Source organism: Embleya sp. NPDC055664 (assembly GCF_053618075.1).
Window position 1 is genome coordinate 1 of sequence record NZ_JBSHGZ010000019.1, and the last position, 56,760, is coordinate 56,760.

53 protein-coding genes and 1 tRNA gene (1 of these 54 only partly in view) are annotated in these 56,760 nt (G+C 69.4%); 14 read left to right on the forward strand and 40 right to left on the reverse strand.

Annotation, left to right across the window (positions count from 1 at the left end; genetic code table 11):
- From ACWGR4_RS27055 to ACWGR4_RS27085, 7 genes are all read right to left on the reverse strand, one after another.
- A partial coding sequence (locus tag ACWGR4_RS27055) for a Rho termination factor N-terminal domain-containing protein (RefSeq protein ID WP_452134255.1) occupies nt 1–344 on the reverse strand: 344 nt, incomplete at its 3' end.
- 574 nt (nt 345–918) lie between these two features.
- Entirely contained in the window at nt 919–1,833 is a 915-nt protein-coding gene (gene thrB / locus ACWGR4_RS27060; protein ID WP_379994962.1) for a homoserine kinase, read from the reverse strand.
- A gap of 853 nt (nt 1,834–2,686) precedes the next feature.
- A complete protein-coding gene (gene thrC, locus ACWGR4_RS27065) occupies nt 2,687–3,769 on the reverse strand; it encodes a threonine synthase (protein ID WP_452130305.1) in 1,083 nt (360 codons plus the stop codon).
- 6 nt (nt 3,770–3,775) lie between these two features.
- Complete coding sequence (locus ACWGR4_RS27070) at nt 3,776–5,068, reverse strand: homoserine dehydrogenase (protein WP_379994960.1); 1,293 nt, start codon at nt 5,066–5,068, stop codon at nt 3,776–3,778.
- 243 nt (nt 5,069–5,311) lie between these two features.
- Nucleotides 5,312–6,700 (reverse strand): diaminopimelate decarboxylase, encoded by a 1,389-nt coding sequence (lysA, locus tag ACWGR4_RS27075; RefSeq protein ID WP_379994957.1) that lies wholly within the window; start codon nt 6,698–6,700, stop codon nt 5,312–5,314.
- Nucleotides 6,701–6,878: 178 nt separating this feature from the next.
- Nucleotides 6,879–8,531 (reverse strand): arginine--tRNA ligase, encoded by a 1,653-nt coding sequence (gene argS, locus ACWGR4_RS27080; protein ID WP_452130304.1) that lies wholly within the window; start codon nt 8,529–8,531, stop codon nt 6,879–6,881.
- A 52-nt stretch (nt 8,532–8,583) separates the two neighbouring features.
- The gene (locus tag ACWGR4_RS27085) at nt 8,584–8,943 is read right to left on the reverse strand and encodes a response regulator (RefSeq protein ID WP_452134256.1); all 360 of its coding nucleotides are present in this window, start codon (nt 8,941–8,943) and stop codon (nt 8,584–8,586) included.
- A gap of 169 nt (nt 8,944–9,112) precedes the next feature.
- Here ACWGR4_RS27085 and ACWGR4_RS27090 point away from each other — a divergent pair.
- Nucleotides 9,113–9,184 (forward strand) — tRNA-Arg (locus tag ACWGR4_RS27090).
- A gap of 280 nt (nt 9,185–9,464) precedes the next feature.
- On the opposite strand, the gene ACWGR4_RS27095 is transcribed toward ACWGR4_RS27090, so the two are convergent.
- The 7 genes from ACWGR4_RS27095 to ACWGR4_RS27125 all read right to left on the reverse strand — a co-directional run bounded on the left by ACWGR4_RS27095 (nt 9,465) and on the right by ACWGR4_RS27125 (nt 14,864).
- Nucleotides 9,465–10,844, reverse strand: a complete 1,380-nt coding sequence (locus ACWGR4_RS27095) for a tyrosine-type recombinase/integrase (RefSeq protein WP_452130303.1) — start codon at nt 10,842–10,844, stop codon at nt 9,465–9,467.
- A complete protein-coding gene (locus ACWGR4_RS27100) occupies nt 10,841–11,050 on the reverse strand; it encodes a helix-turn-helix transcriptional regulator (protein WP_452130302.1) in 210 nt (69 codons plus the stop codon). Before ACWGR4_RS27100 ends, ACWGR4_RS27095 begins: the two co-directional genes overlap by 4 nt.
- Nucleotides 11,047–12,645 (reverse strand): replication initiator, encoded by a 1,599-nt coding sequence (locus tag ACWGR4_RS27105; protein WP_452130301.1) that lies wholly within the window; start codon nt 12,643–12,645, stop codon nt 11,047–11,049. Before ACWGR4_RS27105 ends, ACWGR4_RS27100 begins: the two co-directional genes overlap by 4 nt.
- Nucleotides 12,642–12,938 carry a hypothetical protein gene (locus tag ACWGR4_RS27110; protein ID WP_452130300.1) on the reverse strand — a complete coding sequence of 99 codons (297 nt, stop codon included), beginning with the start codon at nt 12,936–12,938 and terminating at the stop codon, nt 12,642–12,644. The genes ACWGR4_RS27105 and ACWGR4_RS27110 overlap by 4 nt, the downstream gene beginning before the upstream one ends.
- Nucleotides 12,939–12,973: 35 nt before the next feature.
- Entirely contained in the window at nt 12,974–13,837 is an 864-nt protein-coding gene (locus tag ACWGR4_RS27115) for an FtsK/SpoIIIE domain-containing protein (protein WP_452130315.1), read from the reverse strand.
- Nucleotides 13,831–14,343 (reverse strand): hypothetical protein, encoded by a 513-nt coding sequence (locus ACWGR4_RS27120; protein WP_452130299.1) that lies wholly within the window; start codon nt 14,341–14,343, stop codon nt 13,831–13,833. Before ACWGR4_RS27120 ends, ACWGR4_RS27115 begins: the two co-directional genes overlap by 7 nt.
- A 116-nt stretch (nt 14,344–14,459) precedes the next feature.
- The gene (locus tag ACWGR4_RS27125) at nt 14,460–14,864 is read right to left on the reverse strand and encodes a plasmid replication, integration and excision activator (protein WP_452130298.1); all 405 of its coding nucleotides are present in this window, start codon (nt 14,862–14,864) and stop codon (nt 14,460–14,462) included.
- A 157-nt stretch (nt 14,865–15,021) separates the two neighbouring features.
- On the opposite strand from ACWGR4_RS27125, the gene ACWGR4_RS27130 reads away from it, so the two are divergent.
- The gene (locus ACWGR4_RS27130) at nt 15,022–15,771 is read left to right on the forward strand and encodes a GntR family transcriptional regulator (protein ID WP_452130297.1); all 750 of its coding nucleotides are present in this window, start codon (nt 15,022–15,024) and stop codon (nt 15,769–15,771) included.
- A gap of 125 nt (nt 15,772–15,896) precedes the next feature.
- Here ACWGR4_RS27130 and ACWGR4_RS27135 read toward each other — a convergent pair whose 3' ends face one another.
- Genes ACWGR4_RS27135 through ACWGR4_RS27145 form a run of 3 tightly spaced genes read right to left on the reverse strand, consistent with a single transcriptional unit; the run spans nt 15,897 to nt 17,039 of the window.
- Nucleotides 15,897–16,205 carry a hypothetical protein gene (locus tag ACWGR4_RS27135; protein WP_452130296.1) on the reverse strand — a complete coding sequence of 103 codons (309 nt, stop codon included), beginning with the start codon at nt 16,203–16,205 and terminating at the stop codon, nt 15,897–15,899.
- A 2-nt stretch (nt 16,206–16,207) separates the two neighbouring features.
- Nucleotides 16,208–16,537: a hypothetical protein gene (locus ACWGR4_RS27140; RefSeq protein WP_452130295.1), complete on the reverse strand. Its 330-nt coding sequence runs from the start codon at nt 16,535–16,537 to the stop codon at nt 16,208–16,210.
- On the reverse strand, nt 16,506–17,039 hold the full coding sequence (locus ACWGR4_RS27145) for a hypothetical protein (protein ID WP_452130294.1): 534 nt from the start codon (nt 17,037–17,039) through the stop codon (nt 16,506–16,508). The genes ACWGR4_RS27140 and ACWGR4_RS27145 overlap by 32 nt, the downstream gene beginning before the upstream one ends.
- 273 nt (nt 17,040–17,312) lie before the next feature.
- On the opposite strand from ACWGR4_RS27145, the gene ACWGR4_RS27150 reads away from it, so the two are divergent.
- On the forward strand, nt 17,313–18,383 hold the full coding sequence (locus tag ACWGR4_RS27150; protein ID WP_452130293.1) for an XRE family transcriptional regulator: 1,071 nt from the start codon (nt 17,313–17,315) through the stop codon (nt 18,381–18,383).
- Here the strand turns inward: ACWGR4_RS27150 and ACWGR4_RS27155 are convergent.
- The gene (locus tag ACWGR4_RS27155) at nt 18,380–18,952 is read right to left on the reverse strand and encodes an NUDIX hydrolase (protein ID WP_452130292.1); all 573 of its coding nucleotides are present in this window, start codon (nt 18,950–18,952) and stop codon (nt 18,380–18,382) included. The two genes, ACWGR4_RS27150 and ACWGR4_RS27155, sit on opposite strands and share 4 nt — an antisense overlap.
- Before the next feature lie 438 nt (nt 18,953–19,390).
- On the opposite strand from ACWGR4_RS27155, the gene ACWGR4_RS27160 reads away from it, so the two are divergent.
- From ACWGR4_RS27160 to ACWGR4_RS27170, 3 genes are all read left to right on the forward strand, one after another.
- On the forward strand, nt 19,391–20,452 hold the full coding sequence (locus tag ACWGR4_RS27160; RefSeq protein WP_452130291.1) for a DUF262 domain-containing protein: 1,062 nt from the start codon (nt 19,391–19,393) through the stop codon (nt 20,450–20,452).
- Nucleotides 20,449–21,435: a hypothetical protein gene (locus ACWGR4_RS27165; RefSeq protein WP_452130290.1), complete on the forward strand. Its 987-nt coding sequence runs from the start codon at nt 20,449–20,451 to the stop codon at nt 21,433–21,435. The genes ACWGR4_RS27160 and ACWGR4_RS27165 overlap by 4 nt, the downstream gene beginning before the upstream one ends.
- Before the next feature lie 202 nt (nt 21,436–21,637).
- Nucleotides 21,638–22,456 carry a GIY-YIG nuclease family protein gene (locus ACWGR4_RS27170; RefSeq protein WP_452130051.1) on the forward strand — a complete coding sequence of 273 codons (819 nt, stop codon included), beginning with the start codon at nt 21,638–21,640 and terminating at the stop codon, nt 22,454–22,456.
- Between the two features lie 536 nt (nt 22,457–22,992).
- Here ACWGR4_RS27170 and ACWGR4_RS27175 read toward each other — a convergent pair.
- The 11 genes from ACWGR4_RS27175 to ACWGR4_RS27225 all read right to left on the reverse strand — a co-directional run bounded on the left by ACWGR4_RS27175 (nt 22,993) and on the right by ACWGR4_RS27225 (nt 36,956).
- Nucleotides 22,993–24,279, reverse strand: a complete 1,287-nt coding sequence (locus ACWGR4_RS27175; protein ID WP_452130052.1) for a tyrosine-type recombinase/integrase — start codon at nt 24,277–24,279, stop codon at nt 22,993–22,995.
- 366 nt (nt 24,280–24,645) lie between these two features.
- Nucleotides 24,646–24,882 (reverse strand): hypothetical protein, encoded by a 237-nt coding sequence (locus ACWGR4_RS27180; RefSeq protein ID WP_452130053.1) that lies wholly within the window; start codon nt 24,880–24,882, stop codon nt 24,646–24,648.
- 928 nt (nt 24,883–25,810) lie between these two features.
- Nucleotides 25,811–26,953, reverse strand: coding sequence for an acyltransferase family protein (locus ACWGR4_RS27185; protein WP_379994920.1), 1,143 nt, complete (start codon nt 26,951–26,953; stop codon nt 25,811–25,813).
- A gap of 408 nt (nt 26,954–27,361) precedes the next feature.
- Complete coding sequence (locus tag ACWGR4_RS27190) at nt 27,362–27,796, reverse strand: MarR family winged helix-turn-helix transcriptional regulator (protein WP_379994918.1); 435 nt, start codon at nt 27,794–27,796, stop codon at nt 27,362–27,364.
- Nucleotides 27,797–28,252: 456 nt separating this feature from the next.
- The gene (locus ACWGR4_RS27195) at nt 28,253–29,911 is read right to left on the reverse strand and encodes an amidohydrolase (RefSeq protein ID WP_452130054.1); all 1,659 of its coding nucleotides are present in this window, start codon (nt 29,909–29,911) and stop codon (nt 28,253–28,255) included.
- A gap of 154 nt (nt 29,912–30,065) precedes the next feature.
- Nucleotides 30,066–31,508, reverse strand: coding sequence for an amidase (locus ACWGR4_RS27200; protein WP_452130055.1), 1,443 nt, complete (start codon nt 31,506–31,508; stop codon nt 30,066–30,068).
- A 77-nt stretch (nt 31,509–31,585) separates the two neighbouring features.
- Nucleotides 31,586–32,389 (reverse strand): ABC transporter ATP-binding protein, encoded by an 804-nt coding sequence (locus ACWGR4_RS27205; protein WP_379997244.1) that lies wholly within the window; start codon nt 32,387–32,389, stop codon nt 31,586–31,588.
- A 143-nt stretch (nt 32,390–32,532) separates the two neighbouring features.
- The gene (locus tag ACWGR4_RS27210) at nt 32,533–33,498 is read right to left on the reverse strand and encodes an ABC transporter ATP-binding protein (protein ID WP_452130056.1); all 966 of its coding nucleotides are present in this window, start codon (nt 33,496–33,498) and stop codon (nt 32,533–32,535) included.
- A gap of 7 nt (nt 33,499–33,505) precedes the next feature.
- Complete coding sequence (locus ACWGR4_RS27215; protein ID WP_379994909.1) at nt 33,506–34,393, reverse strand: ABC transporter permease; 888 nt, start codon at nt 34,391–34,393, stop codon at nt 33,506–33,508.
- Nucleotides 34,390–35,340 (reverse strand): ABC transporter permease, encoded by a 951-nt coding sequence (locus tag ACWGR4_RS27220; RefSeq protein ID WP_379994907.1) that lies wholly within the window; start codon nt 35,338–35,340, stop codon nt 34,390–34,392. The genes ACWGR4_RS27215 and ACWGR4_RS27220 overlap by 4 nt, the downstream gene beginning before the upstream one ends.
- Entirely contained in the window at nt 35,340–36,956 is a 1,617-nt protein-coding gene (locus tag ACWGR4_RS27225; RefSeq protein WP_452130079.1) for an ABC transporter substrate-binding protein, read from the reverse strand. Before ACWGR4_RS27225 ends, ACWGR4_RS27220 begins: the two co-directional genes overlap by 1 nt.
- Before the next feature lie 167 nt (nt 36,957–37,123).
- Here ACWGR4_RS27225 and ACWGR4_RS27230 point away from each other — a divergent pair, with 167 nt between their 5' ends.
- The 3 genes from ACWGR4_RS27230 to recQ all read left to right on the forward strand — a co-directional run bounded on the left by ACWGR4_RS27230 (nt 37,124) and on the right by recQ (nt 41,990).
- The gene (locus tag ACWGR4_RS27230) at nt 37,124–38,179 is read left to right on the forward strand and encodes a LacI family DNA-binding transcriptional regulator (protein WP_452130057.1); all 1,056 of its coding nucleotides are present in this window, start codon (nt 37,124–37,126) and stop codon (nt 38,177–38,179) included.
- A 129-nt stretch (nt 38,180–38,308) separates the two neighbouring features.
- Complete coding sequence (locus ACWGR4_RS27235) at nt 38,309–39,826, forward strand: aldehyde dehydrogenase (NADP(+)) (protein WP_452130058.1); 1,518 nt, start codon at nt 38,309–38,311, stop codon at nt 39,824–39,826.
- A 76-nt stretch (nt 39,827–39,902) separates the two neighbouring features.
- Nucleotides 39,903–41,990 carry a DNA helicase RecQ gene (gene recQ, locus ACWGR4_RS27240; protein WP_452130059.1) on the forward strand — a complete coding sequence of 696 codons (2,088 nt, stop codon included), beginning with the start codon at nt 39,903–39,905 and terminating at the stop codon, nt 41,988–41,990.
- A 203-nt stretch (nt 41,991–42,193) separates the two neighbouring features.
- Here the strand turns inward: recQ and ACWGR4_RS27245 are convergent, their stop codons facing one another.
- The 3 genes from ACWGR4_RS27245 to ACWGR4_RS27255 form a co-directional block, all read right to left on the reverse strand.
- Nucleotides 42,194–42,724: a F0F1 ATP synthase subunit B family protein gene (locus ACWGR4_RS27245; protein WP_379994896.1), complete on the reverse strand. Its 531-nt coding sequence runs from the start codon at nt 42,722–42,724 to the stop codon at nt 42,194–42,196.
- A 124-nt stretch (nt 42,725–42,848) separates the two neighbouring features.
- Nucleotides 42,849–43,601, reverse strand: coding sequence for an anti-sigma factor (locus ACWGR4_RS27250; RefSeq protein WP_452130060.1), 753 nt, complete (start codon nt 43,599–43,601; stop codon nt 42,849–42,851).
- A complete protein-coding gene (locus ACWGR4_RS27255) occupies nt 43,598–44,182 on the reverse strand; it encodes a sigma-70 family RNA polymerase sigma factor (RefSeq protein WP_379994892.1) in 585 nt (194 codons plus the stop codon). Before ACWGR4_RS27255 ends, ACWGR4_RS27250 begins: the two co-directional genes overlap by 4 nt.
- 250 nt (nt 44,183–44,432) lie before the next feature.
- Between ACWGR4_RS27255 and ACWGR4_RS27260 the strand changes: the two genes are divergently transcribed.
- Together ACWGR4_RS27260 and ACWGR4_RS27265 are read left to right on the forward strand one after the other, a co-directional pair.
- Complete coding sequence (locus tag ACWGR4_RS27260) at nt 44,433–46,025, forward strand: molybdopterin-dependent oxidoreductase (protein WP_452130061.1); 1,593 nt, start codon at nt 44,433–44,435, stop codon at nt 46,023–46,025.
- A 114-nt stretch (nt 46,026–46,139) separates the two neighbouring features.
- Nucleotides 46,140–46,802: a fasciclin domain-containing protein gene (locus ACWGR4_RS27265; protein WP_379994887.1), complete on the forward strand. Its 663-nt coding sequence runs from the start codon at nt 46,140–46,142 to the stop codon at nt 46,800–46,802.
- Nucleotides 46,803–47,219: 417 nt separating this feature from the next.
- Here ACWGR4_RS27265 and ACWGR4_RS27270 read toward each other — a convergent pair whose 3' ends face one another.
- Both ACWGR4_RS27270 and ACWGR4_RS27275 read right to left on the reverse strand, forming a co-directional pair.
- Entirely contained in the window at nt 47,220–47,918 is a 699-nt protein-coding gene (locus ACWGR4_RS27270) for a hypothetical protein (protein ID WP_379994885.1), read from the reverse strand.
- Between the two features lie 116 nt (nt 47,919–48,034).
- Nucleotides 48,035–48,679, reverse strand: a complete 645-nt coding sequence (locus tag ACWGR4_RS27275) for a Crp/Fnr family transcriptional regulator (protein ID WP_379994883.1) — start codon at nt 48,677–48,679, stop codon at nt 48,035–48,037.
- 304 nt (nt 48,680–48,983) lie between these two features.
- On the opposite strand from ACWGR4_RS27275, the gene ACWGR4_RS27280 reads away from it, so the two are divergent.
- Nucleotides 48,984–49,622 (forward strand): hypothetical protein, encoded by a 639-nt coding sequence (locus ACWGR4_RS27280; RefSeq protein ID WP_452130062.1) that lies wholly within the window; start codon nt 48,984–48,986, stop codon nt 49,620–49,622.
- A gap of 17 nt (nt 49,623–49,639) precedes the next feature.
- Here ACWGR4_RS27280 and ACWGR4_RS27285 read toward each other — a convergent pair whose 3' ends face one another.
- Both ACWGR4_RS27285 and ACWGR4_RS27290 read right to left on the reverse strand, forming a co-directional pair.
- On the reverse strand, nt 49,640–50,887 hold the full coding sequence (locus ACWGR4_RS27285) for a CapA family protein (protein ID WP_452130063.1): 1,248 nt from the start codon (nt 50,885–50,887) through the stop codon (nt 49,640–49,642).
- A gap of 70 nt (nt 50,888–50,957) precedes the next feature.
- Entirely contained in the window at nt 50,958–51,269 is a 312-nt protein-coding gene (locus ACWGR4_RS27290; protein WP_379994877.1) for an L-rhamnose mutarotase, read from the reverse strand.
- A 225-nt stretch (nt 51,270–51,494) separates the two neighbouring features.
- Between ACWGR4_RS27290 and ACWGR4_RS27295 the strand changes: the two genes are divergently transcribed.
- Both ACWGR4_RS27295 and ACWGR4_RS27300 read left to right on the forward strand, forming a co-directional pair.
- A complete protein-coding gene (locus tag ACWGR4_RS27295; RefSeq protein WP_452130064.1) occupies nt 51,495–52,355 on the forward strand; it encodes a fumarylacetoacetate hydrolase family protein in 861 nt (286 codons plus the stop codon).
- On the forward strand, nt 52,352–53,215 hold the full coding sequence (locus ACWGR4_RS27300; protein WP_452130065.1) for an amidohydrolase family protein: 864 nt from the start codon (nt 52,352–52,354) through the stop codon (nt 53,213–53,215). Before ACWGR4_RS27295 ends, ACWGR4_RS27300 begins: the two co-directional genes overlap by 4 nt.
- 111 nt (nt 53,216–53,326) lie before the next feature.
- On the opposite strand, the gene ACWGR4_RS27305 is transcribed toward ACWGR4_RS27300, so the two are convergent.
- The 4 genes from ACWGR4_RS27305 to ACWGR4_RS27320 all read right to left on the reverse strand — a co-directional run.
- Nucleotides 53,327–54,157, reverse strand: a complete 831-nt coding sequence (locus ACWGR4_RS27305; protein WP_452130066.1) for a sirohydrochlorin chelatase — start codon at nt 54,155–54,157, stop codon at nt 53,327–53,329.
- A 76-nt stretch (nt 54,158–54,233) separates the two neighbouring features.
- On the reverse strand, nt 54,234–54,815 hold the full coding sequence (locus ACWGR4_RS27310; RefSeq protein ID WP_452130067.1) for a putative glycolipid-binding domain-containing protein: 582 nt from the start codon (nt 54,813–54,815) through the stop codon (nt 54,234–54,236).
- Between the two features lie 87 nt (nt 54,816–54,902).
- Nucleotides 54,903–56,657, reverse strand: coding sequence for a hypothetical protein (locus ACWGR4_RS27315; RefSeq protein ID WP_452130068.1), 1,755 nt, complete (start codon nt 56,655–56,657; stop codon nt 54,903–54,905).
- A gap of 56 nt (nt 56,658–56,713) precedes the next feature.
- Nucleotides 56,714–56,760, reverse strand: the 3' portion of a protein-coding gene (locus ACWGR4_RS27320; protein WP_452130069.1) for a hypothetical protein. Its footprint extends 1,741 nt past the window's final position; 47 of the gene's 1,788 nt are visible here — the last part of the coding sequence; its start codon lies off the right edge, out of view — the gene reads right to left on this strand; the stop codon is at nt 56,714–56,716.

Genomic DNA, 56,760 nt, shown 5'->3' on the forward strand with positions numbered 1-56,760 from the left:
GCCTCGGCGGGCGCCGCGCCGTTGTCCGCCGCGGCGGCGGCGGCCTTGGCCCTGGTCGCCCGGGCCGGCTTCGTGGCGGCAGCGGCGGCGGGAGCGGCGTCCGAACCACCCTGCTTCGCCTGGATGGCCTCGATCAGCTGGCTCTTGCGCATGCGGCCGGTGCCGCTGATGCCGAGACCGGTGGCGACCTGCTGCAGCTCCGCCAGCACCATGCCGTTGAGGCCGGTGCCCGTCGAGCGGCGGCGCCGCGTGGCGGGAGCGGGGGCGTCCGCGGTGGCAGCCGCGTCACCCGAGGCGGACGCGGCCTGCGGCGTTGCGTCCATGAGTTCGGTGGTGTCGCTCACGAAGGGTCCTTCCCTGGAGCGGGCGTCGGCCTTGAGGGGGCTCGGCGACCGGTTGTGCTGTCCGTCCCGCTTCCAGTGCGGTCCGGTGCGGTGGTCCGCCGGATGGCGGGAATCGTCGAAAATGTGCCCGGTACTGCGAGGATCGGGCTCATGTATGCCTGTGGGGGCTCGTATTCCTGTAGGGGCTCGATTTCCTGCGAAGGAACAGCCCTCGGGTCCCCGGGATGAGCTCGACGCGGCGCGGTGGTCCCGCCGGTCTGTATCGGGGAGCCACGTTCGTCACGAAGGACAGACAGGAGGGGAAACTCCCAAAGGATCGTGGCCACAGAGCACCGAACGCGCCCAACCCTGTGCGGGCGGGGGATCTGGTGCGGTGATGACGCTAACACTACCGGACCCAAGAGACATTCCCCCACCCCATCGCTCCCCCGGCGCAGCCCATTTTTCCTGCGGTAGTGCAGTGGAGTGAACGGATCCACCGTCGTCGCCGACCCGCCGCCCGGCTGCGCCGAGTATGCCGCCGGTCCGGTTCCGACCTACCGGGCGTACTGCCAACGAACGGCGAGTACGCAGGTCACGCCAGTGGCATGACGCTTGCTCCGGCCCCGTCCACGTCCAATTGCCGAACCACCCAATCGGGCCCGGCAGTGCCGATCGCCTCGTCCACGCGGTCCGGTGTGACCAGGGCGAGTACGGTCGGCCCCGCGCCGGAGACGACCGCGGCCATCCCCTGTGCGCGCAGCTTGTCGATCAATTCGGCGCTCGCCGGCATCGCGGGCGCCCGGTATGTCTGGTGCAGTCGATCCTCGGTCGCGGCGAAGAGCAGGTCGGGCCGCGAGGTGAGCGCGGTGACCAGCAGCGCGGCGCGCGCCGCGTTCGCCGAGGCGTCGCGATGGGTCACCTTGGCCGGCAGCAGACCGCGCGCGACCTCGGTGGACAGCGGGGTGGAAGGTACGAACACGACGGGAGATATACCCCGATCGGGGCTCGATCGCACCGCCCGGGGCCCGTCCTCGTCGGTCCACGCGATGGTGAAGCCGCCGAGCAGACACGCCGCGACGTTGTCGGGGTGGCCTTCGAGTTCGGTGGCCAGGGCGAGCGCGGCCTCGTCGTCGAGCCGCTCGGCGCCGCCTATGGTCAGCGCCCGGGCGGCGATCACCCCGGCGCAGATGGCGGCGGCCGACGAGCCCAGGCCGCGGCCGTGCGGGATGCGGTTGGCGCAGACGACGTCCAGGCCGGGCGGACGGCCGCCCATCGCCTCGAACGCGGCGTGGGCCGCGCGAACGACCAGGTGGTTCTCGTCACGGGACAGCTCGTCGGCGCCCTCACCTGCGATGTCGATCGACAAGCCCTCGTCCGCGACCCGGATCGCGACATCGTCGTACAGTCCGAGCGCGAGTCCGAACGCGTCGAACCCGGGACCCAGGTTGGCGCTCGTGGCCGGGATGCGAACCCGGACGGGGGCGGCACGGAATGCGGGGCCGGCCATACGCGTGGACACTCCTCCTCGTGGAGTTCCGGGCACCTTCGCGGGGCGGTCCGAACCGGTGACGCATTCGGGAAATCGCGGGTGCTGCGGAACGGCAGGAACAGACGCGAGACTCGGGCGGCATGCGCCGCGGAACGAGTGGAAGGTCGCGTCCGGTGATCAGCCTACCGAAGGTGCGTTCCCTCGCGGGACACCGTAACCACCGCGTCGTGGGATTGGTACCGGAAATGGGATCGAAAAGGATCGCGGGCGGTCGACGCTCGATCATGGGCCGACCTGATTCGATCTTGTCGTCGGTCGTGCGCCGATCGGGTGTTCCTGCCGGTGGCGCGCCCGAACGGCCGCGCCGGGCGGCCGTCGCGCGGGTCGGGCCGGGGCGCCGACCAGGCACTTCGGGAGGATGTGTCGGCGGAGCGCCCGGGCGGTGGCGGCATCGGGTACGCCCGCCGAATGGCGCGACGGAGCCGTGGTGGGGCTCGCTCGGGTGTGTCCCGCCCGGTCGCTCGACGTGCGAATTTTCCCGAGTCGCACGCTTGGTCGGCGGCTTTCCCGGCGGATATTCCGCGGGCGCGCGGCTTCGGAGGGAATTCGACTTCGGGAGTGTCGGCCGCGCGGGTATCGGCTTCGCGGGTGCGACTCGGCCTGTGTGGGCGTTACACGTATCGGTACCGAAGTCGGTGGTGGTCGTGGTCGCGCGTGTCGGCCGTGGCGCGTGCGGGTCGCCGTGGCGCGCGTGGCGTTGTGGCGTGCGCGTCGTTGTGGCGCGTGTGTCGGCGTCGCGCGTGCGCGTCGGCCACCCGCTTTCGTGGGTGGCCGACGCGTCGTGGTCGATGCGGCGCGGTGCGGTGTGCGGTCAGCCCAGGCCGAGTTGCGCGGCCGCGGCGGCGGCGTCGATCGGCACGACGACCGGCTTGGGCGCGCCGGCGACGGCCCAGTCGGGGTCCTTGAGGCCATTGCCGGTGACCGTGCAGACGATCCGCTGGCCCGGGTCGACCCTGCCCTGTTCGGCCGCCTGGAGCAATCCGGCCACACTCGCGGCGGACGCGGGCTCCACGAAGACGCCCTCCTGCGCGGCCAGGAGCCGGTACGCCGACAGGATCTGACGGTCGGTCACCGACTCGATGTGGCCGCCGGATTCGTCCCGCGCGGCGATCGCGAGGTCCCACGAGGCGGGGTTGCCGATCCGGATCGCGGTGGCGATCGTCTGCGGCGAGAGCACCGGCGCGCCCTTGACCAGCGGCGCCGAACCGGCCGCCTGGTAGCCCCACATACGCGGGCGGCGGGCGGCGAGGCCGTCGGCGGCGTACTCGTTGTAGCCCTTCCAGTACGCGGTGATGTTGCCCGCGTTGCCGACCGGCAGCACGTGGATGTCGGGCGCGTCGCCGAGCATGTCCACAATCTCGAAGGCGGCGGTCTTCTGGCCCTCGATGCGCACCGGGTTGACCGAGTTCACCAGCGCGACCGGATACTTTTCGGCCAGATCGCGGGCGAGGGTCAGGCAGTCGTCGAAGTTGCCGTCGACCTGCAGGATGCGCGCGCCGTGCACGAGCGCCTGGCCCATCTTGCCGAGCGCGATCTTGCCCTGCGGGACGAGCACGGCGCACACCATGCCGGCACGCACCGCATACGCCGCGGCGGAGGCCGAGGTATTGCCGGTGGAGGCGCAGATGACCGCCTGGGCACCCGCCTCCTTGGCCTTGGAGATGGCCATCGTCATCCCGCGGTCCTTGAAGGACCCGGTCGGGTTGGCCCCCTCGACCTTGAGGTGAACATCACATCCGGTGCGCTCGGAGAGCACCTGGGCCGGGACCAGCGGCGTGCCACCCTCACGCAGGGTGACCACCGGTGTGCTCGCCGAGACCGGCAGTCGGTCGCGATATTCCTCGATGACCCCGCGCCACTGCGTGGTGCGGACGCCTTCCTTGAGCGCGCTCACGGTCCTCTACTCCCCTTCGACCCGCATGATGCCTGCGATGTCACGGACGATGTCCATACCGCGCAGATCGGCGACGGTCGCCGCGAGCGCGGCGTCGGTGGCGGTATGGGTGACGATCACGAGTGTGGCATCCCCGTCCCGGCCCTGCTGACGCACCGTGTCGATGGACACGTCGTGCTGGGCGAAGACCGCGGCGACCTGGGCCAGGACACCGGCGCGGTCGGCCACGTCCAGGCTCAGGTGGTAGCGGGTGCGGGCGATGCCCACCGGCTGCGGGGTGAGCGCCGCGTAGGCCGATTCACCGGGTCCGGTGGCGCCGGAGAGCTTGTTGCGGCAGACCGCGACCAGGTCGCCCAGGACCGCGCTCGCGGTCGGCGCGCCACCCGCGCCGGGGCCGTAGAACATCAGCTGCCCGGCCGCCTCCGACTCGACGAAGACCGCGTTGTACGCCTCGCGCACCGACGCGAGCGGGTGCGAGCGTGGGATCATCGCGGGGTGTACGCGAGCACTCACGCTCTGTCCGTCGGCGCCGCGCTCGCAGATCGCGAGCAGCTTCACCACACAGTCCATCGCCTTGGCCGAGGCCACGTCGGCGGCGCTGACCTCGGTGATCCCCTCGCGGTACACATCGGCCGCGGTCACCCGGGTGTGGAACGCCAGGCCGGCCAGGATCGCGGCCTTGGCGGCGGCGTCGAAGCCCTCGATGTCGGCCGTCGGGTCGGCCTCGGCGTAGCCGAGCGCGGTGGCCTCGTCCAGTGCCTCGGCGAAGCCGGCGCCGGTGGAGTCCATCCGGTCCAGGATGAAGTTGGTGGTGCCGTTGACGATGCCGAGCACCCGCTCGACCTTGTCGCCGGCCAGCGACTCGCGCAGCGGGCGCAGGAGCGGGATGGCGCCGGCGACGGCGGCCTCGTAGTAGAGGTCCACGCCGTGTTTCGCGGCGGCGGCGTGCAGCGTCGAGCCGTCCTCGGCGAGCAGGGCCTTGTTGGCCGAGACCACGGAGGCGCCGTGCTCCATCGCGGACAGGATCAACCCGCGGGCGGGCTCGATGCCGCCGATCACCTCGACCACCACGTCGATGTCGTCGCGTTTGACGAGTTCGACGGCGTCGGTGGTGATCAGCCCGGGGTCGATGCCCGCGCGCTCGCGCCCGGCCCGGCGGACGGCCACGCCGGCGAGTTCGATGGGGGCCCCGATCCGGGCGGCGAGGTCGGTCGCGTGCGTCGTCATGATGCGGGCCACTTCGGAGCCGACCACACCACAACCGAGCAGCGCCACCTTCAGCGGCTGCGTACGCATCATCCGACCTCACTTCTCGAAGACAAAGGTTGTCCGAGTCTGCCGCCCCGGCGGGTTTCCGGCGACGGGCAGTGCCGACAAGTGTCGCTCGGATCAGGCCCCGAACCGGCTGCGGTCCAGGATCCGAGACGGGAATTCTTGCGGCTCGACTCGGTGTCGACGGGATTTTCTCCCGCTGATTTGCTGCCGTGATGTTCTTCCGTGTGCGGGGGCCGCCGAGCGGCGGCCCCCGACGAGGTGTCCCGCTCAGCCGACGTCGAGGGCCAGCAGGTCCGCTTCGGTCTCGCGGCGCACGATCACGCGCGCCTCGCCGTCTCGTACCGCGATCACCGGCGGGCGGGTCACGTGGTTGTAGTTGCTCGCCATCGACCGGCAGTAGGCGCCGGTGGCGGGCACCGCGATCAGGTCGCCGGGGGCCAGGTCGGCAGGCAGGTACGCGTCGCGCACGACGATGTCGCCGGACTCGCAGTGCCGGCCGACCACGCGCGAGAGCATCGGCGCGGCGTCGCTGGTCCGGGAGACGAGCGTCACGGTGTACTCGGCGTCGTAGAGCGCGGTGCGGATGTTGTCCGACATCCCGCCGTCGACGCTGACGTAGGTGCGCAGGCCCTCCAGGGGCTTGATGGTGCCCACCTCGTACAGGGTGAACGTGCCCGGTCCGGCGATCGCGCGGCCGGGTTCGACCGAGAGCCGGGGCGCGGCCAGGCCGGCCGCCGCGCACTCGCGGCGCACGATGTCCAGGAGCGAGGCGGCGATGGTGGCGGGCTGCTGCGGGTCGTCGGCGGAGGTGTAGGCGATGCCGAGGCCGCCGCCGAGGTCGATCTCGGGCAGCTCGACCCCGTGCTCGTCGCGGACCGCGACCAGCAGGGCGACCACGCGGCGCGCGGCGACCTCGAAGCCGGCCGTGTCGAAGATCTGCGAGCCGATGTGCGAGTGCAGGCCGATCAGTTCGAGCGAGTCGAGCTTGCGGATCCGGCGCACCGCCTCGGCGGCCTGCCCGTCGGCGAGCGAGAAGCCGAACTTCTGGTCCTCGTGCGCGGTGGCGATGAACTCGTGGGTGTGCGCCTCGACCCCGACGGTGATCCGGACCAGCACCTTTTGCCGGACGCCGCGCCGGTCGGCGAGGAAGGCGAGGCGGCTGATCTCCTCGAAGGAGTCGACCACGATCCGCCCGACGCCGGCGTCCAGGGCGCGGTCGAGTTCGTCGGTGGACTTGTTGTTGCCGTGGAAGGCGATCCGGGCCGGGTCCATGCCGGCGGACAGCGCGATGGCGAGTTCGCCGGCGGTGCACACGTCCAGGTTCAGGCCCTCCTCGGCGATCCAGCGCACGAGTGCGCGGCAGAGGAAGGCCTTGCCGGCGTAGAACACGTCGGCGCCCTCGAACGCCTCGCGCCAGTCCCGGCAGCGGGCCCGGAAGTCGGCCTCGTCCAGGATGTAGGCGGGGGTGCCGAACTCGCGGGCCAGGTCGCGTACGTCCAGGCCGGCGACGGTGACCACGCCGTCGGTGCCGCGGGCGGCGGTGGTGGGCCAGATCTTCGGGTCGAGCAGGGCCAGGTCCTCCGGCGCGACGGGCGGCGCGCCGTCGGGCAGGACGTCCGCGTGGCGGGGACCGGCGGGGTGGGCGGAGCGGCTCATGTCGTGGTGCTCCCCTTGGAGTCAGGGCGTCGGTGGGTGTCGGGGGTGTCCGTCGGCGGGTGTCGGTGGGCGTCCGTCCCCGGCTGTCCGTCTGTACGCCGGGGCGGATATGACCGAAGGCCGGGCAAGTACTTCCGCCCGGCCTTCGACCTGTCGCCTGTTGCGTTGTGACGATCCGTCACATGCGCTCGGGGGCGGACACCCCCAGGAGGGCGAGGCCGTTGGCCACCACGGTTTTCGCGGCTTCGGCCAGCCACATTCGGGCGTACGTCAGGTCGGTGACCGCTTCCTCGCCCTTCGGCAGGATCTGACAGTGGTCGTAGAAGCGGTGGTACGTGCCGGCCAACTGCTCGAGGTAGCGCGCGACGTGGTGCGGCTCGCGCATCTCGGCGGCCTTGGCGACCACGCGCGGGAACTCGCCGAGCATGCCGAGCAGGTCGGACTCCCACTCGGTGGAGAGCAGTTCCGGCTTGAACTCGCCCTTGACGATGCCGCGTTCGGCCGCCTTGCGCTCGACGGAGGACATCCGCGCGTGCGCGTACTGAACGTAGAACACCGGGTTCTCGTTCTTGTGCGAGGTGAGGATGTCGATGTCGAGGGTGATGGTGGAGTCGGTGGACGAGCGGGCCAGCGAGTAGCGCGCGGCGTCGACGCCGATCCACTCCACGACGTCGTCGATGGTGATGATGTTGCCCGCGCGCTTGGACATCCGGACCTCTTCGCCGGCGCGCATCATCTTCACGAACTGGCCGACGATGACCTCGATGTTGTGCTCGGGGTCGTCGCCCGCGCAGGCCACGATCGCCTTGAGCCGCCCGACATAGCCGTGGTGGTCGGCGCCGAGCATGTACACGGCGACCTCGTTGCCGCGGTCGCGCTTGTTCAGGTAGTACGCGGCGTCGGAGGCGAAGTAGGTCTTCTCGCCGTCGGACTTGATCAGGACGCGGTCCTTGTCGTCCCCGTAGTCCGTGGTGCGCAGCCAGATCGCGCCGTTGTCGTCGTAGACGTGGCCCTGCTCGCGCAGCCGCTCGATCGCCTTCTCCACCGCGCCGGACGCGTGCAGTGTGGTCTCGGAGAACCAGACGTCGAAGTGCGCGCCGAAGTTCTCCATCGAGCGCTGGATCTCGGCGACCATCAGCCGCAGTCCGGTGGCCCGGAAGATCTTCTCCTGGAGGGCCTCGTCCATGCCGAGCACGTCGGGGTGCTCGGTGAGGATGTCGGCGGCGATGTCGTTGATGTACGCGCCGACGTAGCCGTCCTCGGGCACGGGCCGCTTGTTCGCCGCCGCCATCAGCGACTTGCCGAACTTGTCGATCTGTACGCCGGCGTCGTTGATGTAGTACTCGGTCGTGACGTCGGCGCCGGACGCGCGCAGGATCCGCCCGAGCGAGTCGCCGACGGCGGCCCAGCGCACCCCGCCGATGTGGATCGGCCCGGTCGGGTTGGCGGACACGAATTCGAGGTTGATCTTCAGCCCGTCGAACGCGTTGTTGCTGCCGTAGTCGGCGCCGGCCTCGACGATGGCGCGGGCCAGCTCGCCCTGGGCGGCCGTGTCGACGGTGATGTTGAGGAAGCCGGGACCGGCCACGTCGACCTTCGCGATGCCGGGCACCTGCGCGATGCGCGCGGCCAACAGCTCGGCGATCTCCCGCGGCGCCCGCTTCGCCGGCTTCGCGAGCTGCAGCGCGATGTTCGTCGCGTAGTCGCCGTGCTCGCGGTTCTTCGGTCGCTCCACCGTCGTGCTCTCGGGCACGGCAACGGCGAGCTCGCCCGCCTCGACGGCGGCACGAACCGCGGACAACACTGACTGCGAAAGCTCTGCGGGGGTCACGCGCACAAGGGTAGGCGACCCGCCGACCGACCCGCCCGGCGGGCGGGGTAGGTCATTCGGGTGACAGTTCCGGCGACAACGCCCGCACGAGGCGAATCAACTGCTCGGGATGAAACGGCTTGGTCAGATACCCGTCCACGCCCACCGCCCGCGCCCGGGAAAAATCCTCGTCCTGCGCACAGGCGCTGATCATCAAAATCTTCAACCCTTTGGTCCGCGGATCCGCCCGCAACCGCGCAGCCGTCCCGATCCCGTCCAAATGCGGCATGACCACGTCGAGCGTCACCAGATCCGGCCGCACCTCGTGCACGAGCCGCAGACACTCCTCCCCGTCCCGGGCGGTGCTCACCACGAACCCCTCCAGCCGCAGATTGACCGCGATCAGCTGCCGAATCACCTCGTCGTCATCCACGACAAGGACCCGCGCCGCCTCACCACCAATCCCGCCCACGCCAGTGAGGTTAGGCCCCCCACACCCACGAGGGGGCCCGATCCGCACATCTCGTCCCCACCCCACCCACCCCCAACCCCAACCCCTTCGCAACCGCCCCCGAAGAACTGGTAATGTTCACGTCACCCGAGCCCCTGTAGCTCAGGGGATAGAGCAACGGCCTCCGGAGCCGTGTGCGCAGGTTCGAATCCTGCCAGGGGCACACAGCGTGAACAGTCTCAGCAGCCACGATCACTCGTGAGCTGCTGTTTTTGTTTTGGGGTGGTTGGACCGTGCTCACTGTGGGTGCAGTCGTCGGCCGCCGAATGCAGGTGTAGGACAGCCGCCGTGCAATATACGTGCAATGATCTTGGACGCGTTTCCGCAGGTCACGGTGCGTATTCGAGGTCTGTGCGGCGTATCCGCGGCGTGGCTTCGGACATGACTCGGGACATGGCGAGAGCCCCGGATCGCTCCGGGGCTCCCTGTCGGGTGACGGGCGGTCAGTCGTGTTCACCGAGGCCGTCCGAGATGCGCTTGTTGATCATGTCCCGCTGTCCGTCGATGCACTTGGCGTAGATCTTGAGCAGGACATCCACCGAGTGCCCAAGCCGTTCGGCGACCTCCGTGGGCGGTACGCCCGAATTCAGCCACAGGGACGCGCAGGCGTGCCGCAGGTCGTACGGCCGGGCCGCGAGTGGGGACGAGACCTGTTCCTCGGTCAGCCCGAGGGGGCGTGCCTGCTTCCACACGCGAGAGTAGGTGGAGGAGGCGAGGACGCCGCCACGCTCGCTCGGGAAGAGTCGGCCGTCGGCGGAGGTGCCGAACTCTTCGAGATGCGCCCGGAGAATCGCCACGAGTTGCGGCGGGATCGGCACGGGGCGGGTGTCCTTGTCGGCGCGTTGCTTCAGGCCCCGCTCGTCGTGCGCCTGGCCGTTGTCGGTCCAGGTCTTGCCCGCGGTCGGTCGAGTGGCCTGAAGGGTGAGTTCTCCCCAGCCGGACTCGGGCAACTTGCAGTCGGCCCGGCGAAGATTGACCGCTTCGGCCGGGCGGGTTCCGGCGTAGTAGAGGACCGCGAAGAAGGCTTGGAGCCGTCGCCCGCCGGCCCGCTTGTAGCCGGCGACGTAGGTGACGGCGGTCAGGAGTCCACGAGCCTGGACGGGGTTGGCGACGGCGCGCCGATCCACCGACGTCACGACCATGACGCGCTTGCGCTTGATCCGGTCGATCGGGTTCGCGGGCAGGTGCTCCAGTTCCACGGCGTAGTCCAGGACGTTGTACAGAACCGCCCGCTTGCGCCGCAGGGTCTCGGCGCCGGCCGCAGTGCCGTCGAGCTTGCGGCCGAGTGCGTCCAGGAGGCCGTGCACGGTCTTGGCGTCCTGGAGATCGGTGATGGGTCGGGACGCCTTTTCGAGCCATGTGACGGCCTTGGCGATGTCCTTGGGCCGGTCGATCTCACGGCGTGTGGGCGGAAGGGCGAAGAGCCGAAGGGCCCTGCGGAGAGTCTTGGGGTCGGGGCGATTCTTGGCGTCCTTGACGAACGCGGGCAACGCCGTGGCCAGGGCATCCGTCATGCTGTCGCGCGACTTCGCCGCCGCGCCGGGCCACTTCATGTCCATGTAGGCGAGCGCGAAGGCGTAGAGCGATGTCGCCGCCTTGGCCTTCTCCATGGAATCCGGAAGACCTGATTCCACATTGAACGCTTCGCCGTCCTCCACCGCCCGGAGAAGGCGGGAACGGAACCGGTCGGCCAGGCCCTTGGAGCCGAAGGTGGTGGATTGGCGTTCGTCCGCGACCTTCCAACGCACGACGTAGGAGGGCTTCTTGCTGCTCTGGTTGCGCAAGACGCCCCAGATCCGCACCCGATACGACTTCTCGGTCATGCCGCCTCCTCCCTCCTGCTGTCGAGCCAGTCCGCGAACGCGTCGCGAGAGATCCGGAGTTCACCGTTCGGGAGCTTGATGCAGGCGGGAGCCGTGCCCAGTTGGCGCCAGCGGTAGAAGGTCCGAGGAGAGATGTCGCACAGTTCTTCGAGGACTTCCGGCACCGTCATGAGTTCGGCCCGAGCAGATGTCTTTCTTCTGGTCATGCGGCCCTCCCCCGCGGTGCGGTTGCCGAATTGGCGAGCGACCCGGTCGCTCTGGCCTTCGCGTCGTCCATGGCCCGGCGCCAGCGCACGCGTTCGGCGACGGCGCGAAGGAGCCGATGAGACAGCGGCGCGACGTCCGGGTCGTCGCGGCCCACGGGTTGCCAGATGAAGCGGCTTGGGTCGGGCACGTCGGCCGGGTCGCCGATCAGGTCGAGGACCCAGGCGCGGCGCTCGGCCTTGTGGTCGGCCATGGTCTTACCGGACCACTTGCGGGAGACGAGTACGCGCCGCCCGCCGTAACCGAGGTGGGTCCGGCGATGCGCCTTGGCCTTGCAGCGCCCGGGGTACAGGCCCGGACGGGCGTTCTTGGGCTGGACCCCGTACAGCAGCCAGTTCGCACAGGTGGGCGAGCACGGCTCGTACCGCAGGGCTTCCACCAGTCGGTCCACATGGGCGTTCTGAGCCCCGCTCTGGGCCTCGTGGGACTCGTGCGCGGACTTGTTCAGGTACTTCGTCAGGTAGCCGATGCAGCGCCGCGCATCGGGCGAGCCGACGAGGACGCCCTTCGCGTCGACCTGGGTCCCGAACCGGGCGACGTGGATCGGCTCGGCATCGTCGCCCAGGTCGTCCAACGCCTCATCCCAGGTGGGCAGTTCGGCGCCTCTCGCCGGGTCGAGATATGCACCGACCTCCGGGTCCCAGACCGGCGGAAGGTCGGTCGAGTAGACCGGCTCGTCACATGCCGGCCACCACACTTGGTGATAGGTGGCCGCCACGACCTGACGCAGTTCGGCCCGCGAAACCGTGCCCCGGATCGCGAGATGGATGTGTGGAGCCAGCCGTCGCTGATACTCGACCGCGGCGAAGTACTGGACGTCGAAGCCGACCAGGCGCCGCAGGTTCTGCACGAACCGATCGACCAGCTTCGAGAAGTGCAACGCATCCCGGGCAGCCGCCCGGTAGTCGTACGCCGACGCGTTCACCGGCGTCCCGTCGCCGCGCACCCGCCCGTACGAGGGCAGGGTCAGTGTCACGAACATCGACGGCCGGAAGACCTTCCCATCGGGCGCCGTGTACGCCTTCCCGACCGTCCGCGCGTCGACCTCACGCCGGGGCAGATCGGGCGCGTCCTGACGCCGCCGGGTAGACCGCACCCGCCGGGCCACCGGATCCGGGTCGATGTTGCCGCGCACTCCCGAGTCGGCCAACTCCTTGTCGACGGCGGCCAGGTCGTCGGCGAGTTCGTCCCGTTCGCCGCCGCGCGCCAGGTCGTGCTTCTTCGTCCAGTCGGCCCGCAGTTCTGCCAGCACCCGCTGTTCGCCACTCGGTTCGTCGGCCTCCTGAATCGGCTCCTCGGTCAGGTGCCACCCCTCCCGACACTGAGCCATCCTCAGCCGCCGCTTGCGCTCCGCACAGGACGGGCACACGCTCGCCAGCGTCGCCCCACACGGGACGTCCACCACGGTCGTCTCACCGGTCACCACATCGGTCCGCCGCAACGCGATCGGCCGCACACAGACCCCGTGTTCCTGCGCCACGGCCCGCACGACCTCACGAGCGAGCGGCATCCGGGCACGCTCGGCCCGGGTACTCATCGGGTCCTCTCTTCGAGCGTGGTCCACACCGTCACGGAGTGGCCGTGGACGGTGCCCGCGACCTCGATCCGGGTGTACTCCCCCGTGTACTCGCTGCGACCCTCGAAACGCGTGGTCACCACGTCGTCCATGGCCGATGCCCAACGCTCCAGGTCCCGCACGATCCCGCCGAACAGGTGGATCGTCACGGACCACGCCTTGTCCACCGGCGACCACCCGATGTCCATCGAGGTGACCGGGGGAAGAGTGGGCCGGCAGCCGATGAAGTCCGCGACGCACCGCAGGACGGTCACGCCCCGCCCCATGTCCGAGTCGAACTCACCGCTCCTCACGCCGCACCCCCGAAGCCACCGGAGGGCCGGCCGTACTCGCGCACCATCGCATCGATCGCGTCATCGGACACGAACGCCGCCCGCACCCGCACCGGTTCGGGCTGGGTCTCCCGCTTGACGTAGCCCACCCCGGCACCGATCTCCGGATCGGGAGAGATCAGGTCGGCCGCCGCACCCCGCTCCCGCGCCCCGTTGCCCAAGACCATGTCGACCTGATTCGGCTCATCCAGCCGCAACGCGATCCGATCCGGGAACAGGTTCCGGATGTTCATGACCTCCTTGCGCGGATCCTGCAAGGCCCCGATCACACAGAACCCGACCGACCGTCCCTGACTCGTCAGCGTCGCAATCGCCGCATCCGCCCGCTTCCGCAGATCCCGATCGGGTTGATACGCCGTCAGAAACGCCAGCTCATCCACGATCACCACCACGAACGGGCAGGCAGCCGAGGGTTCGTGCTTGCGAACCCGCCCCGCGAACGCCTGCGCCCGCGCATTCATCTCCGCCGCCGCGGCCTCCAGCAGCTCCACCATCGCCGCCGGCTCACAGGCGTACCGCCGGAACAACGACCGCCCGTAAGACAACTCCATCCGCTTCGGATCACACGCCCACAGCTGCACAAGCCCCACCCGAGCCGCCGGAAGCAGCGCCCGCACGACGCCCCACAGCACCGAGCCTTTCCCGGCCCCGGTCACACCGGCCACCAAGACGTGCGTCCCGTGCAACCGCAGCCGCCAAGGCGACCCGTCGTCACACCGCCCGACCTCCGCCGCCGCGAACTCCGGCCGCCACGGATCCTCCCTCTCGGCCGCCGGCTTCCCGTACCTGACCGCAGCCAGCCCTGCCGCCCGCTTCACCACATCGCCCAACCCAGGCATCGGCGGCGCCTCGAACGACTCCGCCAACGGATCCGCAAACCAGGCCCGCAGTACCACCACACCCCGCCCGGGAGACGACGCCTCCACCCGGAAGACGCCCAGGTGTGGGCGATGCCTTCCACGTGATCACCGAGGTTCTTCGGCGTCTGCCCCGGCAGCAACGAGACCGTCACGTCGAAGCCCAGCTCATGCCGCCGGATACGCAGAATGCGCGGAAACCGATACTCGAACGTCTCGTCAATCCGAGACACCGGCTCCTGCTGCCAGGCCCCGATCGCCTTCGACAACGCCGGCCACCCCCGCCGCACCCGAGCCGCGAACGAGAACAACCACCACCAGGCGGACACGACAGCGACCACCAGGTAGACGACCAGCAGCAGCGACGAGGCCAGGACCCCGCCCCGCGCCCGCACCACCTCGAACAGCACGTACAACACCGCGAGCAGTAAGGCCCCGAACCGCACGACGGGCCGCTGAAACACATGCATGATGGAAGAACCCCTTCGAAGATCACTTGGTCGTTCGGATGGGAAGCGGCCCCGGTGCGACGAACCCGCCAAGATCTGCTCGCACCAGGGCCGCGCCTGTCTCACACGACGAGCCGTCAGGCCGCCGCCGTCTTGATCGCGCTCTTCAGCGGTCCGCCGGGAGCCCGCAGGCCCGACGCGCGGTAGGAGAACGCCACACGGTTCGTCGACTGGTTCAGGTAGGCCGTCACCGTCAGGCCCTCGAACTCCACCGGCCGGAACGGCAGCCCCGGCAAGGTGTCCGGCAACACCGGCTCCACCTCCGCCGCGACCTTCACCTTGACCGTCGACTCGTTCGCGTCCGGGTCGCCGTCGACCACCGACACCGCCCACACCGGCAGCCCACTCACCTTGTCCCGCGCCTGCACCTTGGCCCCGCCCTTCGACGCCTCGAAGTCGGCCACCGGCGCCACCGACTTCGCGAACGCTCCGAACGGGAACACCGCCGCGAAGGCCACCGGGATCGCACCCTTGATTGCCATTTCGGATCACCCTCCAGGAGTTCGGTCTAGCACCCGTACTACGGGTGCTATCCAGATTGCGACCCGTACTACGTCTTGTCAAGCCGACTGCCTTACGAGATGCTTCCAGCGGGCGACATGCCTGTAACAACTCGGGCAAGTAGGAAGGAATCGGGCCATGGAGAAGTCGCCGCGCAAACCGCGCTACCAAGAGGTGGCGGACTACCTACGGGAGGGCATCCTCAGCGGCACCTTCCCCGCCGGCCAGGCGCTCCCGTCCGAAGAGATCCTGTCCAAGGAATTCGGCGTCTCCCGCCCGACCGTGCGCCAGGGCATCGCGGAGCTTCGCGCCGCCGGCCTGGTCGAAGTCCTCATGGGTCGCGGAATGTTCGTCCGCTCGCCCAACGCCCGCCCGAACATCACCCGCCCCCGCGGGGTCCGGAGGGATCGAGAGGGTCGCTACGTCGAGGCAGACGCCATCCAATGGATGACCAACGACGAGCCGATCGCCACCCGCACGGACGCCCCCTTGGCTCTCGCGGATCTCCTCCGCATCCCGCCGGGTGAACCCATGTTCACCTACGACGAGTTGCAGACGGCGGAGCGAGGACGACTGCGCCAGTCCCACCGCACCTACGTCCCGTTCTCTCCGCTCATCGGAACGCCCTTCGAAGAGACCGCGCCGCCGCCGGCACCCGCTCTGTACGCCGAACTCGAACGTCTCGGCCACGTTCTGCACTGGACCGAGAGCATTCGCGCCCGCATGCCCCTCCCGGACGAGGCAACCGCTCTTCGTCTGGTCGACGGTGTGCCGTTCTTCCAGGTCTTGCGTCTGACGCTCAATCAGCACGACAAGCCGCTCGCACTCGAAGAGTTCAAGATCCCGAGCGACGATCTGGAAATCACGTACGGATTCGGGACCATCTGACCACGCTGCCCGAGTCCGGCCGAGAACGATCGGAGACGCAAGAATCCCCGCCCGTCGACCACACGGGCGGGGATTCTCTCGTTCGACCAACGAAGTGCGGGCTCCGCCGATCGAAGAATGGTGGGTCAGTTCGCCGGAGTCACCCCGTCAGCGGGATCATCGACATTCGAGGCGTGCGCGATCTCTTCGCAAACACCACGCAGCAGGGCCCGCAGGAAGGCCCGCCCGGCGTCGGCCGTAACCCGCTCCAGCCGAACGAAGCCCTCCCCGAACCCGTTGACATCCGCCTTGAGATAGGCGAACGCGTCCTCCAGGCCCAACGCCCGCAGTTCGACCGCAAGTTCCTCGGTTGCCGCGCTCGCGTCGGCCCAGCCCCGCACGTACGGAACGTCGGGGTAGAGGTTTTCGGCCCGCGACTCGTGGTCCTCAGTCATGATCACACCCCACCCGCCCCGTCGGTCCGATCCCCGTCCCCGCCGCTGCCCAGGCCCCGAGCGAACTCCTCATCTCCCAGCGACTCGCGGGCCGCCCGGAGGAGTTGAGCAAGCCGACGAGCCGCAGCCGGAGTCGTGCGCCCCAGAACGACGATGCCCTTGCCGAAAGCGTTGATATCGGCTTGGAGATACATGAACGATTCGGCGAGGTTCGCGGCCAACAGCACATCCCGCAAATCCGAGACGACCATCCGCGCCTCGTACCACTCGTCACCCGAAAGACTGTCCTCATCCGAGTTGTCAGGCACCGGAATCGCCGCCTTCCTGAACACCGCCGAACGACTGCGCGGATGCGACAATCCTTCTCGCGGCCACGAGATGCGCGATCAAATCGTCCACCGCAGAGCCCAGTTCCTCCAGCGACTCGGGAGGCACCTTCATCCACGCGTAGCGTTCGCCCGCCATCACATGAGGGCCCGGTAGCACCACGAAGCCACCGGCACCGGTATAGCGGTGAAGGACCCTCCCCGATGCGTCGACGTCGCCAAGCGCAGAGCGGAAAACTTCGCTCGACCCGACCGGGACCAGGAATGCCACCCGCCAACTGCCGAAGTCGACCACCGCCGGAGAGCACAAGGCCGTGGACGACCCCATGAGCAGCAGCGAAAGGGCCTCGATCCCGAGGCGGTAGGTCACACTCACGGCGTCGAAGGTTCGACCAGTGGGCAGAGCCTGCACCAGACGCGGGTTGTCCCACCACTGCTTGCGGCATTCCTGCGGCTCGTCCGCAGCGTCCGACAGCCATTTCGGTACATCCAGAGACAGCCAGTTCACATGCGCTCACCTCATCCTGTCCGCCCGATCGGCGACCTTCGATCGAGGCGTGAATTCGCTCGACCTGACGAACAGCGTTGACCTCATCCACCCGTAGTCAGAAGATGACGACAGGTGACGGGGGATGACGGGGAGCGCGTCACCCCCCCCGCGTCACCGACCCCAACACGGAGGCGACCGATGACCACGGACCCCACTCCGACCGGACCGCCGCGTCCTCTCGCGGACGCGCGAGCCGCACACGGGTGGACAAAACCCCAGCTCATAGCCCGCATGCGCCGCGCAGCTGCCGCAGATGAGCGGACGTTGCCGAACGAGGCGAGCCTGTCGCGGCTCTTGGCCTTCTGGGAGAACGGCCACCGCGAGCCGGACCAGATGTACCAAGCGCTGTTGTGCGAGGTGTACGGAGCCACCCCGGTCGAACTCGGATTCGCCCAGCCGTCTGACCAATCGTTCCAAGCCGACCCCGACGACTTCGCGTTCGAACTTCTGACCCGCCTCGAGACGTCCGCCCGTGTGGACGCCGGTCTCGTCACGCTGCTCCGCGACCAGACACATAACATCCGCCTGCAAGACCGTAGGTTGGGCGCCGCCGCAGTGGCGGACCAGATGCGTGCCCACATCCGCCAGGTCGACAACCTCTTGCAGCACACGATCGTCCCGAACCAACGGGGACACTTGGCCGGCGTACTCGCCGCGGCATCGACGTTGGCCGGATGGCAGGCGATCGACACTGGCGAACTGCAAGAAGCGTGGGCCCACTACGAGCGAGGCAAGACAGCCGCCCGCGAGGCGGACGACCCGGCCGTCCTGGCCCATGCCACGGCCGAGCAGGCATACGTACTCATGGACCTCGGTCGTGCGGAGGCGGCCTTGGTCGTCATCGAGCACGCCCACCAACGCGACCAGGCGAAGCTGCCGCCGCTGCTCCGGAGCTGGCTCTACGCCGCAGAGGCCGAAGCCCACGCAGCCAACAACGACGAACGCAACGCCCTCCGAGCGATGGACGCATCGGCGTCCATGCTGCCGGGCGACGCGGAGAACAACCCCGAAGTGCCCTACGTCTCGCTCAACTTGGCCCACTTGGCCAGGTGGCGCGGCAACTGCCTCGCCCGACTCGGCGACGAGACCGCCATCTCCGACCTGACAGACGCCCTCCAAGGCATGGACGGCACATTCACCCGCGCCGAGGCCGCACTCCGCTGCGATCTCGCGATGGCGCTCCTGGCCAAGGGTGAGAGCGCCGACGCCCGCCGAGAAGCAGCCCGCGCCCGACGCTTGGTCGCCGTCGTCGGCTCAACACGCCAACGACGGCGACTCGAAAACCTCACCCGCCGCTTCTAGTCCGCGTCGCCCGCCAGCCCGGCCCGGATGAGCTGCGTCTGCATCAGCCCGACAAGCGTCCCGGAACTCCAGATCTCCCCGCGGCGGATCAGCCGAGGAATCTCACTCAACGGCACCCACTCGTTCCGCTGAGACTCCGTCACCTCAACGGGATCCCCAACCTTCTCGGCGCCCTCACACAGGTACACGTCGTGCCAAGAGTCGACCATCCCGACCATGGGCTGGAACCGAGAGATGTGCCGCATCGACCGACACCGATAGCCGGTCTCCTCGATCAACTCCCGGATCGCCGTGTCCTCAGGGTCCTCCCCCTCATCCACCAGCCCGCCGGGCAACTCCCAGCCCCACCGATCCGACACGAACCGATGCCGCCACATCAGCAGCACCCGCTCGTCATCGTCCACCAGGACCATCACAGCCGCCGGCTTCAGCTTCACCACGTGATGCTCGAACCGATCCCCATCCGGCAGCTCAACATCCGTCAGAAAGACCCGGATCCACTCGTTGTCATAGACGACCCGCTCACCATGAACCCGCCAGGCCGTAGAAGTGTCATCGTCAGTAGCCACGCAACCGAAGGTACCGGCGGACCCGCACGCTCGTGCCCTCCCAAGCGAAGATCAGCGACGAGCCTTCAACGCGAGTGGTCTTGCTGCGGTTGGCATCAGCAAGCCCCTGTCTTCCTCAAAGCCGACAAGGCACCATCGAACCACTCGGATCGCAGCTGGCCCGCTCGCTCCGACCGATGCGCCAACGCCAGGCACGACGGTGTCGAAGGCTCCTCGAATCCGCGTCCCCACGGGGACAGCCACGTGCAACAGCCAGGTAAGGGAGCCTGATTTTCGGATCGCAAACGATCCGATCGGCATAGGCGATCCAGGCCAAGTAGGTGTCATCATCAGTAGTCACACGGTTACGCTTCCCAGGCGCGCCACTCATGCGTCGTCTTATCACGTCAAGTGATATTCGTTCTATATCGCACATACCGACCCAAGGAGAGCATTCAGTTGAGTGACCAACTCGAGCGCAGGCAGTCGCTCCAGACGATTGCATGGTTCAACGATCTCTATCGCAGGCAGCTCCTCGACCTGGACCCCCCGTACCAGAGGCGCTCCGTCTGGAATCTTGAGTACCAGCAATTCTTTATCGAAACTATTCTACTCCGCTACCCAGCTCCGGCGATTTTCCTGCACGAAGAAATCGAATCCGACGGAACTACAAACTACCACGTCGTCGACGGAAAGCAGCGATTGACCACTCTATTTGAATACGTAACGGGTGATTTTGCCGTAGCCGAGGATTCGTCCATCGAGCGTCATCAAGGGAAATACTTCGCCCAGCTAGACGATGCGACAAAGAAATCCTTCTGGTCTTACCAATTTTTGGTCGAGTACCTGCCGACAACAGACGAAAGTATTCTTAACAACGTATTCGATAGAATCAACAGGAATGTTGCCAAGCTTACCCGCCAAGAACTCCGCCATGCCAAATTTGACGGCCGCTTTGCAAGTTCCGCAGAAGAGATGTCGGAGCTCATGGAGCAGCGTCTGCCTTCCGGCGTTCCTCATATTGCATCAGCATCACGCCGCCAGATGAAGGACGTGGAACTCGTAGCGCAACTGCTACTACTGGTCGAGAATGGCCCGCAGTCATTTTCGCAAGACGAGTTGGATCTCGCCTACAGTATTCGAGATCCCGAATGGGAAGGCGAGGTGGATGTACGAGCGCGATTCACAGACGCCATTACTTATCTCAGCGATGTATTCAAGCATGATGATTTTGCCATCTCACAACAACCCGCACGTCGAATCAAGAACCAGGCGGACTTCTATTCACTATTCGGCGCTGCGGTAGAGCTGAAAAACCAAGACAATCTTCCACCCGCGGGAGAATGCGTTGCAAAATTGAATGATTTTCTCAGTGCTGTACAGGATGAGGAAAAGCGCGAAACGCAGGAGAACTACCGTCGCTATTACGAGGCGGCACGGTCCGCCTCGAATGATCTTCGCCAGCGCAATACCAGGATTGATATCCTGATTGACCTCCTCAAAGAGGATCGATCCGTATGAGCGTTCCCGAAAGGACACGGAACGCATACAGTTCAGTTACAAGCGACCTTCAGGCGCTGGATAACTACGTTTCGACCACAATGCGACGATGGTCCGATCTGCGCGGATATCCCTTCAAGAGGCGGATCAAGACTGTCGAGTCGCTTTCCGAGAAACTGGAGACCGGGAGATATTCGAAGTGGTCTGATCTGGATGATCTCTATGCGTGCACAATTGTCATCCCCACAGTTTCCCACGAAGCCGACGTTCTTGAATTCCTAGGTAAGGTATTCAATCAAGTAGCGCTCCGCGGTAGAAATACCACGCAAAAAGCCCCAGAAGTCTTTCGATTTGATTCCACTCGCTTTGTCGGAAAAGTTCACGCAGGTCCCGATCTTCCCTACCCTGCTGGCATGTCCGATATTCTGTTCGAGGTCCAGGTTTCTACAGCCTTCGAATATGCCTGGGCTGTGGTCACCCATGAACTCGTATACAAGTCATCAGATTTTGACTGGAGAAAGGCCCGGTTGGCAGCGCAACTCAAAGCATCAGTTGAGCAGATCGAACTGGTCATCGCCGGGTTCGAAGCAAATCTGGACTTCGTTCCTAGATCGAAGCATCAGGAATCAGATGCCAAGCAGTCCATTGTAGTTACATTCAAGGAGTTGATCGCGGATGAGATCATTCCGCAAACACTCGAGCCTGCGAGCTGGACTCGTTTCGCCAACAACTTATTCGATCTAGTGAAGAGTTTCGCAAAGAAACCTTCCCAGACTCCCTATAAGGTTGACGAATTTATCAAGGCCGTCGACGTTCAGCTTCGACGAAAGGACCTCCAGCCGACTCCGACAAGTGGCTCGCTCTTTCAGTTAGTGGCAAGCGAGGCGCATGCTGGTCGCATTGGTGGTGCTTCGCTGGAGAATTTCACAATTGTCGAGAGTCCAGAGTTGCGCGATTTCTACGGAATCCGAGATGTCCCAAAACCATTCAACTTCGAAGCCTAGTTAGTTCAAGTAGTCGACCACTGCCGAACTTAGCTGTACTTCATCAAGAGCGCCGCGCTTCGCGCGCCGCTTATGGGGCTTGCTCGGGACGCGCCGCGCGTGCGGCGCATCCGCCGTTCCCGGCGTGTCCCGAGCAAGCCCCATCTGTCAGCCGCCTGCGATACGTTGCCCAGACCTGACTTGACTCAGCCTCGGGGGCATTGTGCAAGAATTTCCGGCAACAAGAGGTGTCATTTATATTCTGTCGAATCCAAGCATTCCGAGCGTACTAAAAATTGGACAGACGACACGCAATGCGGTTGCTCGCGCTCGGGAGCTTTCAAGGCCTACAGGAGTTCCAACAGATTTCGAAGTTGTCTACGAGGTAATTGTCTCTGATATCAGCAAGGCAGAAGCAAGGATCCATTTTTTGCTAGATGATACTCGAGTCAACAGGAAACGTGAATTCTTCCGAGTCGACCCGGCCAGGGCCATCCAACTTCTCAAGAATGTGGCGCTAGAGTTTCCCGTAAATGAAGAAAAGGAAGCAGACGGAGCCGAGATCCTACCCGACCTTGACAGACGAATGCGGCGCTGGTTGCGACCGGATCTTGTCTCTGTAAGATTCGTCCAGTTCTCAGATCTATGCATTATAAAATACGTGGTACAGCCAGACTTGAGATCTCCCGAAGCAATTGAAACGATCTTCGACCTGCGAGGAATCGGCGACTACGACGCACCTGACGGAGAGCTTTTCAGCCCCACTCGTAAGACTTTCGATCAGAACAAGCATGAGTTCCTCATCCTGGATCCATATTCAATGATCATGACGGGATTGAAAATCCTTTCTCCAGAAGCGGAAGATTATGTCGCATTCCTCTGGGAGAAATGCAACGTCGAACCCCCCTTGGAATCACAATGGGCAATTCACGACGTTGTCTACGATCTATGGGGGACAGCCACTGACGACGAAGATGAGCTTCGCATTCTCCAGCAGGTTCGAGAGCGTACCCAAAGACCAGAGCTCAACAGGCTATTTTGATTTCCTTGGAGCACGGGAACATGATCGCAGCTGCGCTGCGAGCCGGCTGGGGCCGGCGACGCGACCTTTGGTCGCGACCGGGGCGCGCTCGTTGCGTAGGACACCCGTTGGTACTGGGCTCTGGGGGTCGGGCCGCGGTTGCCGAGCACCTGGGTTGTTGGTCGGGTTGCGTGACCCGCGCGCATAGACCACGGCATGCCACCCGGTCCCCGGCATGCCGTGGACCGGGTGCGTGGGTCGGGTTTTGGGGGCAGCTGACTGGTTGTGCAGCATGCGTGTAATGATCTTGGAATTGGGTGGGCCCCGGCGCGGTTCATGTGCTGGTCAGAGGCCGGTTTTGGGAATGCGCTCACACCCGCTCCGGAGCCGTGTGCGCAGGTTCGAATCCTGCCAGGGGCACAAGCAGGTCAGAGTGTGCTAGTTGGACTTGACCAGCAGGAACGCCAAGACGAGACGCCCGGACTCAGTCCCACTGAGTCCGGGCGCTTCTCGTTGTGCTGCGCTGTCCGCGCCCATCCTGCGCCCAGCTTCCCGGGCTAGGTGGTCGGCTCCTCCAAGGCCCGCTCGATCGCCCGGTTCGCGGCCTCCTCCCCGCCGTCCATGCACCCCTGGTACCGCTTGTGGATAACCTCCACCGAGTTGCCCGCCCTGCGTGCCACCTCGGCGACGGGCACCCCGGCGTTCAGCCATCGGGTGATGGCTGCGGCCCGGAGGGCGTAGGGCTTCTCGGCGAGGATCGAGCGCACCCGAGCAGGAGGCAGGGCAAACTCCCGCGCTTCCTGCCAGACCCGCCAGTACGTGGAAGTCCCCACCAGTTCGCCCCGCTCGTTCCTGAACACGCGCCCATCCTTCGCGGTACCGAACTCCTCAAGGTGCGCTCGGAGGATGGCCGCCAGGACCGGGGGAATGGGCACCGGACGATCCGTCCCCGGCTCCCGGCCCTTCAAGCCGCGCTTGTCGTGCCGCGCCCCGCTGTCGGTCCACTGCTTGCCCGACACCGGACGCGTCTCCCAGAGCGTCAGGACGCCCCACCCCGACTCGGGAAGCTCGCAGTCGGCCACCTTCAGCCCCACCACCTCCGCCGGGCGCAGGGCTGCGAAGTACATGACGGCGAAGAACGCCACCAGGCGGCGCCCACGCATCCGATCCCACGAACCGACGTACGAGACGGCCGTCAGCAGCTGCTGAGCCTGCGTCGGATTCGGCAGCGTCCGGCGATCGATCGGGCGCATCGTCGTCTCCAACTTGGACCACCCACCGGCGAAGGGATCGCCCGTCAGTGCCCCGATCTCCCGGGCGTACGCCACGGCCCCTTGCAGGGCCCGCCGTCGCCGCTTGACCGTCTCGGCCCCGGCCGGGCCGCCGTCCAGCTTGTACGTCACCCGGTACCGGACCTCCCGAGCGACGGCGGGATCCTCCAGAGCCGAGACGGGCAGGGCGTTCTTCTCCAACCACTCCCACACCGGCAAGAGTTCGGCGGACAGGTCGTCAGGAGTGTGGTCCGGGATCACGATCCACCGCATGACCGCCCGGACGTCCAGAGGCGCCGGCCGCCCCGGTGCATCGGGCGACACCATCGCGATGGCGACGGCGGCCAACCCGTCCGCGATCCCCTCGCGGCTCTTGCCTGCGAGGGTCCGCCACCGCACCCCTGGATAGGCCCGGCTGAACGCGGGCCACAGGGCATCCCCCGGCAGGACCACCGGAGTTGGCGGCGCCGCCTCCCCCTCTTCGGCCTCCCGGGCGGCCTGGGCAGCCTGCGCGGCGCGGTACTCGGACTCGGGCGGGCCCGTGAGAACGTGGAACGCCTCACCGCGGCGCATCGCCTGCGACAGCTCCGACCGGCGGCTCTCCGCGAGAGGCAGCGTGGCGAACTGCTCGTTGGCCGGCCACCCCGCAACTCGCCAACGCAGGCGCCACGGCGCGGACTTGCCGGCAGACTTCGCGACCCGCCACAGACGGACGTTGAACGAAAACTCGTCAAAGGCGGGGGCAGGGCGCCAAGGACGGGCGCCCCTTCCCTCGGCCGCTTCGGCGGTCACGCGGCGGGCCCCTGCCGGACCCGGTACCCGGCGGGCCTTCTCCCGCAGCTCCAGCGCGCCGAGTAAGGGCGGTCAACTGCCGGACCAGCGAGCCCGGCGGCGAAACGACGACGCGCAACCGGCATAGCCGGCACGGGGCCGCCCTGGTCAGTACCCCTCGCGCACCTCGAAGACGCCGCTGTCCCAGTACACGGACGGCTCGTCGGTCTCGCTCGGCCAGTCGCTCTGCAGACGGCGGCGGCGGTGTCCGAGGGCCCCGACCCGGTGCGGGCTCAACCGCCCCGCCATCAGGTCGTCCGCCTCGGCGTCCGTGATCGGCAGCACGGTCCGGTACTGCGCGTCCCTCGACGCGACCCAGTCCACGTACTCGGTGAAGACGCTCACAAAAGCCTGCGAACACAGGCCGCAGCGGTGAACGGAGACGATGAAATGCGAGTCGTCCCGAATCATCCTCTCGACCCGGACCCCGGCCGGGCTCCCGTGGTGCGCCCGCGCCACCACCGCCTCCTCGGCACAACATGCCGCACACCCGAAACCCGCGGACTCCGTCGTGTCCCCCACCATGAACGCGCCCCCTTCGACCGTGGGCCACAGGCTACTAATCGAGTCGCGCGAGTTCCGGCGTAGTAGAGGGCCGCGAAGACGGGCCGCGGACGCCGGCCGCCGGCCGCCCGGCCCGCTTGTAGCCGGCGACGTACGGGACCGAGGTCAGCAGATCACGGGGCTGGACCGGCGAGGCAACCGAGTGCCGGTCCACGGACTTCGCGACCGGGATCTTGCTGGACCCCGTACAGCGGCCAGTTGGCCAGGGTGGGCGAGCAGGGCTCGTAGCCCAGTGCTTCCACGGGTCGGGTCCACGTGAGCATTCCGGGCCCGCTCTGGGCATCGTGGGACCGGTGCAACGCCGCGCGGCGGGCGACGTGGATCGGTTCGGCTTTGTCGCGCAGGTCGTCCAACGCATCGTGCCAGGTGGGTGGTTCGGCGCCGCTCGTTGGGTCGAGATACGCACCGACCCCTGGATCCCGGGCCGTTCGAGGGTCGGTCGCGTAGAGCGGCTCGTTGCACGCCGGGCTTAGGGGATGCGGGCGAGGGGTGTTGATGGTGGCTTGGGTTGTGTGTTGTTTGGGGTGAATGGCCGGGCGCGCGAAAGGGTGCCGGGGCTTGGGCCGTCGTGAGGATGGCCGCGGTCGTGTTGGGCGGGGGCTTGTTGGTGTTGGGCCGTGGATTCGTGGCCCTCGGGGTCGGCGAAGCGGCCGAGGTTGCTGTTGCGTTCGGGAGGCTCGGTTCTCCGGCTGAGGGTGGGGTGTTGCGGTTAGGTGGATTGGTGGGCGGGGATTTGGGGTTCGGGATTTTGGGGGGTGTGGTGGGGGGTGGTCGGGGGCTGGTCGGTGGGGGTGGATTTGCGGGCGTCGAGGGATTTGATGACGCGGCGGCCCACTTCGACCATGGGCTTTTCGAGGCGGTGGTGGAGGGCGTCGGCGGCGAAGAGTGCGACCAGGGTTACGGCGATGGCGAACAGGACCGTGCCGGGGCGGAGGTGGGGGGCCATGGCGACCACGGCGATCTCGGCGGGGCCCTGGATCAGATATAGGCCGTAGGAGCGTTCGCCGACGAATACCAGGGGGCGGAGGGACAGGGTCCATTTGCCGATGCCCGGGGCCAGCAGGGTGGGAAGGAAAATGGCCACCGCTACGCCGTAGAGGAGGACTACCGGGCGTTCGTCGTCGAAGTATTCGACGAGGTTTTTGAGGTTCAGGTGCAGGGTCACGAAGCCCGCGCCGACGATTGCGCCGACCACGGGGTGGGTGAGCGGGCTGAACAGGGCGAATCCGCGCGGCTGGTGCAGGATGAGGGCGAGCAGGGCACCGGTGAGCAGGACCGCGTAGTGGATGCCCATTCCGCGCCAGGTGTCCGAGTAGGGGACCAGGACCAGGCCGATCGCGATGATGGCGAGGGGAATCCGGAGGCGGCTGGAGACGAAGCTCACCAGGATGAGCGCGAGCGGCCATACCAGGTAGAACTTCTGCTCGATTCCGATCGTCCAGGAATAGAGGTACGGCACGTCCCCGGCCGGGAGGTGGTACTCGTTCATGAAGCCCAGGTAGTTCGGGAGGTGCTCTTTCAGCAGGGTCCACGAACGGCCGTTTTTGTAGGCTCCCACGACGACTACCGCAAGCACCACGTAGTAGAGCGGCATGATGCGGAAGATTCGGCGGATGTAGAAGTTCCGGAGGGATACCCGTCCGGTTCTGTCCCGCTCGCGCAGCATCAGCGTGGTGATCAGGAAGCCGGAGATGATGAAGAACGCGTGAACGCCGATCCAGCCGGACAGGAATTCGACCTTCCGACCGCCGAAGTGGAAGAAGATCACGATCACGGCGGCAAAGGCGCGCAGGCCGTCGAGCGCGTCGAACCTCCGCATCGCCAGGAATTCGCCGTGTGTCAGTTTCCGCATTCTGGAATCTCCGAGTGGGCGGCGGGAGTGCGCGGTCGTGGCGGCCGTGATATCCCTACACGGCCTGGTCCTGGTCGCGGGCGATCTCGCTCGGCCTGCGACGGATATCGAGTGAGCCGATGATCCGACGACCTGATGATCCGGTGTCGAACGGTCGATATGCGATATCCGCAACAGGAACTCGGGCAGCGGGCCGGGAAATGTGCGTCCACGCCGTTCCGTGAGTCGTGAGCCGTGATCATGTGCGTGCCGATCGGCGGATCGACCGGGGCTTGTGCGTACGGCAGTATCGCGGATCGTGTCGGCTCTTGACCAGCGGGGGTGGTCGACCGGCCATGGCCCGGCCGCGGGCCGACGGGCCGACCGTCGGCGGGCGACGACCGACCGGCTCGAACCCTGGCCGACCGGCTACGCGTCGTTCCCGGCCGACAGGTGGCGCAGGGCTGCCAGGAGGGCCGGGCGGTCCGGGGTGGTGGCGAAGAAGGTGGTGTCGGCGGCTTCCACCGCCTCGATGGCTTCGGCGGCCAGGCGGGCGCCCGCGTCGGTGATGTGCAGCAGTTTGGCGCGGGTGTCGGTCGGGTCGGTGGCCCGGACCAGGAGGGACTTGGCTTCCAGGCGGCGGAGGACCTGGGAGGCGGTCTTGACGTCCATGCCCGCGTGGTTGGCGAGGGCGAGCTGGTTGGGGCGTACGCCTTGGCCCTCCAGCCACCACAGGCTTGCCAGCAGCACGAATTGAGGGTGGGTCAGGTCGAGCGGGCCGAGCGTGGCCGCCATCGTGCGCTGCCAGCGGAGGGTGGTGTGCCAGAGCAGGAAGCCCGGACTGTCGTCGGGGGCAAGCGGCATGGTGGACCTCCGTGGGCGCGGGTGTGGGCGCGGGCGCGGTGCGGTGGGCTCGGATGGGGTGGGGGCGGAGGGATGGAGGGCGTTCGGGAACGAACAGACCACCGGACCACCGGCCGGACATCGCCCGGCCCGACCAAACCCGCGACCATCCGAACGGGTGGCCCGTTGGGCGTTCGGGCAATCGATCAGCTGATCGACCAGCTGATCGACAAGCCCGCCGACGGCACGTGCCGACCAACCAAGTGGACAGCTGTCCACCCAACTCACCACACCAGCCGACAAACCGAGCGGCCCGACGAACCGAGCGGCCCGTCGAGCCGTCGAGCCGTCGAGCCGTCGAGCCGTCGAGCCGTCGAGCCGTCGAGCCGTCGAGCCGTCGAGCGCAGATTATCTGCGCGGGGATAATCTTTACAAGGACTACCCGAGCCCCGGCCCACTCGCGCCCTCGGCCCGGCCCTACAGGCCCTCTCCCGTATACACTGCCTTGCCCTCCACGAATGTGGCCAGTACCCGTGCCTCGGCGATTTCGGTCGGCGAGGCCGCGTACGGGTCGCGGTCGAGGACCACCAGGTCGGCGAGTTTGCCGGCCTCGATCGTGCCGGTGTCGTGGTCGCGGTGGTTCACGTACGCCGTGCCGACCGTGTAGGCCGCCAGCGCCGCCGTCAGGTCGATGCGCTGTTCGGGCAGGAAGATCGTGTCCGACGGCTCGGCGAACGCGGGCAGCACTCGGTTGACCGCCGTGTGGATGCCCCACATCGGGTCGGGAGCGCTCACCGGCCAGTCGCTGCCGGCGGCGAGGGTCGCGCCGGAGCGCAGGAGGTCGCCGAAGGGGTATTGCCAGGCGGCTCGTTCGTCGCCCAGGAACGGGATGGTCAGCTCGTCCATCTGGGCCTCGTGGGCGGCCCACAGGGGCTGAAGGTTGGCGGACACACCCAGTGCGGCGAAGCGCGGGATGTCGTCGGGGTGGACCACCTGGAGGTGCGCGATGTGGTGCCGCCGGTCGCCGGGGCCGTTGGTGGCGAGCGCCTGGGCGAAGCCGTTCAGGGCCTCGCGCGCCGCCCGGTCGCCGACCGCGTGTACGTGCACCTGGAACCCGTGCGCGTCGAGGAGCGTGACGTGTTCGCGCAGTTCGGCCGGGTCGACGAAGCTCAGGCCGCTGTTGCCGGTGTGGCAGCCGCAACCGTCGAAGTACGGCTCGTTCAGCGCGGCGGTGAAGTTTTCCGCGACGCCGTCCTGCATGATCTTCACGCTCGTCGCGGTGAACCGGCCGACCGTCGAGGACGCGCGGAGCTCCAGCAGGCGCTCCAACTGCTCGGCACCGCGATCGCGTTCCCACCACAGCGCGCCCACGACGCGTGCGGTCAGCTGCCCGGAGCGGGCCGCCGTCAGATAGGCCTCCAGCGGATCCAGGCCCGGATGCGCGGAGCCGACCATCGCGTCCTGCCACGACGTCACGCCGACCGAGTGCATCCGTGCCTGGCCGGCGAGCAGCGCGCGCAGGCCGTCCGCCGCGTCCAGACCCGGTACCAGGTCGCCGACCAGGGCGGCGGCGCCCTCGTGCAGGGTGCCCTGCGGCGTCCCGTCCGGCTCGCGCTCGATCCGCCCGTCGGCCGGATCCGGGGTGTGCCGGTCGAGCCCGGCGAGTTCGAGCGCACGGGTGTTGACCCATGCGCCGTGGCCGTCGGCGTTGATCAGGAACGCCGGCCGATCCGATACGAGCGCGTCCAACTGTTGCCGACTCGGCGTGCCGCCGGTGAACGCCTCCATGTTCCACCCGCCGCCGGTGATCCACTCCTCGTCGGGCCGATCGGCCGCGTACGCCCGGATCAGCGCGAACGTCGCGTCGGCGTCCCGGGCTTCGGACAGATCGCAGCGGATCAGCGTCATCCCCGCGAGGGCGGGATGTACGTGCGCGTCCTGGAACCCCGGCACCAACGCCCGCCCCGCCAGGTCGATCACGTCGGTACGCGGCCCGATCAGGTCCCGCACGTCCGGATCATGGCCCACCGCCACGATCCGCCCATCCCGCACGGCGACCGCCGTGGCCCGGCGACGCACGGCATCGATCGTATGGACCGCACCACCTCGGAAAACGACATCGGCGAAGGCAGACATGTGGAACTCCCGGCGCTGTAACGGAGAAGGAGAGGAAGGAGGGGAAGGAGAGGATGGAGAGGCAGGAGGGGAAGGAAAGGAAGAAGCCAAGAGGCTCACGGGGACTAAGCGGGAGCCAGGCAGACGATTCGGAGGACGAAGGGCAGGCGCCCCCTCAACGCCCCGGCGTCCCCACCCCCGCGTAGTCCCACGGCCGAACCCGTTCCACCGCCGCCGCCACCCGGAACACCGTCGCGTCGTCGTAGAACCGCCCGACGATCTGCACCCCCGTCGGAACCCCGTTCGCCGCCCGTCCCGATGGCACGCTCAACACCGGGCACCGGCTCGCGATGTTGAACACCGTCGTGAGCGACGCCTCCAGGTAGTGCTCCAACTCGACGTCGTTGATCGTGACCTTGGTCGACGTGTAGTCGTCGTCCGCGAGGAACGCGGGAATGCCGGCCGTCGGGCACAGCAACACGTCGTATCGGTCCAGGAGTCCGCCGATCTCGGCCTGGATCGCCGCCTCGCGTTCCAGGCCCGAGAGCAGTCCGCGCCGGTCCGCCGCCGCGACCGTCTCCTCGGCGAACCTGAGGGTGTACGCGTTGAGTTGATCGCCGTAGTCGTTCGCGACCCCGCGCACCCACGAGCCGAAGATCGCGCCGAAGTGGATCATCGCGGTGTCCATCACGTCGCGTCGGCGGATGTCGACCGCCACCTCCTCGACGATCGCACCAGCCTCGCGCAACGCGTCCGCGACCGCGCGGGTGTTGGCCTCCACCTCGGGGTCGATCTGCCAGTCGCCCAGCCCGATCGACAGCGCCACCCGCAGCCCCGCGACGTCCTCCGGCACGGTCGGCAGGATCAGCTTGGGGCTGAGCGCGACGCCGTCGAGCGGATGCGGGCCCGCGATCACGTTCTGGAGCAGTACGCAGTCGCCGACCGTGCGGGTCATCGGGCCGTCGTGGCAGTACGTGTCGAGGTTGAACGGCGGCAGCGCCGGCACCCGCCCGTAGGGCGGCTTGTAGCCGACCGTGCCGGTGAACGAGGCGGGGATGCGGATCGATCCGCCGATGTCCGAACCGGTCGCGAGCGTCGTACTCCCGGCCGCCAGCGCCGCGCCCGCGCCGCCCGAGGAACCACCGGGCGAATAGTCCGGGTTCCACGGATTGCGGGTCACACCCCACAATTTCGAGCTGGTGAACGCCGCGCAGCTGAACTCCGGGGTCGTGGTGCGCGCGTGCACGATGCCGCCGGCCGCCATCACCCGCTCGACCACGGGGTGGGTCGTCTCGGCGATCTCGGTAGCGAAGGGCAGCGAGCCCTCGGCGGTGATCCGGCCGGCGATCGGCTGTTCCTCCTTGGTCGCCACCGCGAGCCCTTCCAACGGCCGTGGCGCGTCGCCCTTGCCGGCGTAGCGGGCCTCGGCCTCCCGGGCCGCGGACAGCGCTTCGTCGTACAGCCGCTCGGCGAGGCAATTGACGACGGGCTCGACCGCCTCCGCGCGCGCGATCACCGCGTTCATCAGTTCCACGGGCGACAGGGATCGGTCCCGGAAACGACGCAGGGCCTCGGTCGCGGGCAGGTAGGCGAGTTCATCGACGGCGTGATCGGACATGGGAAGTTCGCATCCTTTCGTTGTGTTTGCGTCGCGGCCGGGTGCACCGCGACGAGTTCGGCTCCGTCGACCGGGGATCACTCCCCCGACGAGCCCCCCGCTTCCCGCTCCAACGCCCGCCGATCCGCCGCGATCCGCGCCGGATCCCACCCCACCCGCGGCACCGAATCGAGCAGCAGCCGCGTGTACGCGTGCTGCGGATCCGTCAGCACATGGGCCGTCCGGCCCGCCTCCACCACTCGCCCGCCGCGCAGCACCACCACGTCCTCCGTGATGTGCCGGACGACCGCGAGGTCGTGGCTGACGAACAGGAAGCCGACTCCCGCGTCGCGCCGAATCCCGGCCAGGAGGTCGAGGATCTGCGCCTGGATGGACACGTCCAGCGCGGCGACCGCCTCGTCCAGGATCAACACCTTCGGCTCGGCGGCCAACGCCCTCGCGATCGCCACCCGTTGGCGCTGTCCACCCGACAGCGCCTTCGGCAGCGCCCCCGCCTCGCGCTCGCCCAGCCCCACCTGGTCCAGCAATTCGTCGACCCGCGCCGTCCGCTGATCCCGGGTCAGGTCGAAGTGCAGGCGCAGCACCTCGTCGATGCACTCGCGCACCACGATGCGCGGATCCAGGGACAGGTAGGGATCCTGGAACACCATCTGCATCTCCCGGGCGCGGGCGAGGCGTTCGGCCCGGTTGCGGGTACGCACGGCCCGCTCCCGACCCCCGATGCGGATGCTGCCCGAGTCGGGCGAGACGAGCCCCACGAGCATGCGCGCCGTCGTGGTCTTGCCGCATCCGGACTCGCCGACAATGCCCAGCGAGCCGCCGGGCGGGAGCGTGAACGACACCCCGTCCACGGCCCGATGCCCCCCGAACGCCTTGCACAGGTCGACGACTTCGAGCGTGCCATCGACGGAACCCTCGGAGCCCGTGGAACCCCCGGCACCCGTAGACCCCTTGGAGCCCCCCGAATCCCCGGCGCCCGCGACTCTCCCGCCCTTGCCCCCACCCTTCCGGGCCACCGAGCCGGTCACGTCACAATCCCCTCGTCGACCCGAAAACAAGCCGCGTACGCGTCGTCGGCCCGCACCAGCGCGGGCGGCTCGACCAGGCACTCCGGCCCCACTCGCGCACAGCGCGCCGCGAACGCGCACCCGATCGGCGCCTCGGCCAGCGACACCGGGCGTCCCGGAATCGGCTTCGGCGGCCCGGCGTCCGGGTCCAGGCGCGGCGTGGACGCGAGCAGGCCGGCCGTGTACGGATGCCTCGGTCGCGCGAACAACCCCGCCGCGGTCTGCGACTCCACGATCCGCCCCGCGTACATCACGTAGACCCGGTCGCACATCGCCGCGGCCAACTCCAGGTCGTGCGTCACGAACAACATGCCGGTCCCGCGCTCGGCCTGAAGCCGGGTCAGGATCCCGATCACCTCGGCCTGCGTGGTCACGTCGAGCGCGGTGGTCGGCTCGTCGGCCAGCAACAACGACGGCTCCCCGGCCAGCGCCGCGGCGATCACCACCCGCTGGAGCATGCCGCCGGAGAAGTGGTGCGGATAGCGGCGCATCGCGCCCTCGGGGTCGCGAATGCCCACCGCTTCGAGCAGTTCGACCGCACGCCGCGCGGCGACCGCCGGAGCGGTCCCGGCCGCGCGCAGCCCCTCGGTGAGAAAGTCGCCGACCCGGCGCATCGGGTTGACCGATGCCCTCGGATCCTGGAAGACCATCGCCACCTCGCGCGCCCGAAGCGAACGCAACTCGGCGCGACGCAAACCCAGTACGTCACGTCCACCCACACGCACCGCACCGCTCACCGAGGATCCCTCCGGCAGCAGCCCGAGCACCGAGCGGCACGCGACCGATTTGCCCGAGCCGGACTCGCCGACCAGGCCCACACTTTCGCCCTCGTCGACCCGCAGCGAGATGCCGTCCAGGATCGGTCGGGCGGCCCGTCCCTTGGGCAACCGCACGCTCAGCTCGTCGATTTCCAGAAATGCCATGGCCGGATCAGCGCTCCCGCTTCGCGACTCGGTCGGCGATGCCCTCGCCGACGATGCCGAATGCCACGACCGCGACGACGATGCACAGGCCCGGCGCGAACGACGGCAGCATGGCGTCCTGGAGCAGTGCGGCCTGACCCTCGTTGATCATCGATCCCCAGTCGGAGTCGGGTGGTTGCACGCCGAAGCCGAGGTAGGACAGCGCGGCCAGGTCCATCAGCGCGTAGCCGAAGTTGATCGCCGACTGGGCCAGCACGGTCGGGGTGATGTTGGGGATCAGGTGCCGCACGCAGATGGTCCATCCCGACCAGCCCTGGACGCGGTAGGACTCGATATACGGCCGCGCCTTCTCCTGCGCGGCGATCGAACGCACCAGGCGGCCGACGTACGGCGTGTACGCGACGCTCATCGCGATCACCGGCGCGGTCAGTCCGGACCCGAAGACGGCGACGAACAGGATGGCCACGAGCATGCCCGGGAATGCGAAGATCAGGTCCATCGAGCGGGACAACATCGCGTCGATCCACCCGCCGCGCCACGCGGCGGCGACGCCGAGCACGATGCCCAGGATCGTGGAGATGCCGACCACGAGCAGCGGGCCGAGCAGACCGGTGCGGGCGCCGTGGATGACGCGGGACAGGATGTCCCGGCCGGACTGGTCGGCGCCGAGCAGGTGATCGGACGACGAACCGGCGAGCGTGGCGGTCAGGTCCACGGCGTCGGGGTCGTAAGGCGCGATCAGCGGTGCGAACACCGCGATCAGCACGAGCAGTACGAGGATCACGGCCGCGCCGGCGAACAGCGGGCCCTGCCGCAGCGCGCGCAACACCCCGAAGCCGGGCCGCCGGGCGATCCCGCCGCCGGCGGCCTTTCGGTCGATGGGGATCGTACTCACGAGGCACCTCGCCCGGTCAGGGAAAGCCGCGGGTCCACCAGCGGCTGCAGCAGGTCCACCACGAGGTTGACCAGAACGAACGCGGCCACGGTCAGCAGCGTGATGGCCTGTACCACCGGGAAGTCCTTGACGTTCACGGACGACACCAACAGTCCGCCGACGCCCGGTACGGAGAACGCGGTCTCCACGATCGACGTGGTCACCAACAGGCCCGCGATCATGGTGCCGACGACCGTGACGATCGGGCCGAGCGCGTTGCGCAGCACGTGTCGGCGCACCACGTCGGTCTCCGCGACACCGCGGGCGCGGGCCACCTCGACGTGTTCCCGGGCGAGTTCGTCCAGCATCGAGGCCCGGGTCACCCGGGCCAGCAACCCGGACAGGGTGAACGCGAGCGCCACCGCGGGCAGGGTCAGGTGCTCGACGCGGCCCCCGAAGCCCTGGCCGCCGCCGAAGGTGGGGAACCAGCCGAGCTTGACCGAGAAGATCGAGACCAGCCCGATCGCGGCGACGAACGACGGTGTCGCGGTGGCCACTCCGGTGCCGATCAGCACGAACCTGTCCACGAATCCCGGGCGCAGCGCGGCCAGGATGCCCAGGAGCACGCCGGCGAGCACGATCAGCAGCGCCGCGTAGCCGATCAGGAACAACGTGGTGGGCAGCCGGGACGAGATCAACGCGCCGACGTCCTGCCGGAATTGCACCGAGCGGCCGAAGTCGCCGGTGCACACGTCGCCGAGCCACTGCGCGTACTGGGACAGGAACGGGTCGTCCAGGTGGTACTGGGCACGCACGGCCGCCCTGGCCTCCGGCGTCGCCGGGTGGCCCTTGAGCAGGAAGGTCACCGGATCCCCGGGGGCGAGGTGGATCGCGCTGAAGACCAGGAACGAGGTCGCGAGCAGCACCATCGCCAACCCGAGGAAACGGCCCAGGAAGTAACGCGCCATCAGCCCGCGGCCCCGACGGTCGCGGCCCACGGCCAGTAGAGCGCGGCGCTGCTGACCGTGGCGCCGGTGATCCGCTTGTTCATGTACAGGTTCGACGGCTGCTCGAAGAGCGGGATCGAGGCCAGGTCGCGCATCGCGATGTCCTGGAGCTTGCCGGTCAGGTCCGAGCGGGCGCCGGGGTCTGCGGTGGCCGCCGCCTGGTCGTAGAGCTTGTCGTACTCGGGGTTGGAGTAGTTGCCGTAGTTGGCGAACGCCCCCGTGACGAACGACTCGTAGAACTCCAGCGGGTCGGGGGTGTTCGTGTATCCGTTGGTCACCACGAGGTCGATGCCCTTGCGTGCCTCGGGGTCGGTGAACAGCGCGGTGTACGCGTCGGGGGTGACCGTCTTGAGCTCGATGTCCAGACCGATCGACTTGCCGGCGGCCTGGATCGCGGTGGACGAGACGGAGATCTCGGGGGCGAGCACGCTGGTGGCCAGCACGATCTTCTTGTTCGCGCCGCCCGCCTCGGCGACCAGCTTCTTGGCCGCGGCGAGGTCCTGCTTGACCGGCGGCAGGGTGGCGTAATAGCCCTGTGCCCGGTCGGGGGCCAGGCCCCAGGCGGTGATCGGGAGCAGGCTCTTGGCCTCGTTGGCGTAGCCGCTGGCCGCGGCCTTGATCAGGCCGGGCCGGTCGATCGCCATGGACAGCGCCTGACGCATCCTCAGGTCACCCATCGGGCCCTGCATGTTCGTGACGCCCAGCAGGTAGGCGCCGGTGCCCGGGCCGAAGTACATCTTGCCCTGGGGGGAGTTCAGCAGGCGGCCGTAGGCGTTGGACGGCACGGTGTAGCCGCCGTCGACCGAGCCGGACAGCAGCGCGTTCACGCGCGCGGCCGGGTCCTGGATGAAGACGAACTTGAACTGGTCGTTCTTCGGGGCCAGTTTCGGATCCCAGTAGTTCGGGTTCTTCTTGAGCACGATCGAGTCGCCGGCGGTCCACTTGTCCAGCGAGTAGGGGCCGGTGCAGTTCACCCCGCCCTGCGGATTGCCGTAGTCCTTCCCGGCCTTGGCGATCGAGGCGGCGCTCTCCACCGTGCCGGGCGAGGCGGCGAGCAGCGAATTGAGCAGCGCGTCCGGCTTGTTCAGCCTGATGGTCACCTGGAGCGGGCCGGTGGCGTCGATCGAGGCGACGTTGCGGAACGCGGTACCCCACGCGGAGGCGAGTTCGGGGTCCATGTGCCGCTTGAGACTGGCCACCGCGTCGGCGGAGGTCATCGGCGTGCCGTCGTGGAAGGTGACCCCGGGCCGCAGTTCGTAGACCCAGGTGAGGGGGTCCGGGTTGGTGTACGAAGCGGCCAGTCCCGGCTCGATCTTCATGTCCGGCGTGGTGCGCAGGAACTGCTCGCACACGTTGGCCAGCACCGTATTGATCGGGAAGTCCCAGGCGTAGAGGTAGTCGAGCGTCTGCGGCTCGGCGTACAGCGACCAGGTGACCGAGGGGATGTTGCCCTTGGCCGCGGGGGTGTCCGGGCTGATCTTGAACCCGCCGGCCGGCTTGGCCGAGTCATTGGAACCACCGGAGCACCCGGCCACGGCGGCGGCCATGACGGCAACCGCCGCGACGGATCGGAGCATGCGCAAGGGAACCCACCTCTTCCAGGGGGTAGCGGGGACGCTGGGGTCGTCAGGAGTATTGATGCGGGAACGTTCCCGCACAAGGGTTTGCGGGAACGGTTTTCTGAAGGTCGCAGCGGGGTGCGCGGACGTGACGCAGGGCTGCCCAGCCGGCAGCATGTGGCGACATGACCACTTCACCGCGAAGCGGCGGCAAACGACCTGCGCCCGTACCCCGGGTCCGCCTCGTCGACGTCGCCCGCGAGGCGGGGCTGTCCAAGACCACCGTCTCGGCCGCCCTGAACGGCACCGGCCGGCTGTCCGACGCGGTCCGCCTGCACGCCCAGGAGACCGCGCGCCGGCTCGGCTACCGCCCCAACGCCACCGCGCGGCTGTTGCGCGCGGGACACGCCCGGCTGATCGGTTACGCGGTACGCGAGTACGTGGAAACCCCGTGGTCGTACATGGAGTCGCCCTACTTCGCCCAACTCACCAGCGCCACCGCGCAGGCCGCGCTCGCCCACGGCTACGCGCTGGTCCTGCTGCCCACCCAGTCGGCCCGCGACGAGTGGGCGGATCTGCCGCTCGACGCCGCCGTACTGGCCGATCCGCTCGCCGACGACCCGCTGGTGGAGGACTTCCTGGCGGCGCACATCCCGGTCGTCTCGGACCGACGCGTGCAGGGCAAGCCGGGGGCGCACTGGGTGGACATCGACCACGAAATCGCGGTGCGGGGCGTGCTCGATCACCTGGCGGCGGGCGGCGCGCGACGGATCGGCGTGATCGGCGCGGGGACCACGTCGCTGTTCTACGAGTTGGCGCTGACGACGTATCACGAATGGTGCGCGGCACGAGGGTTCGCCCCGCTCGTGGAACTGAGCGAACGTCCCGGGAGCCGGGCCACCCGCGCCGCGATCGACGTCATGCTGGCCCGATCCGACCGCCCCGACGCGCTGTTCGTACTCACCGAGGCCAACCCGCCGCTGATCCTGGAGACGATCCGCGCCCACGGCCTGAGCACCCCGGACGACCTGCTGATCGTCTGCGTCAGCGACGACCCGACGGCCGCCCAGACCGACCCACCGATCACCACTCTGAGCCTGCGTCCCGTCGAAATCGCCACCGCGGGCATGGAGTTGCTGATCAAGGCACTGGAATCCGGCGACCAGTCCCCCACGGGCCGAACCATCGAAACCCGCCTGGAGATACGCGGAACGTCACGCCGGAGCGGCGGTCACGACTGATCCGTGGTCGACCACGCACGGCGTGGTCCTCGGCCGCCGGGCCCGGAACACGCGGATGGGCGTGGTTCGATGTCTCCCGAACGCCGCTCGCGCCCTCGCTCGTTCATTCGTCGTCCCGGAGGAAATGCCGTGATCGAGTCGACTTCGACTGCCGGCGCCATCGTGCCCGCCGCCGTGCAGGGGTTCAGTCCACGCACCGGAAAGCCGATCGGCGCGCCCGTACCGGCGAGTTCCGAGGCCGAGGTGGATCGCGTCGTCGCGGCGGCCCGGGGGGTGTTGCCCGGGTGGGCGGCGCGGGCGGGAGCGGAGCGGGCCTCGGTGTTGGAGGCCGTTGCCGATGCACTGGATGCGGCGCGCGAGGAGTTGGTGGCGATCGCCGACGGGGAGACCGCGTTGGGTGTGGTCCGACTGGGCGGGGAGGTCGGGCGTACCTCGGGCCAACTGCGCATGTTCGCCGGGCTGCTCCGGGCCGGCGCGCACGTGGGCGCGGTGCTCAGCCCGGCCGATCCGGCGCTCGGCCGGCCCGACGTGCGCCGCATGTTGCATCCGATCGGCGTGGTCGCGGTGTTCGCCGCGAGCAACTTCCCGTTCGCGTTCTCCGTGGTCGGCGGCGACACCGCGTCCGCGTGGGCGGCGGGGTGTCCGGTCGTGGTCAAGGTGCACGAGGCGCACCCGGCGACCTCGATCGCGGTGGCCCGGGTGGTCCGCGCCGCGCTGACCGCCGCCGGTGCCGCCGAGGACCTGCTCGGCCTGGTCGTCGGCCCCGCCTCCGGCGCTCCACTGGTCACCCACCCCGACATCGCGGCCGTCGGCTTCACCGGCTCGCTCGCGGGCGGCCGGGCCCTGTTCGACCTGGCCGCCGGCCGGCCCGACCCGATCCCGTTCTTCGGCGAACTCGGCAGCGTCAACCCGGTCGTGGTACTGCCCGGCGCGGCAGCCGAGCGGGCCGACGAGCTGGCCCGGGGCTACGTCGGCTCGCTCACTCTGGGCACCGGCCAGTTCTGTACCAATCCCGGCCTGCTGTTCGTCCCCGAGACCGGCGGCCTCCCCGACGCCATCGCCGCGCACACCCGCACCGCTACCGGCGGCCCGATGTTGTCCGAGCGCATTCGGGACGCGTACGAGCGGAGCGCGGCGGCGCACACCGGGCGCGAACCGGCGAGGGGCACCGCCGGCGAAGGCGCCTGGGCGGTCGCCCCCGTGGTCCGGCACGCCGACCTCGCCGAGTTCGTCGCGCACGCCGCCGCGCTGACCGAGGAGACCTTCGGCCCGGCCGGCCTGGTCGTCACCTACCCCGACCCGGACGCCCTCCTCGCCGCCCTCGCCGTACTCCCGGGCAGCCTCACCGGCTCGGTCCACGCCGTCGAGGCCGACCACCCGCTCGCCGCCCGGGTCGCCGCCGTCCTGCGCCCGCGCGTCGGCCGGCTCGTCCACAACGGCTGGCCCACGGGCGTCGCGGTGTGCTGGGCCATGCACCACGGCGGCCCCTGGCCCGCCACCACCGCCCCCGGCCACACCTCCGTCGGCGGCACCGCACTGCAGCGCTGGCTCGTCCCGACCGCCTACCAGGACTGGCCCGACGCCCTCCTGCCCCCGGAACTGCGCGACGCCAACCCGCTGGGCGTACCCCGCGAAATCCAACCCTGACCCGTCGACGACCCCGACCCGACCACTTGTCCACAGACCGCACTCGGCTGTCGCCACAAGCTCTTAGACTGCTCGGATGACAGCGCTCGACGACGGTCCCCAGATCAGCGAAGCGCTGCAGGTTCTGCATCGCGTCTTCGGCTACGACTCCTTTCGCGGCAGCCAGCAGGAGATCATCGAGCATGTGATCGGCGGCGGCGACGCCCTCGTGCTCATGCCCACCGGTGGCGGCAAGTCGCTCTGCTACCAGATCCCCGCCCTGGTCCGCAAAGGCGTCGGGGTGGTGATCTCCCCGCTGATCGCGCTCATGCAGGACCAGGTCGACGCGCTGACCGCGCTCGGCGTGCGGGCCGGATTCCTCAACTCGACGCAGAACCCCGACGAGCGGCGCATGGTCGAGGCGGAGTTCCTGGCCGGCGAGCTGGACCTGCTCTACCTCGCGCCCGAGCGGCTGAAGGTCGACGCCACGCTGCGGCTTCTGGACCGGGGCATCGTCTCGCTGTTCGCGATCGACGAGGCACACTGCGTGGCGCAGTGGGGCCACGACTTCCGGCCCGACTACCTCACCCTGTCCCAGTTGCACGAGCGCTGGCCCGACGTGCCGCGCGTGGCGCTCACCGCGACGGCGACCGAGGCCACCCACGCCGAGATCGCCTCTCGGCTGAATCTGCAGCAGGCCAGGCACTTCGTGGCCAGCTTCGACCGGCCCAACATCCAGTACCGGATCGCCCACAAGGACAAGCCGCAAAAGCAGCTGCTCGACCTGCTCCGGGCCGAACACCCGGGCGATGCCGGCATCGTCTACTGCCTGTCCCGGGCCTCGGTGGAGAAGACCGCCGGGTTCCTCGTCGACAACGGCATCGATGCGCTGCCGTACCACGCGGGCCTGGACTCGCGGGTGCGCGCCGCCAACCAGGCCCGCTTCCTGCGCGAGGACGGCATGGTGATGGTGGCGACCATCGCCTTCGGCATGGGTATCGACAAGCCCGACGTGCGCTTCGTCGCACACCTGGACCTGCCCAAGTCGGTCGAGGGCTACTACCAGGAGACCGGCCGCGCGGGGCGTGACGGGCTGCCGTCCACCGCGTGGCTGGCCTACGGCCTGCAGGACGTCGTACAGCAGCGCAAGATGATCGAGGGCTCGGAGGGCGACGCGGCCCACCGCCGCCGACTCGGCACCCACCTGGACGCGATGTTGGCGCTGTGCGAGACGGTCGAGTGCCGCCGGGTGCGCCTGCTCGCCTACTTCGGCCAGCAGAGCACCGCGTGCGGCAACTGCGACACCTGCCTGTCCCCGCCTGCCGCGTGGGACGGCACGATCGCGGCGCAGAAGGTGTTGTCGACGGTGTGGCGGCTCAAGAACGAGCGGCGCGGGCAGAAGTTCGGCGCGGGCCAGATCGTCGACATCCTGCTCGGCGCGAAGACCGCCAAGGTGATCCAGTTCGACCACGACACGCTGCGCGTGTTCGGCATCGGTACCGAGCTGAGCCGGACCGAATGGATGAGTGTGGTGCGGCAGTTGCTCGCGATGAAGCTGCTCGCCGTGGAGCCGTCGTACAACGCCCTCGTGCTCACCGAGGGCAGCGACGAGGTGCTGGGCCGCAAGCGCGAGGTGATGTTGCGGCGCGAGCCCGAGCGGCCGGCGCGCGCGGCGAAAGCGGCGAAGGCGGCCAAGACCGCCAAGGGCAAGGCGGCGCCGGTCGAGATGCCGGCGGCGGCCGCGCCGATCTTCGAGGCGCTGCGGGCATGGCGGGGGGCGACCGCGAAGGAGCAGGGTGTCCCGGCCTACGTGATCTTCCACGACGCGACCCTGCGCGAGATCGCCACGGCCCTGCCGACCACGCTCGCCGAGTTGGGCACGATCAGCGGGATCGGCGAGAACAAGCTGGCCAAGTACGGGCAGCCGATCCTGGACACGCTGGCCGGCACGGCCCCGACCGGCGCGGCCCCGGTGGCTGCGCCCACAGTGCCCGCACAACCGACGAAGCCGGCGCGGCCGACGGCCGAGCTCACCCGCGAGCCCGTGTCCGAACTCATCCGCGAGCCCCTCCCGGACTACCAGCCGGACTATCAGGCCGACTACCCGCCCGACTACGAGCCGGACTTCGAGCCCGCCCCGGAATACGACCCGGACTTCGACCCGGATCCCGACTACCGGGGCTGACGTACCGAGCCGAGGGCCGGGCCGCGGGGACCACGCCGTACCGAGCCGAGGGCCGGGCCGCGGGGGACCTCCGCGGCCCGGCCCGAATGCCTCGCCATCCGAAAAACCCACGCCCGCGTCCACAACCACAGGCCCACCCCGAAAACGAAACGACCGGCCCCGGGGAATCCACCCCGGAACCGGTCGCCTCGAAAGCGTGTCGGTCAGCCCTTGTCCGCCGCGCCGCCTTCCGGCGTCTCGTCGAGCTCGGCCAGCTCCGCCATGAAGCGCTCGATCACGTCACTGTCGGCCACCAGCGTGCCGACCGGCTCGCCGAGGACCTTGCTCGCCAGCTCGGTCGCGATCAGGCCCAGCTCCGCGTGCAGCGACGCGGTCGCGAGCGTGACGTCGCCGTTCAGCTTCTCGTGGCCGGTGGTCACCAGCTCCTCACGAATGCGCTGCCCCTCGGCACGCGCCTCCGCGATCAGCCTGGCCCCCTCCTCGGCCGCCTGCTGCCGAACCAGCGCGGTCTCGCGCCGGGTCTCGGCCATCTGCGCCCGCAGCTCGGCCAGCGCGGCCTCGCTCTCGGCCTGGATGTCGGTCGCCCGGTCGAAGCCGCCTTCGAGCGCGTCGTGCCGTTCGGCGAGCGTCTTCCCGATCCGCGGCAGCAGGACCTTCGCGAAGACCGCGAAGACCAGTCCGAAAACGATGACTCCGAAGATCAGTTCGCCGAGATCCGGCTTGAGAGGTCCCATGGTCCGAAATCCTCGAACACGACGGACCACAAATCAAGTCACGCCCACATCGCTGATCACCCAACGTGACGCGGCGACTCCGATCCGCACCCCGCAAGGTCGCCCGAGCCGCCCGACTCACCGCTCACGACCGCCCCACCGGGAAGTCGATCAGCACGATCGGCTCACCTGAAGGTTGCGCCGAGCCGCCCGCCGGCTCCACCGTCACCCCGACCCCCGACGCCCGATCCAACCCCGACGCCAGCAGCGCCGTCCCCGGCCGGATCAGCCCGATCGACCGCATGTGGCCGTGGTCGTTGTACCACCCCTGGTACACCCGCGCGTCCGGCAGCGCCGGCAGCCCCGAGGTCAGCACCACGGTCCGGTCCAGCGCGGGCGAGGCGATCACCCGCACCGTCCCGCCGCCACCGGCCGGCGCCGACCCCCCGACCGCGTCCGGCGCGGTGATCACCGCCTCGATCGCCGCGCCTCGCGCCCGCTGCTCGGCCACGGCCCGTTCGGCGTCCCGCGCGTCCCGGTACTGATCGATCGCCACCCCGCCCAGCGCGCCGATCGCCGCCAGGCAGGCCGCCAGAACCACAACCACCACCCGCCGGGTCCGGCGCGGCTCCACCGGGGTGGGCGAGGGCCGATCGGGCAGCTCCGGCGGCAGCTGACGCACGGTCGCGATCTCGTCCATCACCCGCCGCTTCAGCTCCGGGCTCGGCGTCTCGGCGACCGCGACGGCCAGTCGTGCCGAGGTCTCCCGGAACTCGCGCACCTCCCGAGCGCACGCCGGACACTCGACCAAGTGGCTCTCGAACTCCCGCCGTTCGTCCTCGTCGAGGGCGTGCAGGGCATACGCACCCGTCATCGTGTGCAGGTCGGCGGAGGTCATGCGCCCACTCCCAGGCAGTCGCGGAGGCGGATCAGACCGTCCCGCAGGCGGGTCTTGATCGTGCCCAGCGGTACGTCGAGCAGGCCGGCCACCTCACGGTGGGTACAGCCCCGGTAGTAGGCCAGGGTCACGGACTGGCGCTGCAACTCGGTGAGCGTGCGCAGGCAGCGCCGTACCTGCTCGCGTTCCAGCCGCGCCTCGACCTCTTCGATCACCTCGTCGTACTCCGGCGTGTGCTCGCGAAGCGCGGTGCGGTGCTCCCGATCGGTGGCCGCCTGGGCCGAGCGCACCCGGTCGACGGCGCGACGGTGCGCCATCGTCAGGATCCAGGTCATCGCGCTGCCCCGATCGGGGCGAAAACGCGCGGCGCCGCGCCAGACGTCGAGCAGTACCTCCTGTGCCACCTCCTCCGACTGCGCGGGATCGCGGACCACCCGCCGGGCGACGCCGAGCACCGCGCCGATCACCGCGTCGTAGACGAACGAGAACGCCTCCTGGTCACCCTGTGCGACGAGGGCGAGCCGGTCCTCCAGCGTGGGCCCGCGCCCACCCGGCGCGGCGATGTGTACGACGGTCCTCACCCGGCCTCACCCTCCTGACCGAGCCCGTCTCGGCGGCGGTGCCCGTGCCGATCGTCCATGTCCCACTCCCACTCGCGCCGACCCCGAGGCGGACACCCGCGCCGGGCGTCCGGGCCCCGCCCGGCCTCGTCACCGCACACGGCCATCCGAGCCATATTCGGCGCCGCGGACCGCCCGGATTGGTCCCCGCACTCATCGATTTCCGGGCCGGATCGCCGCCCCGACCCGTTCGAGTGAACGACCAATCCGAATGGCCGACGGCGGCGAATGGCCCCACGTGAAGGCAACCGAAACCCGCCGATGGCTCCGGGCCGGAGCAGGCGCGCTCGGCGGACTGCTGTCCGCCGGCGTCGCGTTGGCCGTCGCCGAGTTCGCGGCGGCGTTCGTTCGCCCCGAGGCGGGCCCCCTCCCGGCCGTCGGCGGAGCGGTGATCGACCGCACTCCGCCGGCGGTCAAGGACTGGGCCGTCCGTCACTTCGGCACCGACGACAAACTCGTCCTGCAGACGGGGATCCTGGTGGTCCTCGGGCTGATCGCGATGGGCCTGGGCGTCCTGTCGCTGCGGCTGCGCCGCACGGCGATGGTCGCAGTGTTCGCGTTCGGCCTGGTCGGCGCATACGCGGCGATACATCGCGCCGGCGCCGGCCTCGTCGACACGGTGCCCTCCCTGCTGGGCGGCGTGCTCGGCGCCGCCGCGCTGTGGTGGTCGACCGAGCCGGTGGTGCGCGTGCGCGCGGAGGATCGCGCATTCGACCGCCGGGCGTTCCTGATCACCGCCGGCGCGCTGGCCCTGGGCTCGGCGGTGGCCGGCACCACCGGTCGCATCGTCACCGACGGCAGGCGCGCCTCGATCGCCGCCTTCCGCAACCGGATCCGGCTGCCCGCCGCGGCGGAGCCGGCCGCACCGCTCCCGCCTGGCACCGACCTGCGCCTGCCCGGACTGTCCGCCTTCACCACCCCCAACGCCGACTTCTACCGCGTGGACACCGCCTTGGTGGTCCCCCGCGTGGACATCGAGAACTGGTCGTTGCGGATCCACGGCAAGGGTGTCCGCACCCCGCTGCGCTACTCCTACGACGACCTGCTGCGCCGCCCGCTGATCGAGCGCGACCTCACCCTGACATGTGTGTCGAACGAGGTCGGCGGGCCGTACACGGGCACCGCCCGCTGGCTCGGGGTACGCCTCGCCGACCTCTTGCGCGAGGCCGGCGTGCGTCCCCCGAGCCGGGGCGGGCCCGCCGACCAACTGCTCTCCCGGTCCGTCGACGGGATGACCATCGGCACCCCGGTCGAGGTGGCCATGGACGGGCGCGACGCGCTGCTCGCGATCGGCATGAACGGCGAACCGCTGCCCTTCGAACACGGCTATCCGGTCCGGATGGTGGTACCCGGACTGTACGGCTACGTCTCCGCGTGCAAATGGCTCGTCGACCTCGAACTGACCACGTTCGCCGACTACGACGCCTACTGGGTCGAGCGCACCTGGGCCCGGGAGGCGCCGATCAAGACCCAGTCGCGGATCGACACGCCCAAACCGTTCGCCCGCCTGCGGGTCGGCGTTCCGGTACCGATCGCCGGCGTCGCGTGGGCTCAGCACCGGGGCGTGGCCGCGGTCGAGGTGAGCGTGGACGGCGGGCCGTGGCAGCCGGCCCGGTCCGCCGCGGTGCCCGGGCCCGACACCTGGCGGCAGTGGGTGTGGGAGTGGACGCCGACCCGAATCGGCGCACACCGGATCGAGGTCCGCGCCACCGACGCCACCGGCGCGGTGCAGACCGACAAGCGGGTCGGCACGGTGCCCGACGGTGCCACCGGACGACATTCGGTGGTGGTCACCGTCGCCTGACCACCCATCACCCCCTCGCCGCCTGTCGGCTCCCCCGATCCCGTCACCCGTTGGATTCCGCGGCGCATCCGTCGCGGACGCAATCCGCAGCAACTCGACCAAGGAAGTCACGCCATGACCGTCATCCGTCTCCCCCGCACCATCGCCACCGTCGCCACGGTGGCCGCGCTCGCCCTCCCGCTGGCCGCCTGCGGCAGCGACGACAAGAAGGACGACTCCGCCTCGAAGACGGCGGCATCCGCACCGGCCGCGGCCCCCTCGGCTGCGGCCGGCGCCCCCGGCACCACCACGTCGGCCGCCGTGCCCTTCGGCGCCGGATGCACCGCGGTCCCGGCCACCGGCGCGGGCAGCTTCACCGGCATGGCCCAGGACCCGGTCGCCACCGCAGCCTCGAACAACCCCGTGTTGTCCACGCTGGTGGCCGCGGTCAAGGCGGCCGGCCTGGTGGACACGCTCAACACCGCGCAGAACATCACGGTGTTCGCGCCGACCAATGACGCGTTCGCAAAGATCCCCAAGGACACCCTGGACAAGCTCCTCGCCGACAAGGACGCGCTGACCAAGGTCCTGACCTACCACGTGGTGGGACAACGCCTGGCCCCCGCCCGGTTGACCGGCGGCTCGTTCGAGACGCTGGAGAAGCAGCCGCTGACCACCAAGGGTTCGGGTGACGCGTACACCGTCAACGACACCTCGAAGGTGGTCTGCGGCAACGTGCCGACCGCGAACGCGACCGTGTACCTCGTGGACACCGTGTTGATGCCGCCGGCCTCCTGATCGATCCACGCGCCCGCCCCGGGGCGAGCCGGTTGGACGGTCGGCCCCCGTGCGTGGGGGCGCGACCGTCCACCCGGGTGCCGTGCACCGTCGGGCCTCTCCCTCCCAGGCCCGGGGGTGCCGGCCGCCGCGCCGGTCGAAACCGCCCCCATCGGTCGGCCACATCGACCTCGCGCCCCGAGTCGTGTCCGCAAACCCCCGTCGGCTAGGGCGTGTCTTCAATCTCCCGTCGGGCTCCGCGGCGTTCGGTGCCGTGCATCGGCGTGCCGGAGAAGCAGGTGCATAGTGGTTCTATTCGCCTGTTTCTCCGGGGCGGCGAGGTGCGGTGCCGGGCGTCGTGGTGCTCGGCGGGAGATTGAAGACACGCCCTGGGTCGGGGGCTTGCGGACCCGACCCGGTTCGTCACCACCCACCACGTCAGCCGGGCGAGCGAACCTCCCCGTCGAAGGTGAAGCCCCTGTCCAGCCCCCCGCGCCGGACAGTCGTCTTCTTCCCTCGCGGCGGATTCGCCGCCCGCTCGGTGTCCGTGGCGGGTGGGCGCTGATACCCGGGTACGTACACCCAGGCCGTCTCGTCGACCTCCTTGGCCCGCACGTGGACCTCCCCGTAGGCCGCGCTCTCCAGGCCGCCCCGCTCCGGGACGACCACCGCCTCGTGCCAGGGCTTGGAGACGATCAGCGCCAGACACGCACGCTCCGCGGCGGCCAACACGTCGCGCAGCGGGTCCGCGTTGACCAGTCGGCAGGCGGTGTTGATCGCGCTGCCCGACCAGCCCCGGGTGTCCTGCACCACGTCCCCCGCGTGCAGCGACACCCGCAGTCGGATCCGTGCCTCCTCGCTTGCGTGCCGGTCGTGGTTGCGCAAGCCGGCGTGCAGGCGATCGATGAACAGGTCGGTCAGATCCTCCTTCGGCACGTTCGCCGGGATCAGCAGGATCGCCCCGTCACCACGATCCTCGACCACACACGCGTCCCAGGCGATGCCCGCCGATTCGAGGGCGGAGTGCAGCAGTTCGTACAGACGTCCCCGTACCCACTCCTGCGTCACATCCGAGCGCCTGCCGAATCGCTCGACGTCGAGCACCAGGATCGACATGTATCGCGACTTGGCTCCCACGGAATCCCCCTATCGGGCCGTGCGCTCGCGCGCCCCGCTCGCCACTCCCTGCCTTCTGCCCCTCAAGGAGTACTCCGGCGCCGGCCGCTTGTACGCGTCAGATGACACACAACGCGTTATCCGTCGGCCCATTCCCGTAAAGCGGGTGGATCGGACACCACGATGCTGCCGCGCCGGGTCTGCACGAGGTCCGACTCGTGCAGCACGCGCAGTGCCCGGACCACCGATTCCCGGGAGATGCCGATCGCGTCCGCGAGTTCCTGCTGGGTGGTCCGGATCACACACGGACCCTCGGCCCGGCCCAGCGTACGATCGGCCAGCGCCCGGGCCACCCGCCGCCCGGTGGCCAGCGCGCCGTACTCGACCCGCCAGCGGTCCGACTCGCGGATCCGCAACACCGTGCGGATCAACACCGCGTACACCAACGGGGCGTTCGTGCTGAGCAGTTCGCGAAATCGGGTCAGCGGCACGAGCACCGCCACCACCGGGCCGAGCGCGACCACGGTCGCCGAGCGGCCTCGCCCGTCGATACAGGCGAGTTCGCCCACCAGCTCACCCGGCCCGCGTACCGCGATGGTCACCGCCGAACCGTCCGAGGTGGCCCGTTCGATCTTGACCTGCCCGTGTTCGATCAACACCACGTGGCGCGGGTGATCGCCCTCCATGAACAGCGCGTCACCCCGGTCGTAGCCCAACCGGCGGCCCGATTCCCGCAGCACGTCCCGGAGTTCCTTGGGCAACGCCCTGTCTTCCTCCGCCACACCCGCTCCTCCGTCGCCCGTGCCGCCAGAGCTTAATCACGCGTATCGGGGTTGGGCAGGCGTTCGGCGATCTGGTCGAACCGGCCCAACCGACCGTGCGTCGCCCCGCACGCGGGCGCACGATCCGTCCCGCCGACCGGTCACCCCTTCGATGGATTTCCGACGGTTTCCCGACGGGTTCTCCCCCTCGCCGCCACGATCGGGGAGTGAATCGGCCCGTTGCCGGGGAGGAATACGGCTCCCGCACCAGGGCCGCGCGCCGAGGTCGCGTGAGCGCCGGGACCGACGAGTGGAACGGTGGACGATGGACGCACGAATGCTCTATACCCAGGTCGTCCAAAACCTGACCGAGGGCGCCGCGAACCGGTTCGTGGACCGCGCCGAGGCCGGTCCGGTCGACGTCGAGGCGTTGCGCCGGATCGCGGGCGAGGAGTATCGGATCATCTCCAGTGACGGGCGCTCCTTCGCCCTCCTGGCGGCCCGCTTCCCGGATGCCGCGCCGCTGTTCCTGGCGCTCGCGAGCGGCGAGGCGCAGGCGCTGGAGTTGCTGACGCCGTACGCCGAGGCGGTCGGCATGGGCTGCGCCGAACTGCGCGGCTACCCGCCGGTGGCCGCCGCCCAGGGGTATCCGCATCACCTGGCCTGGTTGGCCCAGTTCGGCTCGCGAGCCGAGGTGGCGCTCGCCCTGCTGGTCAACTTCGGCTTCTGGGGCGGCTATTGCGGACGCTTCGCGCAGGCGCTGCGCACCCACCACGACCTGACCGAGGATCAGGTGGCCTTCTTCACCTTCTTCTCGGCGCTGCCCCCGGGCTTCGAGGACGCGGCGCTGACCCTGCTGCAGACCGGCCTCGACGGGGGCGACGACCAGGAGGGCGCCAAGACGGCCGCTCGACTGATGCAGAGCTACGAACTGGCCTTCTGGGACGCCCTCCCCACGTCGTAGCCCACCCGCACGGCCCCCTACCGGTCCTCCATCAGCCCCGCTCCCGCCGCGCCCTCGGACAGCACCGCGTCGACCACCGTCGACCGCGCCGTCTCCAGCAGCGCCCGGGTGGCGGCCGGCGTGCCCGGGTCGGCGAGTGCCCGGTTCACGTCCAGGATCCGAAACGGCGGGCCGGGGTGGGAGTACAGCGGCCGAAACCGCGCCTGGGTCACGCTCCACCGCCCCGCCGTGTCGCGCGCGAAGGTGAACATCCCGGCCGAGCTGTAGTTGCCGCGCGGCTTGTCCGGGAAGTTGGCCAGCTCGTCGCCCATGCCGTAGATCACCCAGGTGCCGTTGACCTTCTCGTACGCCTGCGGCACGTGGTTGTGGGTGCCGACGATCAGGTCGACGTCCTTGACCCCGTTGTCCGTCGAGGCGGTCAACTCCCGGGACAGCGTGCGCTGTTGCTCGTCCGGCTCGCGCTGCCACTCGGTGCCCCAGTGCAGGCTGAGCAGGACCACCTCGGCGCCGGCCGCGCGGGCGGCCCGGGCCTGGGCGATGATCCGCTGCTTGTCGATCACGTTGACCGACCACGGTTTGCCGTCCGGCAGCGGGATCCCGTTGGTGTCGTACGTCCAGGACAGGTGGGCGACCTTGACCCCCTTGACCTCCAGGATGGTCGGCGCGGCCTCCTCCTCGGTGCGCGCGCTGCCGGCGTGCCGCACGCCTGCCGTGTCCAGGGTGTCCAGGGTGCGCCGAACCCCGGCGAAGCCGCCGTCCAGCGTGTGGTTGGACGCGGTCGAGCAGCCGTCGTAGCCGGTGTCCGCCAGCGTCGCGGCGATCTGCGGCGGCGCGGCGAAGATCGGATACCCGGTGAACGGCCCCTCGGGCGGCCCGTACGGGGTCTCCATGTGGCACAACGCGAGGTCGGACCCCTGCACGAGCGGCCGGACATCGGCGAAGATGCGATGGAAGTCGTGCCCCGAACCGCCCGCGTCCTGCTGCGACTGGGCCATGATCGTCGGGTAGGCGAGTACGTCGCCCGTGGTGGTCAGGGTGAAGCTCATCGGTGCTTTCCCGGCCGGCCCGCTCCCCGGTGCCCCGGATCCGGACGACCCGCCCGCGGTCGCGCTCGGCGCCGTGATCGCATCCCGCCGCGCGCCGCCCTCGGTGCGGTCCGCGTCCCAGACCACGGTGATCAGCCCGGTGAGCAGGCCGACCACCACCAACGCGACCCCGGCCCGGCGTCTCGTGCGTGCCGTGTCCCTCGTACGTGACGTGTCCATGGCCCCGTGTTCCCCTCCAGGCGCGACCACAGCCGAAGAGCGACCGTTCGGCCGAACGCGCCGGGGACCTTCAGAGCCGCCACACCTCGGGGAGGCTCGCCTGCGTGCCCGTCGCCGAGTAGTCGTGGCCGACTTCGGTCAGCTCGGCCATCCGGGCCTGCCAGGCGACGTTGACCGGGAGTTCGGCCAGTTCGGTGAGCAGCCGAGAGTAGTCCTCGCAGTCGATCAGATGGAACAGCTCCGACCCGCTGCGCCAGATGCTCCACTCGCGCACTCCCGCCGCCCGGATCGCCGCGGTCAACTCCGCCGGCACCTCTCGGTGGGCCTGCTCGTACTCGTCCTCGTGTCCCGCTCGCAGCCGGGTGTGCAGTGCCACGCGCATGTCGGCGCCCTTCGAGTTCCGGATCGACGCCTGCGGCGGGTCGTGGTGCGGACGGTTTGCCTCCGACCCGACCCAACCTTGACATTGATCCGATCATTAAGTTTCAGTGGTCGAGTCAATCTTGCATATCGGCAGTATCAAGGCCAGGGCTCCGGAAAATCGAATCCCATTGGTCCGATGACTGAGTCGCATGCAGACCTTTCCGTACCTCTGGAGTGACCTTCCGTGAAATTCCTGCGGGTCGGCGCCCCCGGCCTCGAACGTCCCGCCGTGCTCGGCCCGGACGGCGCGGTGCACGACCTGTCGTCGATCACCGCCGACCTCGACGGCGCGTTCCTCGCCGGTGACGGTATCGCCCGGGCCCGCGCGGCGCTCGCGGCCGGCGAACTGCCCCCGATCGCCGAACCGGGTCGGATCGGCGCGGCCCTGGCCCGCCCCGGGAAGGTGGTGTGCATCGGGCTGAACTATCTCGACCACGCGGAGGAGACCGGCGCCGAGGTGCCGGCCGAGCCGATCGTGTTCATGAAGGACCCGGGCACGGTGATCGGCCCCGACGACGAGGTCCTGATCCCCCGGGACAGCCACAAGACCGACTGGGAGGTGGAACTCGCGGTGGTGATCGGCGCCCGGGCCCGCTACCTGGAGTCCGACGCCGAGGCCGCGGCCTGTATCGCGGGTTACACCATCAGCAACGACGTCTCCGAGCGCGAATTCCAGTTGGAACGCGGCGGGCAGTGGGACAAGGGCAAGTCCTGCGAGACGTTCAACCCGCTCGGCCCCTGGTTCGTCACCGCCGACGAGGTGGCCGACCCGCAGGCACTGGATCTGCGGCTGTGGGTCGACGGGGTGCCGCGCCAGAACGGTTCGACGGCGAAGATGATCTTCGGTGTGCATCACCTCGTCCGCTACCTGAGTCGGTTCATGGTCCTGGAGCCCGGCGACGTGATCAACACCGGTACTCCGGCCGGCGTCGCCCTCGGCCTGCCGGGCACGCCCTACCTGCGCGCCGGCAGCGTGGTCGAGGTGGAGATCACCGGACCGGGCGGCTCGCTCGGCCGGCAGCGGCAGCGGATCGGACAGGCGTGAGCGAGGCCGCGCGGCGGATCGACGCGCACCACCACCTGTGGGACACCGACGCCCACCCCGACGCGTACGGGTGGATGGACGGCCCGTGGGCCGACCCGCTGCGCGGCCGGTTCGGTCCGGACGAACTGGCCCGGGCGGCGGGCCCGGTCGACACGGTCGGCACGGTCGCGGTCCAGGCGCGCACCGACACCGAGGAGACCCTGGACCTGCTCGCGATCGCCGCCGATCCGAGCACGCCGGTGGTCGCCGTGGTCGGCTGGATCGACCTGACCGCCCCCGACCCGGCCGAGCGGGTGGCCGCGCTGCGGGCCGCGCCCGGTGGTGAACTCCTGGTCGGCGTGCGGCACTTCGTCCAGGACGAGGCGGATCCGCAGTGGTTGGCGCGACCCGACGTGACCCGCTCGCTGCAAGCGCTGGCCGCCGCGGGGCTGACCTACGACCTGCTGGTGCGGGAACCGCAGTTGCCCGCCGCGGTGCGGGCCGCGGAGCGGCATCCCGGGATGTCCTTCGTGCTGGACCACCTCGGCAAACCCGCGATCGGCGCGGGCGCGTGGCAACCGTGGGCGGACACGATCGAGCGCCTGGCCGCGCTGCCGAACGTCGCGGTCAAGCTGTCCGGCCTGGTCACCGAGGCGCACTGGCGGGATTGGACGACGGCGCAGATCCTCCCGTACGCCCGGCACGCACTGGCCTGCTTCGGCCCGGAACGCACCATGTTCGGCTCGGACTGGCCGGTGTGCACCCTGGCCGCGTCCTACGACACGGTGCTCTCGATCGCCGACCAGGCGTGCGCCGAGTTGTCCGACGCCGAGCGGGACCTGGTGTTCGGCACGACCGCCCGCCGGGTGTACGGCCTCTGACGGCACGTCGGGCCGGTTGCTTTCGAAGGCACGTCGGACCCGTCGCTTTCGACGGCGCATGGCACGGGGGGAGCCATGCGCCGTCGGGAGCGACACGAGGGTCGCCCGCGACTAGCCGCAGGCCTCCAGATACTTGTGCAGGATCAGCCTGGCCACCGCGGTGTGCGCGCCGATCGGCCCGGCCGCGGTACAGCCGGCCTGTTCGGCGACCTCGTCGATCCGGCCGGCCTCGACGTCCGGTCCGAGCACGTGCGGCGCGAGCGCTATCGACGCCGCCCCCATCTCGCGCAGCCGCTCGGCCGCGGCCACCACCGTCTTGGGGTCGCCCAGGTCGGCGGTCATCACCGGCAGCGCCAGCCGGGCCGCGAGGAGCACACCGGTCACCTCGGCGGCGGCCACCGCCTCGGGGCCACCGTCGGTGACCAGCACGATGCCCTCGGCGGCGGTGGCCACACTGAACAGTCGGGCCCGGTCGGCCCGGGCCAGGCCGGCCTCGGACAGCCGCTCGTGCAGCACCTCGGCCAGCAGCGGGTGCGGGCCGAGCACGCCGCAGTGCCGGAATTCCCCCTCCGCGGCGGCGAGCGCCGCCTCGGTACGGGCCGTGGCCGCGGCGTTCGGGCCGAGCAGGAGCGGGACGACGACCGCCGCCGGGGCACCGTGGAGGACGGCGGCCAGATCGGTGCCGTCCTCCTCTATCACCACCGGTCGGAGGTCGAGACCGGGCAGATCGGCGCCGGCCAACAGCGCGACCTCGCCCACGAGGGCGAGCAGTTCGCCGTTCGCGGGTCCGGGCACGGCGAGAATCAACGGTTTGGCGGCCTCCGGGAGTTCATGGGAGTCGGGCCGACGGTGCCGTCCGCCCTGACGGGGTTGCGGCACCCGGGTGGGCAGACCTGGGGTGCGGGCGGGCAGCGGGGACGCTGCGTCCGAGGAGGAGCTCATGGGATCGGATTTTATGGAATCCGGCCAAAGCCTTCACAGCCGGACGCCAAGAGCAACAGGACTGTTACGGCCATGATCACCGGTACTGCGTGCGCTCGGCCCGGATTCGGGTACCCAATTGCGGATAGTCCACGACCAATCCGTCGCGGTCCACCGCCAGATCACTGGCGAAGTCGCCCGATTCGTACCGCACTCGAGCCCCGTCGGGGGTCGTCTCCAGGTGCGTGTACGTCTGCACGGACGGGTGCACCACCAACTCCGGCACGGCCACGAAGGCCATCAGGAACCGGTGCCTGCCCGGCCCCTCGTGCAACCCGTGGCGCCGGATCGGCATCGTGTTGGTCAGCGGGGACAGGCCCAGGTCGCAGTCCAGCGCGTCGGCCAGGTCCGGGCGCGGGACACCGTCCACCGTCCAGCCCTCGGCCGTGCGCCGCAGATCCAGCCGCCTGGTCTCGCCCGCACCCTGCGCGACCACGCGCAACCGGGTGGTCACGAACTCCTCCGCCGTCTCCAACTGGTAGGTGAGCCGATAGGACCGGGGCGACGTGCCCAGGGCCTCGCCCCGCGCACTCAGCCGGGACGCGCCCAACTCGACCCACGAGGTCTCCTGCCCGCCGCTCTCGGTCACCTGCCACGTCAGTACGCGCTCATCCGTCACGTGTGCATCGGTACCCCGAATCGGCTGCCCGCACCAACGCTTTTCCCGGACCCGCACACGACTCGCACACCACCGACCCCCTCCCGTTCAGCCCGCCGCGGCGGCGGCTGTCGCCAACAGCTCGGGCAGCGTTCCGGCGAACGAGGGAGCCAGTCGGGCCGCGACCACCCGGGCTTCGATGCCCTCGCCCAGGTATTCGCGGAGATACGCGGGCATGCGCTCCCGATGGTTGTCGACCAGCGACGCGTCGGCGCCGTACCGCTGGATCCGGTCGTAGACGTCCAGTGCCTTCCCGGCGGGCACCAGGCCGGAGAACACCTGCTCGGCCAGTCCCGGGATCTTCGCCAACTCGGCGCGCAGTCGACGCGCCTCGTGCGTGTACACGTGGTCGTGCCCGGTCTTGGCACACCACCGGTCGCGAACCGGCCAGATCGCCCGCAGGACGGTGCCGTCCTCGGCGGCGGCGAGTATCTCCGCCGGGCAGCCGGGGAAGGCGCTCAGCGTGCGCGCCGTCGCGCCGGCCAACGGCTCCTCGGCGTGCGCCGCCAGGAGCAGGGGCCACCCCGTCGGCGGATAGCCCGGGGCGCCGGCCCGAAAGCCCATCGGCTCCCGGAGCACCACGTGCCGGGTGCGCTTGTCGAACGCCTGTCGACACTCCTCCCGCATCCGCGCCCGGCCCGCGTCACCGTCCGCGCACATCGCCCGCAACTTCGCGGCCACACCCGGCCGCAGCGGCAGGTCGTCGATCAGCCGCTCCGCCTCCGCCGGCCCGTGCCGGTTCCACAGGCCCAACAGCGCGCCGAGCAGCACACCGCGCTGCACCGGCGGCACGAACGGCTCGTGCTGCTTGTTCTCGTAGCGGTTGTAGAACAGCGGGCGCAGCGCCGCGATCCCGCCGCGTTCCCACGCCTCGACCGCCTTGGCCACCACCACGCTCGAGTACCGCACCCGCAACAGCGCGGCGCGCACCAGGGTCGGGTCGCCGGACCACACCGCGGGGCGCCGGTAGCGCACGTTGTCCGACCGGATCACCCGCGCCACCGTGGTCGGATCCGGCGGGACCGTGCCCGCGGCGGCCATGATCAGGTTGCGTTCGCGGTCGCCCACCCGGGAGTTGGCGTAGACGACCGCGTTCAACCCGGGGTCGCCCAGCTCGATCAGCGCGTCGAACACCTCGGCGCGCGGGTATTCGGCGGCGGCCAGCGTCCGGCGCTGTCGGGCGGTCGCGCGGCGCACCGTCTCGGCGACCACCTCGACGGGCAACGCGGCCCCGAAGTGCGCCAGGTCGAGCAGGGTACGCGGGCGCAGGTGCGGGATCAGCGCGACCAGGTGCTCGGGGCGGGCGCTCAGCAGCAGTTGCCGCCACTCGACGGCGATCGCGGCCGGCGGCGCGGGAATCGCCTCGCGACCGCCCGACCCCGCGCCCGCCTCCTCGATGGTCTCGGCGACCGTGCCCCGCCCGTTCGGGAGCAGTGCGAGCAGCCGCGACCAGGCGCGCGGGTCGGCGCCCAGGTGCCGGTCCAGGAGCGCGGTGACCTCGGCCATCGGGCGCAGATAGGACAGTTCGTCGTGGGAGCCGCAGTGGCGCAGGAAGCGCAACACCGCGACGGCCGGTCGCGCGTCGGCGAACACCTCGGCGGTGACCCGCTCGTGCGGGTTGCGCGCCGCGGCCTTCATCAGGTCCGCGCCGGAGCCGTGTCGGATCACCGAGCGGATCAGCGCGACCGGAAGGCCGCGCGTCTTGTTCAGGTGCGGGGCGTAGGTGCCGCGCACCCGGGCGAACACCTCGCCCTCGGCGTTGTCCAGCGCGGCCAGCAGCGCGAACGCGGCGGGGTATTCCATCTCGAAGGCCCTTTCGGGGTCGTGGCCCACCCGGCGACGGCCGGTGCCGGGCGCGGTCAGGTACGGGCGGCGCCGGCCGCGGTGGTGACCAGTTCGGCCAGGC

What these genes read in the sequence shown, in the direction of transcription:
- ACWGR4_RS27260 (WP_452130061.1), top strand. Translation starts at nt 44,433, where the DNA reads ATGGCCGACGGCGGCGAATGGCCCCACGTGAAGGCAACCGAAACCCGC.
- ACWGR4_RS27150 (WP_452130293.1), top strand. Translation starts at nt 17,313, where the DNA reads ATGCGCCGCGCAGCTGCCGCAGATGAGCGGACGTTGCCGAACGAGGCG.
- ACWGR4_RS27290 (WP_379994877.1), bottom strand. Translation starts at nt 51,269, where the DNA reads ATGCGCGTGGCACTGCACACCCGGCTGCGAGCGGGACACGAGGACGAG.
- ACWGR4_RS27185 (WP_379994920.1), bottom strand. Translation starts at nt 26,953, where the DNA reads ATGCGGAAACTGACACACGGCGAATTCCTGGCGATGCGGAGGTTCGAC.
- ACWGR4_RS27130 (WP_452130297.1), top strand. Translation starts at nt 15,022, where the DNA reads ATGGAGAAGTCGCCGCGCAAACCGCGCTACCAAGAGGTGGCGGACTAC.
- ACWGR4_RS27105 (WP_452130301.1), bottom strand. Translation starts at nt 12,645, where the DNA reads ATGAGTACCCGGGCCGAGCGTGCCCGGATGCCGCTCGCTCGTGAGGTC.
- ACWGR4_RS27315 (WP_452130068.1), bottom strand. Translation starts at nt 56,657, where the DNA reads ATGGAATACCCCGCCGCGTTCGCGCTGCTGGCCGCGCTGGACAACGCC.
- ACWGR4_RS27210 (WP_452130056.1), bottom strand. Translation starts at nt 33,498, where the DNA reads ATGGCATTTCTGGAAATCGACGAGCTGAGCGTGCGGTTGCCCAAGGGA.
- ACWGR4_RS27120 (WP_452130299.1), bottom strand. Translation starts at nt 14,343, where the DNA reads ATGCATGTGTTTCAGCGGCCCGTCGTGCGGTTCGGGGCCTTACTGCTC.
- ACWGR4_RS27100 (WP_452130302.1), bottom strand. Translation starts at nt 11,050, where the DNA reads ATGACCAGAAGAAAGACATCTGCTCGGGCCGAACTCATGACGGTGCCG.
- ACWGR4_RS27250 (WP_452130060.1), bottom strand. Translation starts at nt 43,601, where the DNA reads ATGACCTCCGCCGACCTGCACACGATGACGGGTGCGTATGCCCTGCAC.
- ACWGR4_RS27265 (WP_379994887.1), top strand. Translation starts at nt 46,140, where the DNA reads ATGACCGTCATCCGTCTCCCCCGCACCATCGCCACCGTCGCCACGGTG.
- ACWGR4_RS27305 (WP_452130066.1), bottom strand. Translation starts at nt 54,157, where the DNA reads ATGAGCTCCTCCTCGGACGCAGCGTCCCCGCTGCCCGCCCGCACCCCA.
- ACWGR4_RS27200 (WP_452130055.1), bottom strand. Translation starts at nt 31,508, where the DNA reads ATGTCCGATCACGCCGTCGATGAACTCGCCTACCTGCCCGCGACCGAG.
- ACWGR4_RS27230 (WP_452130057.1), top strand. Translation starts at nt 37,124, where the DNA reads ATGACCACTTCACCGCGAAGCGGCGGCAAACGACCTGCGCCCGTACCC.
- thrB (WP_379994962.1), bottom strand. Translation starts at nt 1,833, where the DNA reads ATGGCCGGCCCCGCATTCCGTGCCGCCCCCGTCCGGGTTCGCATCCCG.
- ACWGR4_RS27135 (WP_452130296.1), bottom strand. Translation starts at nt 16,205, where the DNA reads ATGACTGAGGACCACGAGTCGCGGGCCGAAAACCTCTACCCCGACGTT.
- ACWGR4_RS27125 (WP_452130298.1), bottom strand. Translation starts at nt 14,864, where the DNA reads ATGGCAATCAAGGGTGCGATCCCGGTGGCCTTCGCGGCGGTGTTCCCG.
- ACWGR4_RS27225 (WP_452130079.1), bottom strand. Translation starts at nt 36,956, where the DNA reads ATGCTCCGATCCGTCGCGGCGGTTGCCGTCATGGCCGCCGCCGTGGCC.
- ACWGR4_RS27070 (WP_379994960.1), bottom strand. Translation starts at nt 5,068, where the DNA reads ATGATGCGTACGCAGCCGCTGAAGGTGGCGCTGCTCGGTTGTGGTGTG.
- ACWGR4_RS27245 (WP_379994896.1), bottom strand. Translation starts at nt 42,724, where the DNA reads ATGGGACCTCTCAAGCCGGATCTCGGCGAACTGATCTTCGGAGTCATC.
- ACWGR4_RS27190 (WP_379994918.1), bottom strand. Translation starts at nt 27,796, where the DNA reads ATGCCGCTTGCCCCCGACGACAGTCCGGGCTTCCTGCTCTGGCACACC.
- recQ (WP_452130059.1), top strand. Translation starts at nt 39,903, where the DNA reads ATGACAGCGCTCGACGACGGTCCCCAGATCAGCGAAGCGCTGCAGGTT.
- ACWGR4_RS27285 (WP_452130063.1), bottom strand. Translation starts at nt 50,887, where the DNA reads ATGGACACGTCACGTACGAGGGACACGGCACGCACGAGACGCCGGGCC.
- ACWGR4_RS27095 (WP_452130303.1), bottom strand. Translation starts at nt 10,844, where the DNA reads ATGACCGAGAAGTCGTATCGGGTGCGGATCTGGGGCGTCTTGCGCAAC.
- ACWGR4_RS27165 (WP_452130290.1), top strand. Translation starts at nt 20,449, where the DNA reads ATGAGCGTTCCCGAAAGGACACGGAACGCATACAGTTCAGTTACAAGC.
- lysA (WP_379994957.1), bottom strand. Translation starts at nt 6,700, where the DNA reads ATGAGCCGCTCCGCCCACCCCGCCGGTCCCCGCCACGCGGACGTCCTG.
- ACWGR4_RS27195 (WP_452130054.1), bottom strand. Translation starts at nt 29,911, where the DNA reads ATGTCTGCCTTCGCCGATGTCGTTTTCCGAGGTGGTGCGGTCCATACG.
- ACWGR4_RS27175 (WP_452130052.1), bottom strand. Translation starts at nt 24,279, where the DNA reads ATGCGCCGCGGTGAGGCGTTCCACGTTCTCACGGGCCCGCCCGAGTCC.
- ACWGR4_RS27280 (WP_452130062.1), top strand. Translation starts at nt 48,984, where the DNA reads ATGGACGCACGAATGCTCTATACCCAGGTCGTCCAAAACCTGACCGAG.
- ACWGR4_RS27220 (WP_379994907.1), bottom strand. Translation starts at nt 35,340, where the DNA reads ATGGCGCGTTACTTCCTGGGCCGTTTCCTCGGGTTGGCGATGGTGCTG.